The organism is Deltaproteobacteria bacterium, from assembly GCA_016208165.1.
Lineage (GTDB): Bacteria > Desulfobacterota > Desulfarculia > JACQYL01 > JACQYL01 > JACQYL01.
The window spans coordinates 12,035-69,705 of sequence record JACQYL010000036.1 but is presented as its reverse complement, the minus strand read 5'-3'; the positions used below and the strand labels follow the sequence as shown (position 1 = coordinate 69,705).

Sequence of the window (57,671 nt, the reverse complement as noted above, 5' to 3'; positions counted from 1 at the left end):
CAAAAAGTCCGTCTCATCGAAAGGTATGCCCATCTTATCCCTGACAAAAGCTCGGAAAGCGTAATCGTATTTCAGCAGGTCCATCAACGGTTGCGCAGTGCCGTCCTCGACGGATCTCAGACTTCTCACACACTCTTCCAATTGGGACAATCCGAACCGGTTTTCGTGGGACTCGATCAAACGGATCAGCGAAGGATACGCCGTCAGAAGCTCTTTTCGAGTGATGCGCGGCGTCCGGTTTCTTCGTTCCAGGGCTTGGGTGTCCCAGCATGCTTGTTCGCGGCACTGAATGGGACGATGATCGTAGATCCCGCAGGCCTTGTCCCTCGAGTTATAGAATCGACAGGCTCCGGAAGCGTCCGTTTTGACCTTGATCATCTCCTCGGGCAGGGTGATGAGCAGGCCCCGAACATTGTCGTGTACCATTTCTCCCTTGCGCAGGGTGAACAGATCACGGAAAGCGATGACTTCTTGTTGGAGGATATCCAGGTCTTCAGGATGGAGGGTCGGGGACGCCGTACTGCAGCAGGCGCCGCATCGGATGCAATGCGATCTCATGGCGTTTGGATGCTCGGGTAAAAAAGGAATCGGTATCGTTCGACGATGGGATGAAGGCGGGGAAATGGGCGAGGCCCGATGCCCTTAAACTCGTCGGGCTGAATCCCGAGGTGGACTCCCGCCTCCCCCGGCTCGATCATCGTTTCCTGCCGCGTGCGGCTTTAACGGGAAAAAGGCGACCTCATGCAGGCTTTCCGGCCTTTTCGAGGGCCTCGATCTCGTTCAATTTGTTTTGGAGTTTTTTCACCAACGCGTCGTAGGATTCCCGCGAAATGGTCTGATTGAATTGATCCCGGTAGGTGCTCACCAGGCTCACTTCCTCGATGACCACGTCGTATACGAACCACTCGCCGTCTCTCGAAAACATACGGTATTCGACAGGAACGTTTACATCCTTGCCCTTAATCGTGGTTTTTATCCAGATATAGGGTCCTTTCTTCATTGCGTCGTGATAGAGCACATTTTCATCCGTATAAGCTTCGATTTTTCCTATGTAGGACGCGGAAAGCAACTCGGTGAACAGATCCACAAATGATTTGGCCTGTTCCGGAGTCTGGTCCTTCCAGTGCCGGGACATGGCGCGTTTGGCCATCTCTTCGAAATCGAACCGGGATTTAATGATTTCGGTGATGCTCTTTCGCCGATCGGCCTCATGTTCCGGTTTGGCCAATTCCTTGTCGTTCAACACCTCCAGAACCCGGTCGATGGAGGTCTTTAGCTGCTTCATCGCTTCGGCCGCGGGATCGGCAGCGGACACCACACCCGCCAGCCATATGCATAGAAAAAAGAAACCCACCGCTCGCATTGCTTGTCGACTCATGCTTCCTCCTTCAAACTGGGCCATGGCCATGAGGCTTTCGTTTTCGGGACGCCGCGGGATTTGCCTGACTCACATGGGCCGGCAATCAAGCTGTCCCGCGCTCTTGCGGCTGTAAGCCGTAAACTCTGTTCGCCGGCGGCCGAAAAAAGGCCCGGCTGCACCAACAGTCATCACTCGGATGTAGTGAAGCAGATCTTAGAAGGTCTCCCTCACAACGCTCCGGATCCTACGGGCGCCGGAGCATCGTTTTGGGTTGATCGGACGAATCTTGGGGACAACACAGGATCACCCGAACACCCATGGACCGACGCTAAATAAACATACGTCATCCGGTGCTAGTACTTGTTGGACACTTCCAAGACGCTCGTTCCGGATGCCTGAGCCAGGTTGGCGTATCCCATGTTGAAGTTGTATACGGACGTCAGATAGTCCATTTTAATGGTGCCGTAAGCCACTACCGCGTCCGCCAGGTCTTTGGATGTGCCTATGCCCAGATCATAGTTGGACGAGGCGCCGACCATCCATTTCCGAGCCGCCTTCTGAGCCGTTTCCAAGGCATCGATGTTTTTTCGCGCCTCGATCAAATCGCGATAACTCTGCTCCACCTGAAGGGGGATCCCGGTTTCAGCGAAATCCTGTGTCTTTTTCAGCTTGAGGACCTCCGCCTTGCTCCGATCGACTTTGGCCGTGGTAATACCGAAATTGAGGGACCATTTGAGCCCCACTCCGACGCCTCCCGCCTGGTGGTTGGCATAGTCGTAAATCCATGGATTGGTGACCCGGTCGCGGTCGGGCGCATACGCGTAGGAGTAAAAGGCCCCGACGAAAAGGGTGGGGAAGTAGTCGGCGGCAGCCACGTCCACCAGCGCTTCCTTGGCGGCGAGACCTTCCTTCAGCTGGGTGATCTCCGGGCGCAGTGTTTGGCTTTCCTGGATATAGTGTTCGAGTTCTTGAACGTCCACGTCAATGGGCACGAGCGTTTCATCGACAATGGCCATCTCTGTTCCTCTGGGAAGTCCCATATACGCTCGAAGCGCTTCCTTAGCGAGGATCTTCGATTTTACGGCTTTGTTTCTATACTTTTCGACTACGCCCTTGAAGGCTTCGAGTTTGTCCAGATCCAACTGAGTGGCGTGCTCGGATTCGGCTTCCAGAAGTTTTCGGGTTCTTTTCAGAGCGCTTTCGAGGTACGTATCTATCTCGTTGACCAGCTTCTCGCCGTCATTGGCAAAAGCAATACCATGGTAAAACTGCTTCACTTGAAGCGCAACGTCCGTGGCTTTTTGTTGGACCCGGGACTCATCCACTTTGATCCCGTGCGTGGCCGCCTCCTTTGCAGATGACAATTTTCCAAACGTATAGAGAGGTTGGACCAAACTCACGTCGATGCTTCCAAAGGGGCCGATGCCCTGAATTCGATCGCTGCTGTAACTGGATTCGACCTGATTTCCCTTGGCGTCGGATACGGGCGCCGCCAGTCCCAGAGCTTCTAGTTGGGGCCAGAAATAGGCCTTCGCCTCGTCGAGACGGGTGCGGGCAATTTCGACATCCTGGTTGGTCTCTTTGATTTCAGGACTGAATTTCAGCGCCATTTCAACGCATTCATCGAGCGTGAACTTTTTCTCTGTTTCCGTGGCCCGGGCATCGGACAGAATGCATGTCAGAAATGCGACGGCGCCGATCGCCAAAAAGAGAAAGAAGCGGCGAGGTTTCATGTTCCCCTCCATGTTGAATACTTCTATTTGTTTTTGCTTTCAAAAATATATTTGCTGATGAGCTCTTCCAGGCTAATGGCGCCCTCGGTATCCAGGATCTCGCCTCCGTCTTTGATCTCTTCATCCGCACCGCCGGGTGAAATCTTCACAAATTTGTCTCCGATGATGCCCTGAGTGCGAATAGAGGCAATGGCATCCCCCCGGAGGGTAACGTCCGGTTCGATTTGCAGATCGACTTTCGCTTGGTAGTCGGCCAGTCGGATACTGGTTACCTTGCCGATGACCACGCCGGCTATTTCCACTCGGGCTCCCTGTTTGAGTCCCGAGACGCTGGAAAATCGAGCCGTCACATGGTACCCTTCTCTGCCAAAAACATGGACATCTCCCAGTTTGATGGCAAGATAGGCAAAGCAAAGAAATCCAGCTACAACAAACGTGCCAACGGCCGTTTCAACATTGAACTTCCTCATCCGTCATTCCTCGCAGTAGGTACACAGCACGTATGGTACTGTCGGCTGGTGAGCGATCCGCTGAACGTCCGAGATGTTCTCGTAGCGGTCCTACAATAATACGGCTGTCAATAAGTAGTCCCAGAGAAGCACGGAGACGGACGATTGAACCACGGCAACCGTTGTCGACCGGCTGACCCCTTCAGCGCCAAATCCGCCCGTTCGGTCCAAGTGGACGAAAAAACCTCGAGAAGTGCAAACCCAGATGATGACGAGACCGAAGACCAAGGATTTGACAAGCCCCATGCTGATGTCTTCCCAAACGACGCTGGTCTCCATGCCGTTCCAATAGGATCCGGCTTCCACTCCGAGCAACTTGACTCCAACCAGGTAGCCTCCCAAAATGCCTACCACGTTGAAGATGAAATTCAGAAGGGGCACAGAGAGGATTCCGGCCAGGAGCTTGGGTGCAATAAGGTAACGGAAGGGGTCTATTGCCATGCACTCGAGCGCGTCAATCTGTTCGGAAATCCGCATAATGCCGATTTCGGCGCACATGGCGGACCCGGCTCGAGCCGTGACCATCAGCGCCGTCAATACGGGTCCGAGCTCGCGGATCAGGCTCAACGCCACCGCGGAGCCCAGCAGTCCCTCCGACCCGAATTTACTCAGCGTATAGAAGCCCTGCAGCCCCAGTACCATCCCGGTAAACAGCGCGGTGAAAAAGATGACAAAAATCGACTGGGATCCGATAATGTATATTTGTTTGAGAAAAGGATAGACCCTGTAGGGCGGCTTGAACAGTCCCAGAAACGCGTAGGACAGGAAAATGCCCGACCTGCCCACGTGATTGATCTCGAAGATCAACCATCTACCCAATTTCTCCAAAAGCGAAAACATGAATTCGTCTTATGTCCTTGATCTGTTTATACTAAATGGAATATAACACTATATCCGAAAAATGCGGTACGGTCAATCAGGAATATAGGGAAATCATATCATTTTGCTTTCTACTTCGCACCTGAGGGTTTCATGTAAGGCAGCCATAGTATACCAGTTTTTTCGTGATCTTGCAGAAATCCCTTATACATCCGAAGAACTATCGGAAGTCCGAATGAAGACATTCGCCGACGGCGTTCGACACGCTTCAGCAGAGGACGACGGACTCAATCCGATTCCTGGTTTGTCGGGCGAATCTAAGAAGATGAGCCCTGAAGCATACCAGTGAAACCGTTTTTCGATAAACGCCCGGGGTGAGGGTAGATGGTCGTCCAAACGGTGCCCGGTTTTGAAGAGCCCCGTTCAAAAACATACGCTTGCAGAATGCAGAGGAGCTGTGTTAGGAAACAGCTCCAGTCCCATACCTCAAAGGAATTCCGTGCAGCCATGCAAGATACTTCGATCGTTCGAGCTACGTCGGGCCGTCGCAACGTCGTTTTGCCCCCCAACGGTCTCATGATGCCGGTTCCTCTGGATTTTCGAGAGTGTCTGCAGAAGCTGAATTCCTCCCGTGTGAGAACATTGTTCAACTTCATGGAAGTCCACAAGACGGAATACCGGGATGTTCCCATCGCTCTGGCCGGACCCTTCCTCGGGGCGCCGCAGGGAGCGATGCTGCTGGAAAACATTGCGGCTATGAAGTGCAGACGAATCCTTTGTTTAGGATGGTGCGGATCGATCAGAGAAGACGTCCGGATCGGGGACGTGATCCTGGCTCGAAGTGCGATCAGCGACGAGGGGACTTCACGGCACTACCCGTTGAAAGGGGTCAAGATTGAGGCTGGGAGGCAACTCGCCTCCGATCTGGTCCGGTCGGCAAATATGAATTCGTTGAAACTGCGGGAAGAAGTTGTGTGGAGCACGGATGCCCCTTATCGGGAAACCCGGGAAAAGGTGGCTGCTATGAGAAAGAGAGGCGCTGTAGCCGTAGAAATGGAGTTGTCCGCCCTGTATAAGGTCGCATTCTTTCGAAAGGTAATGGTGGTGGGGCTCCTGGTGGTTTCCGATGAACTGTTCACGGGCGAATGGAAACACGGCTTCTCGGACGAGCGGTTTCATCGTTCGAGGGCATTGGCGCTGGATGTGGCCTTGCAGGCGTGTGCGTCCGCGCAAGACTGAATTGAACCGGCGTCCATAAGTTGATAAGATCCCGCGTGGGAAAGTCCATCCGGCAGGCCATGATCGAGAATGAAGGAGCCTGAGGTGGTCCGTCGTGTTCAAGGGACTCGTCCGAGTACCGTTTGCAGGAACTCGATTTTAGCGGTAAGGAATCGGGACGTTTCATGGAAAAGGTGCGCGCCAGATTGCTGATCCGGGGCTTTGTTCAAGGCGTCTTTTTCAGGGCTTCCACTCGCGACGAAGCACAGCGTTTGGGTGTGTCCGGGTGGGTCCGAAACAGACGCGACGGAGACGTGGAAGCTTTGGTGGAGGGTGATCGGGGATCCGTGGAGCGGCTGATCGAGTGGTGCCGGGTTGGCGGACCCCCGACCGCTCGGGTGACCGGGGTGGAAGTAAAATGGGAACCCTATGCCGGGGAATTTGATCATTTTAAGGTTACTTATTGAGCCGGTGGAGCAGCGATGTCGTTTCGCAGCAACGTGAGATTGTGTCTGTTTCTGGGTGCATGGGTGATCGTCTGTTTCACGGGTTGTTCGACGGTGGAAAAGGCCAAAGACTGGGTGAGCGACCCGGAAAGCATCTATCTGAAAAAGATCGCCGTCGAGAGCGTAGCCAACAGAACCTATTTCCGCTCCGACGGAATGGACCTGTATGTGGGCTCGCTGGGCGCCAAAATGACGGAAATCATTCAGAAGGATCCGTGGCTCAAGGTGATGGACCCCGACTCTCTGGCCGTATTGTCCGCCGGAGAAAACGTGTCGGAAAGCATTGAATCCATAATGGCCTTTGGCAGGAAATGGGGCGTGAGCGCCTTCTTGAAGAGCAGCATTTCCGAATTGACCTACAATCTGGAAAAGTTCGGTGTTTATGGGTTCCGTGACGAGATTCCCACCATCAGACTTCTCCTTCAAATCCAGCTCATCGATACCGAAACGGGGACCGTGCTTTTTCAGGGCAAAGGCGCCTCGACCGTAAAGATTGATCCTCGATTCCAGAATTTGGGCGATTACCTGAAAGAGAACCTGACGCCACCGCCCGGTCTTTTGGACGATACACTTGAGGATTTGGCGGAGGAGGTTTTGGATGCTCTCGAAGATCAGCATTGGAGGGCGTTTGTGGTCAGGGTCCAGGACGGCGCCATTGAAATCAGTTCCGGCAAAGACGTAGGGCTGGCCGGTGGAGCGGTCCTGGACGTCTTACGCGCGGGCGCCCCATTGACCAACTATCTGGGGCAAACGTTCCTCATGCCGGGCAAGCCTGTTGGAAAAGTCCGCCTGACCGCGTGCGATGAACACTTCTGCCAGGCGGAAGCCTTGGATCAGGTCGAGGTGCAGCCCGGGGATTCCGTGGGCCTGCCGGAATAGGCCGGCGTCTCACCCGATGCAAAGAGCACCGGCTCGGTTCAGAGGATCAGCTCAGACGTTCGATCATCTTGCAGGCGTAGGCAACGGCCGCGTCGTCACCTTCCTTGCCGCCCAACATGCGCGCGATTTCGGCGATCCTTTCCTCCGGACCGAGTCTCACCACCCTCGTAACCGTCCGACCTTCCAGGACTTCTTTGAATACTTTATAATGATGATCTGCGAAGCAGGCAATTTGTGGGAGGTGGGTGACGCACAACACCTGATGAAACCGTGAGATCTCTTTGAGCTTCTTCCCCAGGGTTTCGGCGATGGTTCCACCAATGCCCGCGTCCACTTCGTCGAAGATCAGCGTTTCGACGGAAGCCGTCCCCGCCAGAATGCGCTTAATGGACAGAAGTATCCGGGAGAGCTCGCCGCCCGATGCAATCCTGCTGAGCGGTCGCAGATCCTCGCCCGGGTTGGCCGCCATGATGAATTCGACGTCATCCACGCCGTATGGCCCGAAGACCAGGTCGCCACAGGATAGGACCCCTTTCTGAGAAGAAGGAATACGGCCGAACTCTACGCGAAAGACCATGCCGGGCATACTGAGAGAACTCAATTCGCCCCGAACATCGCGGGCCAACGTCTCGGCTTTGTGCTTTCGAACGTCGGACAACGCCAACGCCTCCTTCGCCAGTTCTTCTTCCGTGTTTCGGATTTGAACGTCCAGTTGAGTCCCGCTGCTGTTATCGTCCCGGAGGGCGTTCAACGTCTTTCTGGTTTCCTCCATTCGGCTGAAAACCTCTGAGAGTGTCGGGCCGTATTTCTTCTTCAAGCGCTCCAATCGGGACAGACGATCTTCCACCACCTCGATACGAGCCGGATCGAATACGATGCCTTCCGCGTAATCCCTAAGCGTCAGCGCCACATCTTCCAGTTCCATGATCGCGCTGTGAAGCCGCTCTTTGGTGGCTCGGAGAGAGGAGTCCACATTCGCCATTTGCGCCAAGCCCGATTCGATCGCGCCCAGGGAGGATAGCAGGGCGTCTTCGCGGTCGTACAAGAGGTGATAGCTGCCCTGGGCTTGCTCGTAAAGCGTGCGCGCATGACGGAGCCGCTCCCGTTCCTCGAGTAACTGAACGTCTTCCTCAGGAGTCGGGCGGGCGGATTCCAACTCGTTGAGTTGGAACTCCAGCAATTCTCTCTGTTCGGCCAACCGACTGCGATTTCGCAAGAAAAGGTGCTTTTGCTGGTGCAGGTTTCCCAGCCGGAGGAAGAGCCCTTCAACGCGCTGCCTCGAACTCGCCAATCCCCCGTACTCGTCCAGTATATCCAAGTGGGCGTCGCGATGAAGCAGGATCTGATGGTCGTGTTGTCCGACGATGCTCATCAATCGGGGGACCCGGTCCTGCAACATAGCCACAGTGGCCAGCCTCCCGTTGAGAAAGACCTTGTTGGGTCCCTCCTGATAGATCACTCGACTGACCGCGAGTTCGGTCTCTTCATCCTCGTTCCTGAGATCCGGGCCCGTCGATTGCTGTATCGTCGCCGGCAGGGAAAACAGAGCCTCCACTCGTAACGACTTCTCTCCCGTACGTATCAGGTCCGAAGACGGCCGTTCCCCAAGTAGAAGATGCCCGGCGTTTAGAATGATGGACTTTCCGGCCCCGGTCTCGCCGGTGATCACATTGAGGCCGGGAAAGAACGAAAGTTCCAGGGCGTCAATGATGGCGAAGTTCTGTATGGAAAGGTGTGAGAGCAATAAAAAAGCTTCCGATCGTGGCCGAAATGACGAGCGCGCCGTCGGCCGATTGAACGTTTATTGCACCGGGGGAGCCGCGGTCCCGCCACGCTCGACCAGACACGAGCCGGAGCAGCGAGGCGGCGTTCTCGGTCCCGGGGGCCGGAACTCGGAATCCGAAAGCACGGAAGACAGGACTTTTTCGCCCTTCGGAACCGAATCCACCAACCAGATTACACGATTTTGTCTTGCCAATTCAAGGTCCCCTGGTGTATCCCAATCTCACCCCAGAGGGTACTTTTTGGCATAAGGCATTTGACTCCAGCCAGGCACGAATATAGTCTATTTTCATTACTGATTCCAATAACAGCGCCTCGAGCGTAGACACACCAGGACCAAGGGAAGAATACATGCGCGTACTGTCCGGAATCCAACCTTCGGGAAATCTGCATATCGGTAATTATTTCGGTATGATGAAACCCATGCTCGATTATCACACGAAGCACGAAACGTTTATTTTTATTGTTAACTACCATGCCATGACCTCGGTTTCAGAGGCGAAGACCCTACGGGAGGGTACCCTGGCGGCGGCTTTGGATTTCCTGGCGCTGGGCCTGGACCCGGATCGGTGCGTGTTCTGGGTGCAATCGGATGTGCCCGAAGTGACCGAACTCACGTGGATCCTTTCGACCATCACTCCCATGGGGCTTCTCGAACGCTGCCATTCCTACAAGGACAAGGTTGCCAAGGGACTGATTCCCAACCACGGGCTGTTCGCCTATCCCGTCTTGATGGCGGCCGACATCCTGCTGTATCAGGCCAATGTCATACCCGTGGGCAGGGATCAGAAGCAGCATGTAGAGGTTACCCGGGACATTGCGATACGGTTCAATTTCCAGTTCGGAGAAACGTTTGTTCTGCCGGAGCCGGAAATCTGCGAGGATCTGGCCGTGATTCCGGGCATTGACGGCAAAAAAATGTCCAAGTCCTATGGGAATACGATTGAACTTTTCGCCGGCCGCAGCCAGTTGAAGCAGACCGTCATGAGGATCGTTACAGACTCGACGCCGGTGGACCAACCCAAAAATCCCGACACATGCAACTTGTTTGCCATCTATCGTCCGTTCGCGACCCCGGAAGAGCTGGAGCGGCTCGAAGCTCGATACCGTGCACCGGGACTGAAATACAGTGATGTCAAGAAAGAACTTCTGGAAAGAATCTGGGCGTATTTCGAGCCCTTTCGCAAGCGAAGGGAGGAGCTGGCTCGGAACCTGGACTATGTGCATGAGGTGCTCAGCAAGGGAGCGGACAAGGCCCGGGCCATAGCATCGATAACTTTGGACAAGGTGAGGCGTAACGTCGGGCTGGTATATCGTTGAGACGATCTGCTAATATTTTTGGAAGGAGTGGCGCCTTGTTTCCAAACGCGTTGCCAAAGCCGTGCAGGAAAGAACGTTCGGGGTGAATCAAGCAAGTCTAAGGAGCCTGTCGTGCCGACACCGGATGAAGTGCGTCAGAAGGACTCGGAAATTCGGATCTTGGGAACAGGCTCATATGTTCCCGATCGCGTGTTGTCCAATTTCGATTTGGAGAAGACGTTAGACACGACAAACGAATGGATCCATCAGCGAACCGGCATTTTGGAACGTCGGGTGGCGGCGGAAGACCAGGCTTCGTCCGACCTCGCTCATCATGCGAGCCTTCACGCTTTGGACGCGGCCGGAATCGACAAGAGTGAGCTGGATCTCGTAATATTCGCCACGATTACCCCGGATATGTGTTGTCCTGCGGCGGCGAACTTCCTGCAGGCCAAGCTGGATATTCCAAGGGCCCTGACGTTCGATGTAAGCGCCGCCTGTTCGGGGTTTATCTTCGCGTTGAACGTTGCTCAGCAATACCTGAAGTCGCGCGCGGCGAAAACCGTGCTTGTGGTGGCGTCCGAGGTCATGACCAGAACCGTGGACTGGACCGACAGAAGCAGTTGCATCCTTTGGGGCGATGGAGCCGCGGCGGTTGTGTTGAGGCGGGACCCGGGGGGCCCGCAACTTCTCTCCAGCCACGTCCATACGGACGGAGCCAATGGGATGAACCTTTTGCTGCCCGGCGGGGGTTCTCTTACGACACCGATCGGACACCGGAGCGTGGATGAAAAGCGTCACTTTCTTCGCCTGATTGCGGCCAACACCACGGTGCGTGTGGCTGTCAAGCATTTTGCGGATTCCTGTTACGAGGCTCTGGAAGCCAACCACGTATCCATCGAAGACATCGACTGGGTAATTCCTCATCAGGCCAATCTTCGCATGCTCCAGAGTCTGGCCAAGCGGATCGAATTGCCGATGGAGAAAATGGTGCTTACCATAGAGAAGTACGGCAACATCTCTTCGGCCAGTGTTGCAATCGCCTTGGACGAGGCTGTTCGGGATGGCCGTATCCGGAAAGATCATCTGGCATTGTTGACGGCCTTTGGGGGCGGGCTTACCTGGGGCAGCGCATTGATTCGCTGGTAGTGCTTCCGCTCTGAAAAAAGCGACGGGGCGATCGTTCTCCGTCGCCCCGTCGTTTTCCGCATTACAGAAGGATCCTCACGTCCCCATTTGCCATGAATTCAAGTACGTTTCCTGTTCCGGCGTCAGTTTGTCGATACGGATGCCCATGGCGGCGAGCTTGAGCCGAGCCACTTCGTTGTCTATGTCCGTCGGTACCGGTATGACTTCACTTTTCAGTTCACCCGCGTGTATGGATAAATACTCAACGGAATAGGCCTGGTTGGCGAAACTCATGTCCATTACGCTGGAAGGATGTCCTTCAGCCGCGGCGAGGTTGATCAGACGGCCTTCGCCCAGGAGATAGATTCTTCGGCCGTTTTCCAGTGTGAACTCTTCCACGAAATCCCTGATCGTGCGCCGGTCGCGAGCGAGCGAGGCGAGGCTCTCGACCTCGATCTCGACATTGAAGTGTCCCGAGTTGCAGACGATGGCCCCGTCCTGCATGAGTTTGAAATGCTCTTTCCGAATCACGGATATGTCGCCGGTTACCGTACAGAAAAAATCTCCGATTCGGGCGGCTTCTGCTATGGGAAGCACACGGTAACCGTCCATGACCGCTTCCAGGGCCCTCAACGGCTTCACTTCAACCACCACCACATTGGCTCCCATGCCTTGGGCGCGTCTGGCTACGCCCTTGCCGCAGTATCCGTATCCGCAAACCACGAAGGTGCTGCCCGCGATGAGCCGGTTGGTAGCGCGGATAATGCCGTCAATGGTGCTTTGACCGGTCCCATAGCGGTTGTCGAACAGATGCTTGGTGAGAGCGTCGTTTACCGCAATGATGGGGTACTTGAGCACACCGGCGGCGGCCATACTTCGCAATCGAATCACCCCGGTCGTGGTTTCTTCGGTTCCGCCGATGATGTTCTCGATCAGGTCCGTTCGTTCCGAATGGATCGTCGAGACCAGGTCGGCTCCATCGTCCAGCGTCATCCGAGGGCCCATATCCAACGCCTGATGGACGTGTTTGTAATAAGTCTCTTTGTCTTCACCTTTGATCGCAAACACGGGAATATCTTCGTAACGCACCAAGTATGCGGCTACGTCGTCCTGGGTGCTCAAGGGGTTCGATGCGCATAACGACAAGGTTGCGCCACCGGCCTTGAGAGTGGACATGAGGCTGGCCGTCTCGGTGGTGACATGAAGGCAAGCGGCAACGGCGATGCCTTCGAGGGGCCTCTCCTTCTTGAATCGTTCCCTAATTATGTTGAGCACGGGCATGCTCTGGTAGGCCCAATCGGTGCGCAACTTGCCGACATCGGCCAGGTTGATGTCTTTAACGTCGTGTTTCACTATCCCTTCCTTTCGTTAGCGAGCTTTGACCTTCAGAATTTCCGCCTTGTCCGTTTTTTCCCAGGTGAATTCAGGATCCGTTCTTCCGAAATGTCCGTAACAAGACGTCTTTTTGTATATGGGGCGAAGAAGATCGAGATGATCGATAATCTGTCTGGGCTTGAGGGGGAATTCCTCTTGTACCAGTCTGACCAGTTTTTCGTCCGGAATCGCACCGGTCCCGAAGGTGTCTATCATCACTGATACCGGTTCAGCTATGCCGATCGCGTAGGCAATCTGGATTTCGCAGCGATCCGCGAGATGGGCGGCCACAATGTTCTTGGCTATGTAGCGCGCCATGTACGAGCCGGATCGATCCATCTTCGTCGGGTCTTTGCCCGAGAAACAACCGCCGCCGTGGCTCCCCTGCCCGCCGTAGGTGTCCACGATGATTTTGCGCCCGGTAAGTCCACAGTCGCCATGCGGTCCGCCGATCACGAAACGGCCTGTAGCATTGATGAACACGTTCGTGTCGCCGTCCATCCGTTCGGCGGGAATTACCTTCTTGACGACTTCCTCGATCAGGGCTTCCCTCAACGTCGTAGTTCGAACGTCCGGAGAGTGCTGAGCGGCAAGTACAATGGACTCCACGCGCCAGTCATTTTCATTGAGGTATTGCACGGTCACCTGGGATTTTCCGTCGGGCCTCAGGAAGTTCAAGACACCTTTTTTTCGCACCTTCGCCAAACGCATGGCGAGTTTATGCGCCAGCGAAATTGGGAGCGGCATGAGTTCTTCGGTCTCGTTGGTTGCATAACCGAACATCAATCCTTGGTCGCCGGCGCCCATTTCCTTCTCTTTGCCCTCGTTAACCCCCAGGGCAATGTCCGGTGATTGCTTGTCAATGCTCGTGATTACGCCGCACGTTTCCCAATCGAACCCCATGGAGGAGTCGTTATAGCCGATACCCTGTATCGTGTTACGGACGATGGCGGGGATATCCACCCAGCAGTCCGTAGTGATCTCGCCTGCAACAAAAGCCACGCCGGTGGTGACGAGTGTTTCGCACGCTACACGGCATTTCTTGTCCTCCGCGATGATGGCGTCCAGAATAGCATCGGAGATCTGGTCGGCAACCTTGTCCGGGTGTCCTTCCGTGACCGATTCCGACGTGAACAGCCGTGTGGAAATAAGCATCATATGGGCCTCCGATCGAATGGAATGTATTGATTAATGATAGAAAAAAGTATTTGACAACAAATTCCGACACGCGTCAAGGGAAAAGGCGGGGAACGGGCGGCAGGGCTCTTAAAGCGCGTGTCTTTAGTGAATAACGTTGGGTCAGGACAACGATCCTAATTTCCTGCCGTGTCCGGAAAAGACCGTTCGAGTGAACCGTACGACGGCAACCGGTGTTTGTTCGAAGCCCTAACAACCTCGAAGAAACGCCGCACCCCCTCGGACAGGATTGAAAACGAACAAGCGAAAACTGCCTGCACTCCGGAAAAGCGCGGAGTTTATAAGGACGTTAAATGGATTTCATCTCGCGTTTGGCGGAGGGGATTCGATTGTGCTCGTCCACGAACACCACTGTCGGCTTATGGGTCCGCACTTCCTCCTCGTCCAGATGGACGAAGGTGACAATAATGATCAAGTCCCCGGGTTGGCCTTTTCGGGCGGCGGCTCCGTTCAAAGAGATGGCGCCCGAGCCTCGTTCACCTTCTATGGCGTACGTTTCGAAGCGCTCACCGTTATTGATATTATAGATCTGTATCATCTCGTAGGGGAGGATGTCCGCCGCTTCCATCAAATCCAGATCTATGGCGCAGCTGCCTTCATAGTGCAGATCCGCTTCGGTGACCTTGACGCGGTGGAGTTTCGACTTAAACATGGTCCGTCGCATGGGCTGGTCCTCATTCCGGCAAGTAGCCGTTGTCAATCAATCGTGTATTTTCGACCCGCGCTGCCAGCAACAACACCCCCCTTGGGTCAATATGATCGAGGGGGTCCAATGATTCCGGATGGCGGATCTCGGCGTATATAAGCTGAACCAATGGTTCAGTTGCTATGATGTTGGTTACTTCCTGAAGAATCCAGGACGACTCTCTGTTTCCGCTTCGCACCAGCTCCTGCGCTTTCCGAATGGAGCGACGCAGGCAGAGAGCCGCTTTCCGGCCTTTGGTATTCAGGTAGACGTTTCTCGAACTCATGGCCAGGCCGTCCGGCTCCCGGACAATGGGGCAACCGATGACTTCCACGCCCATGTCGAGATCTTTCGCCATGCGCTTGATCACGGCGAGCTGCTGATAATCCTTCTCACCGAAAAAGGCCTGATCGGGAAGGACCTGATTAAACAGTTTGGCGACTACGGTGGCCACTCCCCTGAAGTGGGTGGGCCTGTCCGTCCCGCAGAGTCCCCGACTCAGCTCTTCCACCTGAACATAGGTCTGAAATCCCGGCGGGTACATCTGCGATACGTCCGGGAAAAACACGATATCCGCGCCCACTTCACGAGTAAGGGTCAGGTCTCTATCCAGGTCGCGTGGATATTGGGAGAGGTCTTCGCTGGGTCCAAACTGGGTCGGATTGACAAAAATACTGACGACCAGAGCGTCGCACCGTTCCCTGGCCGCTTTCAGCAGGCTCACGTGGCCTTCGTGCAGAAAACCCATCGTGGGAACGAAGCCGATGCTTCCCCCATTTTGCCGAAAGGAAATAGACCATTGACGCATTTCCTGGACGTCTTTGATCACTTCCATAAAAAAACCTCCCGATTTCGTTGCACCGGAAGGCCGCCTTTGTTCATTCCGGATGGAGTCTGCTTCAGTGCCGGTGTCGATCAGTCCAGCCTAAAACCCTTCCGGAAGCGATGAAAGGGGTCTCGGTCCAACGATGTGGATCCAAGCCGTGTGATTTTTTCGCGCTTAATTTAAAAGCAATGCGCCCGAATGTCAAGAAGTCATTTGACAAAAATCCTCCAAAGGAAATTACTTTGACGATTCCATCAGTATTTAGATGGAGGCCCTGTGTGGAACGGGGCACGGTGTTGAGTTTGCGCGTTTCTTTGTTTCATTTCCCATGATAGGGGAACCTCATACCACGAAAAGCACGCATTGACGCGCCGGGAGCGTTGCATCACATCATCCGCCGAGGGATCGAACGGCGCAACATCTTTCGTGACGATACCGACAGAAGCCGGTTTGCCGATCGCCTGGGGAAACTGCCGGGCGAGATCGCAATCCCCCGTTTTCCATGGGATTTGGTCACCAACCGAGGCTGTAAAGAAACTTGAGTTAGGCAGATCGGCGTTTAGTCGGGCTGTCGGCCGGGGCGAACAGATTGCCTCGGATAATGCATTGTCCGCTGTAGAATAGAAACGCACAAAATCAACCCCGTCCCCCTTTTATCCGCCGGTACAACCCCATATTTTTCTAATACAGGGCTCGTCTCTAATTAATTAATAAATGGATGGTTTTACTTCAGGGGGGCGCAAGCGCCACCCCTTGGTCGCGAGAACCCACTCTGCATTGAGATTCATGCCATCTTGATTTAGGAGTTTGCCGAATCCAGGCGTCACACAGATTTCATTCCATGCGTGCTGCTGGAGCTTTGCTGCTTCATTCGCAGCGGGTCCGATAAAATCAAGCCGGCCAAAAAGGAAAACTCGATCCAGTTCTCCAGAGGCGATACCACAGCCGATTGCAAGCGGAAAACCAGACTGTTCCAGTCGCTCCCGGCCAGCCGACACTGCCAGTTCACAAGCGTGTAAGAATTTTCTTCCGTGTCCCCGTGCGGGTTCGATCATCGGCTGATCAGGAACGGTTCCCTCGTACCAATCAGCCTGCGACACTGTCATTACACCATCGCCGGTACCTTTCAGGAACAACTTCTTCCAAGGCGCAGACGATTCACGAGGGAAGCCCTCATGTATAGAAGCTTCAAGGGCTTCGATTGCCAGCTGAACATCTTCGGGGGTGGCATCCTTCGACCAAGAGGTAAAGCCGCGCAGATCGAAGAATGCGACAATGCACATCTGACGCTTAAGTGGGTTTAGAGATTCAAAAAGCGGAAAGCCAAGGTCCTCCGCTCCTTCCCAAACCGCGAAACCATGATCGAATGCTTGGTAACACCCGAATGCGGTAGAGCCGAGGAACCGCTCAGATGATTTTGGCGCACCCAATTTATTCCTCCACCGACGGAAAACCTTGCCAAGGGCACCAAGGAACTTGAACACCCCTCCATCTTCTCGAACGACGACACCTATATAACTTCCGCTTTCTGTCGCTTCCTCGACCTCGACAAAAAGCCAAGAACCACCCTTCAAGCGCTCTGGGCTGATACTCCGAACCTCGCGGCCTTTCAGTGCACGGTGATCTGCATATGCCCTTCGGGCTTGGTCCTCAGTCATGAGATTTCTCCTGAAGATAAAGCATCCAATGCCGTTAATCAGCTGCGGGGCTTTTTGCGTCGGCTGAATGACCTTCGGTAAAGGTTTCGATATTCGATTTCAAATCACGTGCTAAATTGTCTAAGTCAGGAAAAATGGTTGCTGCCGATACTCCCAAAATTGAAAGGTCTCTTAAAAGATCCCTTTTGGCATTTGCATCAATCTTGTATTCGAAAAGGCAATCGGACACTGCGATGGACTTTTTTGACAGAATGTCTTGGATTGGTGATAGGTTCGTTCCGTGAATAGTGAAACAGCTACGTTGTGCAATCATGCGGTGGTCTTGATAGGTTGCAGGGAAGGCAAGAGGAATGTCAATATCTAACCCGATTTCATCTCGTAACTTTTTCATGCCTTGGTCAACCACACGGTTCTGCCAAGCCAAGGCGACGTATAGACTACCGCCGCGATGAAAGCTTAGGGGATAATTAGGAAAAGTGTTTTGTGAACCAGAAATCTCATTAATGCGATGCGGATTTAACATATAAATTCTTGGGTTTTCATTTCCTCTATTTATTGCAAAGTAAAGAGCGAGTAGGGCGCCCTCTGTCCAGTCAAGTAACCTTGTTGGAACTCCATAATGTTGGGCCAAAAAAAGCCATAAATCCAGCTGTTGACGCCCAGGTACATTTGTAAGTCCACCAGCTTGTCTTCGGAAAGATTGTAGCAAGTAGTTTTCTTCATGTGCTTTATAGAATGCTATTTTGGGGCACAAAGGTTGGTCATCGCCAGATTCACCTCGAAACCATGGCTTAGTTCGCTTATCCCATGTGTTTAGATCTCTTTTGATACAATCGATCAGTTCTGTAACGGTTTTGATCATTTTTGACCCTTACCGCTTGACATCAGTGGCGCACGCTTCTTGCACTCCATTGAATGCAAATGTCATCTACAGCATTCAATGACTGCCTACGGCCTCTATCATTATGCCATATGGAGACATTGTTTCATTGTTGACTTGTTTCGGTCCGAATCAGTTCCCGAACGGCTCCGCCAGCTACGATCAACTCCTCATCCATCTCCGCCGTCTTCACCGCACGGCAGATGACCTGAAAGTCGTTCAAGAAAGTCCGTCCGATCAATATCATCCTCGAAAATCGCCCGGCTTTCGATTCCTCGGATACTGATGTGGCGCAGCGCGCCGGGCGGGTCAATGGGACCTTGCCTTGGCATGCGTATCGGATAACCGTTTTGCACTTGCATATCGACGAGGAAACAACGTCCCTGTGCCACTCATACTAAATACGCGCTATTCTATTCTTCGCGTGAAAGGGGCAGGATGCGAGCCCTGGCTCCCTTCGTATCGATACTTACCAATGCCCCCCGGTCTAAAACTTCTCCAAGCTGCTGAAATGCTGAGATTACTGTTGCACCGATGCGCTTCGGTGAAATATCTTGTGCTCGCAACTGCAACACACTTGGAGAATCAGCCTTGGTGGCGGCGAGGATTGCACCGAAATCAAGATCATGGGTAAATACCACGAAACCGTTGGATCGCGCCCAAAAGAGGATTTCACGATCTGATGCATTTGAAGGACCGATCTCCGACCAATGTAAACACTGGTGACCTTCCGGTTTCAGAACTTCAACCCATTGGGGGGACAAGTTCATGTCTATCACGATCTTCATGCAATTTCCGTCTTGACGGGAACTTCAATCTCTTCAACTCTCCAGGCGGCATACCGAAGCGCTTCATCGATATCTTCGTTTTCCAAATAAGGATACATTTCCAGGATGTCTTTCTTGGTATGGTCTGAAGCTACAAGACCAACGATCATACCAACGGTTACCCGCATGCCGCGGATACAAGGTTTTCCACCCATTATTTCAGGGTCGAAGGTAATCCTTTTTAATAATTCCATACTACCCTCCGTCGAAAACAGGACCTTAAATTAATAATACATATTATCATCCCGAAATCGCGATTTCCACCCTACAACCACGCGTTTTCCCGGGTTGGCGAGAAGAACTCGGCTCAGACACAACATCTGGTATAGCTCCAAATGGCCTGCCGAGTTCACAATACTTGCCAGGTCTATTATTCGCTCGAAAGCTTCAAAGATTCAGGCTTCGGTTCGCGGTGGTGAACCTCGGAAGCCCGCTTGCGGCGTTCCGCTGTTCATGAGGACCGTAGTACGGAAGCAGTTCCCTCACACCCTGTCAAGTCTGACACCCACCGTCTTTTCTTCCTGGTGAATGCCTTGGCAACGGATGGCCGCTCGGCGAAGCCTTGCATCTCTCGGGAAGGGATCAGCGATCGCTCGGCGGAAGTCCGGATCGCCGGCTGCCCGTCGCCGGCTTTCCCATGGGGAACGTCAGGCTCGCGCCGAACCACCCGATGATCGTTACCGAAACGAGCATGAGAACAAGCAAGAAAAGATACATGACGCCGGCCCATCCGAAACGATCGAGGACGGCCGGATCCTCCAATCTCCATGCGAAGGCTGCGATCTCAGTGGCCAGAAGGACGAAAGAAAGCCGCAGCTTGATCATCACCGGGCGCATTCGCTTGGCCCGGTATTTCGTCAACCAGGTATAGAAGCCGGTGGCAATGGCTATGGGCGTGAAAAAAATGCCGGCCCCGAGGCAATCGAGGGCCGTGATCTCGAAGGCTTTTATCCCCAGGAGAAGATAGAGCGCGTCGAACATGACGGCGGCGTAGGTAAAAGCAATCGGGAAGTGGACGGTCATGGGGTGAGAATGGGTTTTCAAAAAGTACGCCCCGGCGGAAAGCCGCGAAAAATCGTCGGCCGGCTCTCCTTCGGCAATTCCGCTCTCCTTCAGGGTTCCCACCCGGGGATATCGTTCCAAAAAACTTGGGTCGTGAGGAGCGGCCAGGATATCCGAGGTCAAGTCCTTTCCGGCATGGTGGCGGTTCATGTGCACGCCGCCTTTCCACACTTTGCTTCCGGTCACGTCGTAGACTTTGCCCCGGTGCGCGACATACGCGGGGTTTCCGTCTTTCCCGTTGAACCGGTCGATTTCTTCGGCTGAGGACTCTTTCATCCGGATCCTCGGCGCCGTCATCTTCGTGTTCGCCGTTATAGTCCCCGTCCCTCCGACGCCCGAAGAGACGTTGTCATTGCCGTTGTCCGATCATACGCCGCCAGGGACCGATCACACCTTTAACAAGGCGATGTCATTGGGAATCCGTTGGCGGCCCGGATCCGATGAAACGAATCCGTCGTCCGGGCCGAAAAACGCTTTCCCTCAACTTACAACGCTTTCTCCTCTCAAGGCGCGGATATCCTCTTGCGTATATCCCAGATCCCCGAGGACCGAATCCGTATGCTGGCCGAGGGTGGGCGCGGCCGTTCGGGTGCCCGCCCGGCAGGCGCTGAAATGAACCGGGTACCCCGGTATCTGCACAGGACCCAAGGCGGGGTGATCGAAAGGAACCATGTACCCGTTTTCCAGGGCCTGTGGATCGCCTTTTAGTTCCTCCACACGCTGGACCGAGCAGAACATGAGCTGCCTTGCGAGAAAAATCTCCATCCATTCGTCCCTGGTCTTGGTGGCGAATACTCGGTCGAAGTGGGCGACAAGTTCCTCGTTGTTGGCCGCCCTCGATGCGTCGTCCACAAAACGGGGATCCTCGAGCAGGGCCGATTGTCCCGTAACCTCGCAGAAAATGGGCCAGTAACGTTCTTCCGGATGATGCGTTCCGAGGATCCATTTGCCGTCGCTACAGCAGAAGCAGTTGCGCAGAGGCGAATGCTTCAATCGGTCGGACGGCAGCGTCGGGTCCAGGGAGAGCAGGTTGTTCAGCATCAGGTTCGGATAGGTAAGCCACAAACCGGCGCCGAATAAAGATACGTGGACTTCCTGGCCGATTCCGCGACGTTCCCGAACGAACAATGCGGTGAGGATGGCGTGGCTCGCGGCTATGGCCGTGGCCTGATCAAGGACTCCCAGGTGGAGAAGGGCCGGCTGTTCCGATCCCGTTATGAACATCATTCCGGATCGGGCCATGCCCAGAGGATCGAAGGCCCCCAGATCGCTCATGGCGCCTTCCGGTCCGTAGCCGCTCACGTTGGCGTGAATGATCCGCGGGTTGACTTTGGACAGCGTGGCGTAATCCACGCCCAGCTTGGTTTTGGTGCTCTTACGCAGATTGGTCAGGAACACATCGGCCTGCTCCACGAGGCGATGGAGAATCCCGCGTCCCTTCGGATGCGTGATGTCCAGACAGATCCCTTTCTTGTTGCGGTTGGACACCTGATGCATGACGCTCTGCCCGTCGGGCATCGACATATCCATGCCTCCAACAGTGGTCCAATACCGCTCCGGATCTCCCTTTTCGGTTTCGATCTTGATCACGTCCGCTCCCAGGTCCCCCAGTATGGCCGTGGCGCCGGGTCCGGCGTGGAACACGCCGTACTCGACAATGCGGATACCTTCCAAGGGGCCTGCCATCCTGTCTGCTTCATCTCTGCTCGAGTTCATCCACGCACCTCCATGCAACAGCGGAATTCGGGCATGTAAGCACAGATCGAACAAAGATGCAAGAAGCGGAGGGGACCCTTCGGAACGCCTGTTCAGGGAACACCGATTTTCTGCCTTTGGATCTGAACCCCATTTTATAAAGATGTAGCGATTGCTACTGAATTCCAAGGCGAGTTGTTCTATAGTCGAATCATGGGAACCCATTCTCGAATTCCGGTAAGGAACCATCCAAAGGCTTGTCTTTGTCAAGAAATCGCCGGTAAGGACATCGCTCTGTCTCCGATCTGTATCGGTCAACTCTGGATCTTCCAGAATCTCGATGCGGAAGAGATCGAGGCGCTGAGCCGGGATGCGCTTCGAAAAAAAATGTCGAAAGGGCAGGCGTTGTTCATGCAGGGTGATCCTGCGGACGAGATGTTTCTCATCAAAGGGGGGCGGATCAAGCTCAATAAGGTCCTTGAGGACGGCGCCGAAATCACGCTGGATATTCGCAAAGCCGGCGATTTTGTCGGCGAGAACATGTTCTCCGAGGAAGTTGAATATCCGGTAAGCGCCTATTGCCTCGAAGACACGTTGACCTGCGGCTTTTCGAAGGGCCAATTCGAGCGACTTGTTTTGAAGCATCCCAACGTGGGCCTTCAGATCATAAAAAACCTCAGCGAGCGGATTGCCTGGCTCACCAGTCGTGTCGGAAGCCTGGCCGTTACCAACATCGAAGACCGGCTTTACCGCGTGCTCGCCACGGTAGCCAGGGAACACGGCGCATCGAGTTCCCGCGGATTGGCGATCCAATTCCCTTTGACGCACGAAGATCTGGGTTTTCTCACCGGCGCCCACCGGGTCAGCATCACCCGAGCCATGAAAGCGCTGAAACGTTCAGGAAAGATCATTCATGAAGGCAAGAATCTGATCCTGCCGGCATTGAACCTGGCCTGACGGCTATTGCGCACCTGAGGCAAACGGAGTTCGTCCCGCCGTCTTCTACAAATCCAAGCCGCACCACGGCCCTTTCCGGAAGGGGATCGAGGTACGGATAATCCTGAAGACGACCGCCATCGCTCTACACTGGTTCAATCCGATTTTTCCACGACATCCGTCTCTTCAGTCGTTCCTGAAAAATGCCGTGATGTAACTGTTGCTACAGACAGCTTTCCTGCCGGCGTTTATTCTATAACAAATTTTATCCCTAAAAGGAGCTAAGCCTATGCAACCTCAGATCATTGGCATTTCAGGGAGTCCGATCAAGAACAGCAACACGGACCGACTGGTTCAAGCCGTCTTGGAAGCAAGTGGATTATCCACGGAATTTGTCAAACTCAGCAAAATCAATGTGCGTCCCTGCATCGCCTGCCTCGGCTGTAAGGAGGATAACGTCTGCAAAGTGAAGGATGATTATCCCGAACTTGCGGAAAAGGTCCTAAGGGCCGGAGCGTTGGTAGTGGGAGGGTACACTCCCTATGGCGCGGCTGACGCGTTTACGAAAGCGTTTCTCGAAAGGCTGTTTTCACTTCGACACCGGAACGGTCTCAATCGGGGCAAAGTCGCCGTGGTGGTCACAACGGGCATCGGACGCGGAGCGCCCGGCCTCGACGAAGCGAGCAGCCAGATCGCTCACGCTTTGAAACTGGAAGGCATGGATGTGCTCGGTCAATTGAAAGTCACCGGCAACCCGGAGTGCATGGTTTGCGGCTTTGGCGAGACATGCACCATGAGTGCGCTGCCCTGGATTTTCGGACAGGATACCAAGGTGACGCCGGATAAATTCAGCAAGGTGGAAGACCAAACGGAAACCTGGGACCAGGCCAAGGCATTAGGCCGGGAAATGGCCCGCCGTTTGGGCGAACAGATACGCATGTAGTCCGCCGGCCGGGTCGAAGGGGGATGCACGGTTTGTGGGAAAGGGGATTGCTCTTTCGTGCTTATTCCCGAGGTCAAAATGAGGCCCCGACCATCCGCGAAGGTTGACCTGTATGACAAGCAGGGTGCGAGACCATCTCCAAAAAAAGTAGTCCCGGGTCTCGCTCTTGCGCTATTTGTTGAAGCGGCTGCACCATCACGTTGTCTTTTCCCATCATGATTTGCCCTTCCTTCACCATGGCTTCGCCTTTGTCCATCATCATCCGTCCTTCAGATTTCATCATTTTCCCTTTGTCGATCATCGTCCGCCCCTCTTTCACCATCCTTTCGGCTTTATCCGACGGCATTTGACCCGCTTCCAAAGCACGTCCAAATGACCCGGAATTACACTAGATTGATAAACTACGTGACGTATGGGATACATACATAAAGTGAACGTTCCGTGTGTGCATTCGCAGGATGGTGGAGCCGATAGCATCTTGGAGAAAATCGCCAATCCTTGACAATCGGCGGCATTTGTTTAAAAAAGGGATTTCCGAATTCTTTCTCCAAGAATTTTCGGGTTCGTCAAATAGGGTACGCCGGAGTCGAGATGAACAGGTCAGGATCTCTGCAGGTGCAGGCCTGCGGGCTCTCAAATCTATGGACGGCAGCCTGCTAGGCGAACCTGAAGCGTCCAACAGGAATCGGGGCTCGTTTTTGTGTTACCCGGGCGGAACGAAGCGCCCCCGAAGGGAACTATGTAGCCCTATGGATAAGGTATTGCCTCTATTCCGAAACGGACACCGGATAGACTCGAGAGCAGGTGATGTCGTTCTAAAAACCTTCTAATCATGCCATTGCGAGGATGTAGCGCATGGAAAGAGCACACGACAGGAATGTCAAGGATTATGTACGATTGGTGGAACCCAGAAAGCTGACAGCGGAGCTCCCGTTAAGCGACAAATCTTATACAACCGTGATGGAAGGACGACAGGTCATACAAAACATGATCGCCGGAGAGGAGCCTCGGCTGCTGGCGATCGTGGGACCCTGTTCCATCCACGATGATGCATCGGCTATAGATTATGCTCGTAAGCTCAATGAGTTACGGATAGAAGTCTCCGAGACCATGTTTGTGGTTATGCGCGTCTATTTTGAAAAACCACGCACCACCGTGGGCTGGAAGGGCCTGATCAATGATCCGCATATGGACGGCACCTGTAACATTCTAGACGGCCTGCGCAAGGCGCGCCGAATTCTAACGGGAATTACCGAAATGGGGTTGGCGGCCGCCACCGAATTTCTGGACCCCATAACGCCTCAGTACCTGGCCGATCTGATCAGCTGGGCGGCGGTCGGTGCGCGCACTTCCGAATCCCAGACCCATCGCCAGATGGCCAGTGGACTCTCCATGCCGGTGGGGTTCAAGAACGGCACCGACGGCAACCTGGACGTCGCGGTCAACGCCATGCTGGCCTCACGCGCCCCTCAGAGTTTTATCGGCATCGATCACGACGGACACACGTGCATTGTTCAGACCACGGGAAACCCTTACGGACATGTGGTGCTGCGCGGCGGCAAACGTCCCAACTATGACCCCCTCAGCATCGAGGAGGCGCGGCTACAACTGGCCGGTCACAACCTTCCCGAAGCCATTCTGGTGGACTGCTCCCACGCCAACTCGAAAAAGAAGTTTCAGGGCCAGCCCATCGTTTGGCGAAACGTGATTCAGCAAGTTACAGCGGGGAACGATGCCGTGATCGGACTGATGCTGGAAAGCAACCTGCATGAAGGCAGCCAGAAATATGGCTGCGGTCCCGACGCATTGAAATACGGCGTGTCCATCACCGATGAATGCGTATCGTGGGAGACCACGGAGAACCTGTTGCGCTGGGCGCACGAGCAACTGTCGGCCAAGCGCTCCTCGGGATCCGTGGCGTCTCATCGCTCAATTTCCATGTAGCAGGAGGCGGCAAATGATATGAGGACTCCAACGAAGAGTTATGCCGCGGAGGACTCCCATATCCATGTGCGAGTCACCTTGGAATACCTGTTCGTAACCGTCTTCGGAACACCTTATCTATGAGTTCTACGGTTTCTTCACCTGAATCAGAGACGTTCTCACCCAAAGAGCGGCGGTTCGTAATGAACGACAGAAGTGAGGATATCCGATTCCGCATCCTGGTGCCGATCGTAACCGGGGGTATTCTGTTACTATTCCTGTCTGTGGCCGGCGGTTACCGTCTTCAAAAAAAAGCCATCGATGAATCTGTTCATAAGCGAATTGCCGGAGTGCAGCGTCTATTTCGGGGACTGCTTTCCGAAGAGGCGCAAGTTATGAACGGACAGCTGGATTTCATTGAAATGGACCAGGCCCTTTTGGACGCCTTTCTGGCAAAGGACCGCCAAAAGCTGCTTCAGGGCGTAATGCCGCTTTTTGAAGAGATGCGTTCAAAGTACCGGATTACTCATTTCTATTTCAGCGAGCCCGATAAAGTCTGTTTCCTTCGGGTGCACTCCCCAAGCCGCTACGGCGATCCGATAGAGCGATTTACCATGGAGGAAACCGCCGCAAGCGGGAACCCTTCATCCGGCATCGAGCTTGGCCCCTATGGAACCTTCACACTGCGGGTAGTGCGTCCCTGGAAAATGAACGGGAATCTGGTCGGCTATCTCGAGTTGGGTATGGGGATCGAGCACATTACCCGACTGATCAATCGGGCGCTTCATGTGGAGCTCTCCGTTCTGATAGATAAAAAATTCCTGGACAGAGGGGATTGGGAGGAAGGGCTGAAGATCCTCGATCGAGGCGGGGACTGGGAGCGGTTCAATGATTTCGTCATTATTGACCGGACCATGGAAAACTCCCCGGCCTTGGAAGAGCTGCGGCGCCGGTCTATAGGCGGTGACGAATCCATCTTCTCCAGTCGGTTGGGAAACCGGAGCTTCAAAGGGCGGTTCTTTCCTCTATTCGACGCGGGAGGCCGCAGGGTAGGCGAGATATTCAGCCTGGTGGATGTGTCTTCTCAGCAGAAGGACCTGGTGATATTGATCGTGTCCCTAGGGGTGCTGACCGTTGCCATCGGGGGCGGCTTGCTCCTGTTCTTCTACATATACATTGGCGGCATTCAGAATCGCCTGGTCCACTCGAGGGCGAAGATCCAAGCGGAAGTGGAGGAACGCCGGCGAAGTGAGAAGGCCCTCCAGGCTTCGCAAGAGAGTTACCGGTCTCTGTTTGAAGAATCGAAGGACGCGATTGTCTCCACGGACGCGGATGGCAGGATTCTGATGGCCAATGCGGCGGCCAAGGAGATGTTCGGACTTGCCGAGACAGAGATCGGTGACTGGGACTTCAAGAAGTTCTACGTGGATACTTCCGCCGCCCGCAAGTTTGTCGCCGCTGTGGGTGAACACGGTTTTGTCCGGGATTTCGGAGTACAGCTTTACGGTAAAGATCGGTCCGTCATGGACTGTCTGTTGACCGTAAAAGCCAGACGATCGTGTGATGGAACCGTCGTCGGTTACGAGGGGATTATCCGGGACGTGTCTCCCTACAAGCGAATGGAAGAAGAACTCAGGCGCCTTGCCACGACCGATTCCCTGACCAACCTTGACAACCGCCGCAACTTCCTGGAGCTTACACAAAAGGAAATCAACCGCTCCAAACGTTATCAGCATCCGCTTTCGTTGGTTATGCTGGACATTGACCGGTTCAAAAAGGTCAACGATCATTATGGGCACTCGGCCGGAGACCGGGTGCTTAAGGAATTGAGCCTGGTCTGCCGGCGTCAACTGAGAGAAAGCGACATATTGGGCCGCCTGGGAGGCGACGAGTTCGCCATCGCATTGGTGCAGAGCGAGATACAGGAGGCCGCTCTCGTGGCTGAGCGTATCAGGCAAGCCATAGCCGAAACCTCGGTTCGGAGTGGAATGTCCGAGGTTCGTTTCACCATCAGCTTGGGAGTGACCCAGATGTCACTGGAAGGAGACGACCTTGACGCCTTGCTCGACCGCTCCGATAATGCTTTGTACGCGGCAAAAGAGGCGGGAGGAAACCGGGTCAGGACGGCGGATTGATGGGTTGTGACTCAGCCATTTCTTGCCGTGGCTAAAGCCTCGAGCGTACAAAAAGGGCCCTATCCGAGTTGGATTAGGAGAAAAATTCCAGCCTGCCCTACACCACCGGTTTCGGGAACGACCTGATTGAATGCACCCCTGCCCCTCTACTGACTATTCGACATCCAATACCTGCCTGACGGCCCTCAAAAGTTCGGCTTTGGTGAAGGGTTTACTCACGTATCCGGCGGCCCTCGACCCTGCGGACTTGCTTACAGGCCCGTTCTTCGAGTATCCGCTGGCTATGATCACCCTGGAATTGGGATCGATTTGCCTGAGTCGCTCCAGACACCGGAGTCCTCCCATGCCGGGCATTCCGATATCCAGAACCACCAGATCGAACCTGCGGGGCGATTCCTGATAGAGTTCCAGGGCCGCTTCCCCGCTCTCGGCCTGAAATACCTGGTAGCCGTTTCTGATCAATATCCTGGCTGCGATGTCCCGCAGGGCAGGTTCATCGTCCACAATAAGGATCGTTTCTTCACCCTTGGCCGACTCTTGCACGGGCTGATCCTCGTCGGGGGCCGGGTAGTTTTGTTTTTTCAATTTGGGAAGATAGATCTTGAAAGACGTCCCCTGATTCGGCTCGCTATAGCAGCCTATGTATCCTCCATGATTTTTTACGATGCCGTACACCATGGCCAGGCCCATGCCGGTGCCCTTGCCTACTTCTTTGGTGGTGTAAAAGGGATCGTACATATGTTCCAATGTTTCCTTGTCCATACCATGGCCGGTGTCACTGACCATGAGTTGAACGTACTCCCCCGAAGGAGCTCCCGGATGCAGCCGACAATCGGTCTCGTCCATGGTTACCCGTTCGACTTCAAATACCAGCCGACCTCCTTCCGGCATGGCATCCTTGGCGTTGGAAGCCAGGTTCAACAGCACCTGCTCGATCTGGCCTGCATCACCGTGTATCAGGGCAGGTTGGTTTTCGAGGTGCACATCGATCCGGATCATTCGAGGAATGGTTCGTTTCAGCATTGCAGCGACCTGGTTGACCGTCCGATTGATATCGAGGGGCTTGAAATCGGCTTCCGCCTTGCGGCTGAAGGCCAGAATGCGCCGTACGAGGTCTCTGGCCCTCTCAGCCGCTTTCATCACCTGTTCCAGTTCCTCCGGGCTTGCCCTGCCGGCCCGGTTTTCCTCCAGCGCCAGTTCGGTGTAGCCGGTGATGGTCGTCAGAATGTTGTTGAAATCGTGGGCGATGCCTCCAGCCAGCGTGCCCACGGCTTCCATTTTTTGGGCCTGTCGTATCGCTGTGCCGGATTCCCCGAATCTGGTTTTGCAGAGCCTCGCCGGTTCGAAGAGCGATCATGGATGGATGCTTTTCGCCTGGACAGTCCCTCCCGTCTTCGTAAATCAGATGCCAATCATAGTTAACCGAGGTCCGGCCGATGGCTTCGCCGGCGGGTATGCCGAAAATTTGCTCGGCGCTTCTATTCCAAGTCCGTATCTCCCCGGTGCTGAGCTGCAGAATGACGCCTTCATTGAGGGATTCCACTATGGATCGGCACCGCACCTCACTTTCTTTCAGCGCTGTTTCCGCCTGGTATCGGGCTGTCGTGTCTTCATATATCGCCACAATCTCGCCGCAGGGCAATTTACAGACGTAGTTTTCGACCCAGAGCATCACCTCATCATCCCTGTAGAGCGAGGTGGGATGGTGCTCGGGACGTCCCGATTTCCAAACCCGCTGGAACACCTCGAACAACCCCAGATCTTCAACGCCGGGGAACACCTCCCTGACACTACGTCCTATTATATTTTCCTTCTTTTTCTTTCCCTGAGCGAGGCCTGCGCGGTTCAAATCCTTAAAAATAAAATCTTCTCCATCGTTCACTGCCTCATAAATCGCCACTCCGTTACTCATATTGTCGAACAGTTCTCTGAACCTGGTTTCGCTTCCGACAAGCGCCTGGTCAGTCTTAAACCTTTCCGTAATGTCAGTACTATATATCGCCAGATAGGATATTTCCCCAACTGCGATGGGAGCAATGGTGTTATGGTATCGGCGTCCATGTACCTCGTCTTCAAACTGGATGGTTCTCCCGGTTCTGAGAGACTCGTATCCCTTCTGTTTCCTGGCTTCCGCGAGCTCTGGAGGGAAATAATCCCTAAGCGCGGTTCCTATCAGTTCATGCACCGTTTTTCCCAGCCTTGACGCCCCTTCATGATTGGCGGCCACAATCTTGCCCGACGGATCTATAAGGAACATTCCATAGGGCGCTTGGCGGACCAGTTCATGGACGGGGTCGATACTCTGTTCCGGGGCTGGTTCGAATACATGGGGAGTGCTTATTGACTGGGGATTGTCAACACATGAACTGTGTTCTCTCGGCTCAGCGGCAGGCTGTTCTTTGCTCTTGTCGTCTTCTTTCATGGCATTCCTTTGGAACTGGGGGTGAAGATACTCGATCCAAAACAGGCCAACCCACCAGACCGCCCGGTTCCGTGAAAATCGAACGTTCAGGCCCCTTCCTCGCCCGCATTTCAACTCCGGTTTGGGGCCTCGTCAGAACGCGCGGTCCCTCTTGAACCATTATTTAGGAATGTTTCCAAAGCGCCGGCAGTAAGCGACTCCTTTCTCGGGATGAACAAGCCCGGCACGCGGCCGAGCAGCAATGAGGTTTTCTTGTTAAGAGGAATATTGCGCAAAAGAAGAGCCAACTATCCTTTCTTTCATAATATAAAGTCTGTACAATGACGTCAATGTAGTAGGTTGCGACGTGTCGCAAGCGGACCAGTGGATGGATTGGAAATGATGGGATCTTGGTCCTTTTTCAGACTGCAGGATGACCGGCCCAGTTTTAGACTTCCAACACGAGAAGTCCGGAGGATTCAGAATTCATGGGTATCAAAGACGAAATCATCGCTTTGGCAAGACGGATGCGCGTCGACAAGATCGGATTCACCACCAGGGAACGCCTGTCGGACGCGCCGCCGTCCGCGGATCTGGGATATGTGCTCCCGGAGGCACGGTCCGCTGTTTCTTTGGCCGTTGCACTCGAGAAGGCGCCTATACGGGCCTACCTGTCCAAGAAAGACCAGATGGCGCACGTCATGGATCACAAACGATCCTACATCACCCTTGGCGAGGCGGGGATGGCCATCGTCGATCTGCTGAAACGGAAGGGCTACGACGCCGTATCTCCCATTCCGAACATCGAGTACCGGCAGAATGAACCTTACATGGCCATGCTGCCTCCCATCTCGCACCGGTACGTTGCCGTGGCGTCCGGCGTCGGATGGCTTGGATGGAGCGGAAACGTCATAGCTCCCGAATATGGTGCAGCCATATCCCTTACGTCCGTGGTCACGACCGCGGAGTTCGAGCCCGATCCCATGGTGGAAGAAGACTACTGCAAGAACTGCCGCCTGTGCGCCGCGTCGTGTCCCAGCCAATTCATTTCCGTCAAAGAAACGGCCGAAGTCACCATCGGAGGCCGTATACAGACTCACAACAAGAAAGGCTGCAACCTGAGGTGCGTCATCACGTGCGGAGGCGCCAACGGTGTCCGCAGTCCCGATTCCAAATGGTCGACCTGGTCGTACGGGGTGATCGATCTGCCGGGACCGGGAGATGAAGAGGCGTTCATACGCAAGGCCAAGGAATACGCCGAAGACCCCAAGAAACGCCTGCTTCGAGCCATTGTGTACGACCTCGAGAGCCGCGGTTTCCAGACATGGCAGGATTTCAAACAGTTCTGGGAGAAGACCGTGCTCGTTACGTGCGCCAACTGCATGCTCGTCTGCTGGCCGAATCTCGAGGACCGAAAGGAGAACTATCGCCTCCTTACCCACTCCGGACGGGTGTTCCGGGGCGAAGACGGCAAGGCCGTTGTGAAGTCTCCGGATGAGGGTAGCTGAATTGCGGGGATATTATCCTGCCATGCCCTACGGGCCATTGGGACCATAGCGCGTCTTCCGATTCAGAAGGCTAATTGAAAAAGGTCTTGTTTTTCACTAAACTCGAATTTGTAACTGCTTGTCCGCTTTCAATATCGAGCCAGAGGAGTTCAGTGTGAAGTTTGTCAAAATGGAAGTGCTTATTGACAGGGGTAATTTTTCCTCAACGAGTGACTGGAAAAGGATCTATGATCAGATCAAGAAGGCTGTGTCGGCGATCGAATGGCCAAAAGGATCAGGTAGCTTTACGATACGCAAGCAATCCGGCAAAAAGCGTGGCCAAGGAAGTGGAGTAACACCGATAAAACGAGAGTTCATGGCGCAACTTGAGGGCTTCGGGTGGGAGCTGGAAAAGAGAGTCGATATCGCCTCCGTCAGCACTCCCGGCCCAATAGATGCTGTAAGAGAAGTGGGGGATCGACTCTTCGCAGTAGAATGGGAAACCGGAAACATTTCATCAAGCCACCGCGCCGTGAATAAAATGGCGGTCGGGCTGCTAAAGAAGCAACTCACCGGCGGAATTCTAATCCTGCCTACGAGAGAATTCTACCAGTATCTCACAGATCGAGTAGGAAATTTCAGGGAGTTGGCCCCTTACTTCCCCATGTGGAGGGCATTGAACATCGACGATGGATTCCTTGCGATCATCGCTGTTGAACATGACTACGCGAGCGCTGACGCCCCAAGAATTCCGAAAGGTACGAACGGGAGGGCTGTTGTTTAAGAGGGTCAGTTCTTTTGAAGCATTAAAATAAATTCCGATCGCATAGTGTTGGCCATGCCGGTAATTTGACGTTCTATTCTTCTTAACAAGCCCATCCCATGGTTTCGAGCCATTTCGGTCAGTTGATCCTGAATCCCGGTCACCTCTTCAGGATTGACTTTCAAAATCTTGCTTATTTGATTGTTGTTGGTACCCACGACTATGCTACAGATTTTTCCAGACTTAAGCACTCTGGAGCATTCAGCAATGACTTGGTTCATGTCGGAAAGATAATTTTCATATTTCTGCTTCAGATACCTTCCGCGAAGTCCCACCATGGACTCTCTCAGTTTATCCACGTCGACCCCGATGGCATGTAGGTGATATTCATCGTTAGCGAGGTAGTCGATTGCGAAACTATAAGGAGGCGAGAAGATAATCCCATCGACGGATTCGTCGGGTATTTCCATCTTGCGCGCATCACCTGTTTTGGGTTCAGCCTCTCCCAACTCATCCTGAAACCCATTCAACACGGTTTGAATTTTTTCAGCCACGAAAATGTATCTTTCCAATATGGCTTTGAACTGCTCTTCAAATGATTTGCGGTTGCTGCGCTCCGAGTATCCTTTTGCATCAAGGAATGCGAGCATCAGGTAATCCTGAACGTCCTGACGTTTGCTCCATTGAGGAATTGCATATTGCTTAGTTGTAATCCTTGGTTCTGTGAGTAAACTAACTTGTCTCCTTGGCGCTGAACTTGTCTCTTGTCCGACTTTATGGTTATAATACCTAAAAGTGGTATCAAAATCTCTAAGAGATGCCTTCAAATATCCAATAGGAACTTTTAAGCCATCGAGTTTGGCTTTTGCCATAAAGGAGCAAAAAGGGCTGGAATCGAGTCCGATGGAATGGATTCCCATTAGTGAAGCCTCTATAAGAACTGTTCCGGATCCCATCATAGGATCCAACACCACATTGCCGGGTTTAAGCCCCATGACGTTGATCAAGCCTTTGATCATCTGCGGATGGAATTTTCCCCTGTACGGAAAAAGACCGTTTGTGGCATATCCAGTCTTAAACTGATTGTTTTTGAAGAACGATTTGAGTCTTGACGATGAATGGTCGGCGAGCTTGAGAGGCTCACCTCGACATATCAAAAAATGCCGCGTTGGTAATCCATTTACGCTGGCGAAGTAAGCCCCGTTTCGCTGTATTTCTTCGTCCGTGAGAATCCGGCTTTCATAATAGGCAAGTTCAAGTTCGTAGACTTCGTTGAGTTGAGGAACTGGCTTTAGGTGTTTAGGAAGGACTTCATCATACAGGCTCTGTGATAGGATATCACCAAGAGAACCGAAGTCACGTCTTTCCTCTCGAAATAGCTCTGACATAGTATTGCCTAATCCTCTTTCTTTCGGAGCAAGTTGAGCAATATTTCCAAATCTGATTTCTTGTACAGTCTATAGAAGTTTACCGGATGTCTGATGGGCTTGAATTTTCCTGCGCGATCCCAATTTCTCAGGGTAGTGGCGGTTACGCCCAAAAACTCCGCCGCCTGTCTGATTGTCAAGAAGTCCTTAAAATTCTCCATGAAATAGCCCACTTCCAAAGATTTATGATCTTTATAAAACATTGTAAAAAACTAGTCAAGTCTAAAGCTGATGGCTTCTGAGTCGAGACGGAGACGTGTAGGCCAATATGAAGGTAAGCGCCAAGATGGGTATGCGCAGCGCCGGATCGCCAAGTTCAAGAGAAGCGAAGTTTCAGAGTAAAATTCATATGTTCGAACGCACCACGGGCGCCAATGCGTGGCTTCGTCTACCAGCGTCGAGTGAGCCGATCAGACAATCCGGATATCGAATTCAAGGCCGTATTCGGATTTGAGGTATTCCAATTCGGCCACCACGCTAGTATGGAACATGGTGGTCACGACAACCAGATCGGGATCGATGTCGCGAATCCTGTCCGGGCTCAGGATGGGAATCCCTTCGATGGTGCGTCCCCACTTGTCCGAATCGTTATCCAGCACCCCCACGATGGCTTTCTCGGGAAACATCCGCGTCAATTTCGGAAACCACTGTTTGAACCTGCTGGCCGCGCCGAAGCAGAGAACTCGCCGGTATGTATGCGGGGGAGTCGCTCCCTCGGCGCCCTCAACTTCTATCCAGCGGTATTTCTCATAACTCGAAGACGGATTGATATCTTTGTGCCGGTCGAGTTTGAATGGAGGCATGTTCCGGATTTTGCGTCCCATATACCCGAGCGCCGTGTACCCGTTGACCCCTTTGAGGGTCGTGTAGGTTTCCACGGTGTCGGTAATAATGGTGTCCGGATTAGTGGCTATCTCGTACATGCCGGGCATCCGATCGAATACGGGTACTTTGTGACCGGGATCGAGCAGCTCTACGTATCCATACAAGAATGCGATATCATGAGCAATGTGGAAAGGATTGTCCCTGTACGCGCAGGGTTCATAAATATTGGCCAAGAGGCCGCCGGTTTTCAGCATGAGGACCATCTCAAACAAGATGGGAAAGATGCTCATCGGGTAGCCCCACTCGATGGCGTGTTCGAGTACTCCCAGCGAGAAAATCAGATCGAAACGCTCGATCAAGTCCTCATCCGAACGGCCCGTCCCACAGAACCGATCGATGTAGAAGCCTCCCCTCCGCTCCAACTCGTCCGCATAGTTTCGGAGATCATCGAACTCGGGCAAGGATGAACCTGGTCTTTGAGGGGCGGTAATCTTGTCCATGGCATAAAACGTACACCCTTTGGACAGGAAAAAATCGGCCACGTGTTCATTCCTGCCGTGCCCCACATCGAGGACGGTCATGCCCTCCTCGATGGGAACATGCTCGAGGATCCAGGCCATTCCCCAATCCTTGGTGTGATACCGGGCAAAGGGATTGCCCCGGGTTTTCCACAGTGCCACGCTGGATTTCTTGGCATAGTCGATCATGGAGGAGTTCCTTCCGAAAACCGTATCGCTGCGAGGAGGCGTTCCTATTTGGATTGGAAAACGGAGCCGAACGGCTAGGCGGTTCTCATAGCGGATCTATGCATGGCTCCGTTTTCGAAGGGAGACGCGAGTCACCCAACCTCAGGAATCCGCCCATTCCTTGAGTTTGTTTCTGACTTTGTCCTCCAGCTTTTTCTCCACCTCCGGCCAGTCGTCGCTTTCCTGGGCCTCGGCCCACTTCCGCATCTCCCGTTTGACCTTAGCTTCAACTTTCTCGGCCACTTGGTCCCATTCCTGCTCACGCCGGCTCTTTCTCTTCCTGCACCAAGAGCCTGTGCCCCCGCCGAGCCAACAGGCGATTCCGATGAGAAAACCAAGATCATACATGGCGCCGGTGTTGTTGATCGAATACATTTTTATCGAGGTGAAAAAAGAAAGGATTAAGGTGATCCACGCGATGAACCCATGCCAGAGTCCGGGGAAAAAACCGGCCGGGTTGTCTCCGTTGTACGGACCCTCGGGTCCTGCAGCGCAGCCGACGATCGCAAAAAACGTAAGCAATAGGATCAGACGCAACGCGATACCCACCTTGTGTCCCCTTTCTTTTGCTTTGCAAACGTAGCTTCCGCGGCATCCGGAAAAACAGGGGTTATGTACCAAAGCCCGGAGTCCCAGTCTTTCAGACGGAATTCTCCGGACCCTGGATGGCGTTTGATCAAGAAACGCCGAGGGTATTGGATTCTACGAAAGCACCGATCCGTCCATTCACATGTTCTCCGTGCGATGCGTCTGATCGTATGCGCCGTCCCAATTAGGAATCGGATGGGGTGCTTATTCTCACAGATCCCCGCATACGGCATAGCAATTGATTTGTGTGCTGCTGGCTCCCGAATGTGTGACCCCCACCCGCCATCCCGAGAGGTCCGATATGGGGGCATTTAGAATGATAGAGATGGTAGGGAACGAAAAGGCATTATTATAACCTCCGCCGAGGACTTTGTCCCCGGAATTGCAGAGAGCGTCACAGTTGGTGAGTCCACCTCCAACCGGCACGCTTTGCTCCGTGGTGACGAGATAGATGTTGGCGATACCGGGCGGGCCTTGCGCACCGGGGTCACCCGCATCTCCCTCGGGACCCGATGGACCTGTCGGGCCGGTTGGACCCGCCGGACCCACGGGCCCCTGCGGTCCTGCGGGCCCCTGATCCCCCGGTTCGCCCTTGCCGAAACCTTCGAACGTGCGTATGAGGGTGTAACTTGCGCCGGGCGAACTGGGGAAGGTCAGCATAGCCGTGGCGTTATCCGCGTCCACGAAATTCATGGTCAAGTGATAACCCTGACCTCCCAGATCTTCCACGTCCACCGTCCCGGATTCGAATTCGGTGTCCAGAAAAGCGGCGAACTCCACTCCGTCGGGAGAGTAGATCACCACTACCGATTCGTCAGTGACGTCGTATGATTGTACATAAAAACTGACGGCGTCCGAAGGGGTCGCCGATTTCCAAATGCCACATTGAGCGAAACAGACCCCGGTTATCGAGAAGATCGACAGGCCGAGCACCATAAGTAGCGTAATCCATCGTTTCATCGTCTAGTCTCCTTCTTGTTGTGAGTTATGATTGGGTTTGATTCTTGATGTTCGACGTTTCGACTCAGAAGGTGGTTGAGGGAGTCTTCCGGATGAGGGTTTTCCGGACTCCTCCCAAGGCTTCCGAATCGGGGTCATCCCGCAGGGTAACCCCTTCCGGAAGTCGCGAGCACCGTACCGTCTCAGGTGCATAAACGCATCCGGGCAGTCGTTACCGCAGGATGCGCTCGATACGGATCCTGTTGTTCCCCAGCAAGCACCGAGCTTCCGGACCTCATAATCCCTGCTCTACACCTGCGCATTTCTAAGGGTCTTGACGGCGATCGTTGCAAGGGCGATGACCAGAAGGAGCATCCCCCAGTGGGTAAGGGTGGGGACATGAGTAGGTGCTTCCCGCGCGGCCGTAACGTCCTGGGCAAAAATCCGGTATCGGTTTCCCCGGGTAACAATCTCCGCGTTTTCAAGAATGGCCAACAGGGGAGCCGCGGCGGTGTTGCTGCCGGCATAAAATGTCAGATTGTAGGTGTCTTCGAAAGGGAGGGGTTCATATTGCTCCGGCTCGGTAGTGGTAAAGTAGTTTCCGAATTCGTCTACATAGCTTTTTTCACCCACGGCCAGAGGGTTCGAAAATACGTCCATACTTTGGGGGAAGACATCGAGGAGGTAGTCCAGATCGGTTCTGAGTTGAACCACATTCCCGTCAACGAATCTGGGAGGGAATCCGCTGTCGCCGCCGAACCTTTGGATCACTTCCTGGAGGTTGACCTGATCCGCAATATTCAGCAGATCCCGGAGGATCTGGAGCACCGTGTAATTGTGGCGAGAAAAGACGTTTCGTTCACTCCCGTCCACTTCCTGACTGATGAGATGGATACTCATGATGTCGGGCTCTTGGGCTAGGGCGGGGAAGCACAGGAACACGCACAGCACGGCGACGACAAGGTATTTAGCCATAACTCGGAACCTCCCAATGTAGTTAAGGAATTATCCGTGAATCGGAAGGAAAAGTCAAGTTTAATGGGAAGTTAAGAGAGGCCGGCTCGGCCGTCGAAGACCTGCTGCTTTCAGCCTATCAAGCATCCGCCGGCCGAGCCGGGCGCGGGATTTCCGTCGGTAACTCATACGAGGCGATTCTCTTCGACCAGTTGAATAGGACTTCGAGAGAACCCTATCCATCGTTTCAGCGAAGAGGGAGAGGGCGCACGGCTCACGTACGCGGGCGCCTCCCGATCAGCGTTCGGATCATTTCGTCCAAGGCGTGGAGGAATCGGGAGCGATCCCGCTTTTGAAAGGGGGCCGGGCCGCCCGTCATGATGCCAAATTCCCGGAGGTGGGAGCTGAGCTCGCGGCTCGCCAGGAAACCGGATATGGAATCCTCTGTGAATACGCGCCCTTTTGGACCGAGCACCTGTGCGCCTCTTTCCAGACAGCGCGAGGCAAGAGGAATGTCCCCGGTGATCACGATATCGTTCTCCGTAACGTGATCCACAATCCAATCGTCCGCCGCATCGAGGGAGTCTTTTACCAGGACGAGTTCGATCCTGGCTTCATCAGGAAACCGCATCCATGAGTTTGCCACGAGCGTGACCTCGAGCCCATGGCGTTTCGCCACTTGGAAGACTTCCTCCTTGACCGGGCAGCCGTCTGCGTCGACCAGGATCTTGGTCATTCAGAGTTCCCGTCCTTAGTGAAACTAGTGGCCCGGCCGGCGGGCGCTTCAGGAAACAACCCTGAGTGCGTTTGCCGCCGATCCGGGGCAATATCTCAGGCATATTGAAGATCGGCAAATCGACGGCGTTTGGCAGAGTGGGCCCACATAGGGGCCCTTTCGTTCGCCAAAGTGGAGACGGCCTGGGGGAGGGCGGCCGAATTTCGAAAAGACTTCGGAACAGGACATCGACGCCACTCGCAGTCGGTACAAAACGATACAGGGGAAACCCTTCTAACAGATTTCCCCTGTATGTTGCGAACATCAACCAACCGGTTTAAGAGCACTTCGACGGGTTGGCGCACGGTCGCCCGCCATTCGATGCGCTTTCAAATGAAGGATTGGATCTTTGCGCTCCGTAGAAGCTGCTCCATGTAACCTTTCTCCGCCATTTCGATCTTGGTCTTCTTCAGGAGGATGGTGATTCCCTCCTTGGCGTCTTCCAGCGGCACCGTGTTCTCGGGCGATACTTTGCCCGCTTTGATGATATGGTATCCGTACTTGGTTTTGACCACGTCGCTGATCTCGCCTTCTTTCAGTGCGAAGGCCGCCTTATCGAATTCCGGGGGCATCCGACCGGGCTGGAGCATTCCGATCTTGCCGCCCTCCATCTTGTTGGGATCGTCGGAATATTCCTGGGCCATTTCTGCAAAGTCAGCGCCATCACGGAGCTTCTTCAATACGAGTTCCGCATTCTTTTTCGCCTTGTCGATCTGTTCCGCTGTGGCATCCTTCGGCACTTCGATTACAATGTGGCTGAGTTCCGCGGTTGGGGGAGTATAAAACCGCGCTTTGCTCGCTTCATAGAATTTTTTGACTTCGTCGTCGGTGACTTCTATGCGGCTGGCTATAACCTCATTGACCAGCTTTTTTGCCGCCACGGCGCTCCACAATTTGGTCTTGATCACGTCCAGTGACAGATTGTTGGCGGCTAGGTTTTCCTCGAATTTCTTCTTGCCGCCAAACTCGACCATTTGCTTGAGCAACTCACGGTCCAGTTCTTCGTTGGTGACCTCGACCATGTACTTCTGACATTCCTGACGGATGATCACATCCCGGATCGAGTTGGATAGGACGACGCGTCTAATCTCGCTTACAACCTCATCGTCCGCTTTCTTGCCGCTTCGCCGTTCCCATTCTCTCACAGTCCCTTCAACAGCTTCTTTAATCTCGGAATATCGGACCGGCTCGCCGTTCACAGTGGCCAGGATTTCCGGGGGCTCTTTTTTTTCAATCGCATAAGGAGAGGTGGTGACACAGAGAAACGCGAGCAAACACGCCCAAATGGCTAAGATTTTGTGGTGCATAGGATAGTCGTCCTTTCGTGAGAGAGCTTGGGCGGACCTTGGATGGTCCGGCGAAACGTCATCTTAGAAAAACGAAAAAGCCATTGTCAAGCGAACCTTCCTCGAAATCGTCGAACCCGGGGGCTCGTTGTGAGGGTTTTCACGATTTTGCGATTGACGAGGCGGAAACGCGTCTGGTAGAGTGGCGGCGTTTTTACAGACACCAAAACAGCGTATCCAAAGGCGCTTGGAGACCTTAGCTCACGAAAGGAGATAGGATGGCGGCGAAAATCATCAAAGGCGCGGAGATCGCCAAACAGATCCGCGAGGAATTGAAAGTAGAAGTGGAAGAAATGAAGGCCAAGGATGGGATTGTTCCTGGTCTGGTCACCATTTTGGTGGGAGAAAATCCGGCTTCCCAGAGTTATGTTCGGGCGAAAACGACAACGGCAAAGGAACTCGGGTTTCATTCCGTCCAGGACAGTCAGCCTGCGGATATATCCGAGGAGTCCCTCCTGAAACTCATCGACAAGTACAACAAAGACAGTTCGATTCATGGTATTCTGGTCCAGTTACCGCTTCCCAAACACATCAACGAGACCAAAGTGTTGTACGCCATAGATCCCGATAAGGACGTCGATGGCTTTCATCCGGTCAATGTGGGCAAATTGATGATTGGCACCGCAGAGTTCCTGCCTTGTACTCCGCACGGCATCCAGGAACTGCTCGTTCGCTCGGGCGCCAAGCTGGAAGGCGCCGAGGTCGTAGTCGTGGGACGTTCGAACATCGTGGGCAAGCCGATCGCCAACATGCTTCTTCAGAAGGGTCCCGGCGCGAACGCAACGGTGACCGTTGTTCATACCCGAACCCGTGACGTAGAGTTTCATACCAAACGTGCGGACATTTTGGTCGTAGCGGCCGGCGTGGCGGAGTACGTAAAGGGCAGCATGATCAAAGAGGGTGCGTATGTGATTGACGTGGGCGTCAACGAAGTCGGCCGAACCGCGGATGGTAAGCGAATCCTCAAAGGGGACGTGGAATTCGACACCTGCGCGGAAAAAGCGGCTGCGATCACGCCTGTTCCGGGCGGAGTAGGCCCCATGACCATCACCATGCTGATGAAGAATACGGTGAAAGCCGCGAAAATCAAAAGATAACAAACCGTGTTTTACCCGTGGCGCTGATGCGATCGGATCGCTGACGCCGCCTGGATCTGATACATGACCGGGACGGAGAGCCGATGGGGAAGTAATTTTTGGACAAGCCCTCCTGCCGTCGCTCGAGGGCTGTTTTTTTGGGGGGACCAGGATGGAACAACGAAGTAAGGCGACCATACCGTATCTGATGGACAAGAAGAGAACCGGCAAGAAAATCACAATGCTGACCGCCTATGACTACTCCATGGCCTTCATCATGGATCAGGCGGGCATCGACACCATCCTTGTGGGCGATAGTCTGGGCATGGTGGTTCTGGGATACAATTCAACCGTGCCCGTCACCATGGAGGAGATGATCCATCACTGCAAGGCGGTTCGGAGGGGAACCGAATACGCGTTCTTGATCGGGGATATGCCTTTCATGTCTTACCAGACGTCCGTGGAAGAGGCGGTGCGAAACGCGGGCCGTTTTCTCAAGGAAGCGGGTTGCGACGCCGTGAAGCTGGAAGGCGGCCAGGAAATGGCGGAAACGGTTGCAGCGATGGTCCGGATCGGCATACCCGTGGTGGGACATATCGGCCTGACTCCGCAAACAGCCACTTCACTGGGTGGATTCAAGGTTCAAGGCAAGGATCTGACCTCGGCTCAAAAACAGCTCGACTCGGCGAGGGCTCTGGACCAGGCGGGAACGTGCATGTTGGTGCTCGAGTGCGTTCCGGACAAACTAGCCAAGAAGATCACCGAGTCCGTCCGCATGCCCACCATCGGCATCGGCGCGGGGGTGGACTGCGACGGCCAGGTACTGGTCTCAAACGATCTGTTGGGCCTGTTCAAGAAGTTCACTCCAAAATTCGTTAAGAAATATGCAGACCTATTTCCGTCCATTGACGAGGCGTTTAGGACATACATCGAGGAAGTCGCCGCTGGAACCTTTCCGGCTGTCGAGCATACCTTCGTCATGAAAGAACACGACTTGGAGGGATTGAAATAACCTCGGACCAAGGGGATGGTACTGTGAAGTTTTGTGTCATTGGGCCGGGCGCCGTGGGCTGCCTGTTTGGCGGCTATCTGGCGCAGGCCGGCTTCGAGACGGTTTTGCTGGATCATCTTCCTGAACGCGCGAAGATGATCGGGGATCGCGGTATTATTGTGGAAGGGATCCGGGGAGGTTTTCAAGTCCCCGTGAAAGCAGTACTCCAACCCGAAGACGCCGGCACGCCGGACGTCGTTCTGGTATGCGTGAAAGCCTATGACACCGCCGGCGCCGCTTTATCGGCGCGTAAGCTCGTTCGGGAAGGCACGCTGGTGGTCACGCTCCAGAACGGTCTGGGAAACGTGGAAGAACTCTCGAAGGCCCTGAAGGGTGCGGGAACGATTGTGGCGGGCACCACCACACAGGGCGCCACATCGAAGGGTGAAGGCCACGTACGTCATGCCGGGGAGGGCGATACCATACTGGGGGTGGTGGAATCGGCGGGCGAGGCCGGACGCTCCGTCGCGAACCTTGAAGAACTGGTGCGCTGCTTTGAAAAGGCGGGATTCCCCACCCGGACCGCGGAAAACATCCACGATATCATCTGGAGCAAGCTGATCGTCAATGTGGGCATCAACGCCCTGACCGCCATTAGCCGACTTAAGAACGGGGAACTCGTTCGATGGTCCGGCGCCGAAAGGCTGATGGAACGCGCGGTCAATGAAGCCATCCAGGTGGCCGGGGCGTTGGGCGTGCGGCCGGTGTTCCCGGATCCCCTGGCTCGGGTTAGGAAGGTGTGCGAACTTACAGCGGGCAACATTTCTTCCATGCTGCAGGATGTACTGAAGCGGAAGAAGACGGAGATCGCTTTTATAAATGGGGCGATCGTCCGGGAAGGAGAGCGCTGCAAGGTGGCGACGCCGACAAACGCCTGCCTGACGGAACTGGTCTTGACCATACAGGAAACGTACGACCGTCAACTGTTCAGCATGTGACGCCAATACGTGCTCCGACTGCCGATGAAACGGTTCATGCAAAGACTGGAGGCGACGCACATATGTCTACTTTCGAACGGAAGCGGATCATCCTCATTGTCGTATGTGTTTCAACGTGCCTGATGTCGGGTTCCTCTCTATGGGCAGAAGGACGGCAAGCGGAAACAGGCTTGTTCGAGCCGTTCGCCATCCGAAATCAAGCTATTCCGGCGCTCGTTTTTCTGCCCTTTGAAGCCGCTACTGCGAGGACCCTTCCAAGTGGTGGATTTCAGACTCGATTGGACGCGAGTTATAGCAGCATATTTACGGAGAAGCGGGATACCCAAGGTCGAGTGGACTTCGATTTGGAGCTGTTCGAAGGGGCTTTAAGGTTGGACTATGGAATCACCGACCGGCTTCAGGTAGGAGTGCAGGCGCCCTACCGCTTTTATTACGGAGGATTTCTGGACGGCTTCATCAAGGATTTTCACGATACGTTCAATCTTCCGGACGGGGGAAAGGACGAGTCGGAAGACGACCTCTGCCGCCTCATATGGAAATACGACGATACGGTGATCGCGAATCATATTTCGGCTCACCAGGGGGTGGGAGATGTTTCGCTGTTTGCAAAGGTTGCCGTGCTGTTGGAAGATCGGTGGATACCCGCCTTGAGCGTTCTGGCGCACGCCCGCATTCCCACGGGCAACGAACGCAAAATGCTGGGGGCCGGAGAGCCGGCCTTCGGATTCGGAATCGCGGCGGATAAGCATTTTGGAAATTTTTTCTTGAACCTGAATGTCTTTTATTTTTTACTGGATGAGCCCGATTTCTTCGAAGACCTGGAAGTGAACAATGTGTTTGCAGGCTCCCTCATGGTGGGTTACCAAATCACCCAAAACTTTGCTCCCATGCTCCAGGTGAATGCGGCTACTCCACTTTTCGACGATACCGGCATTGCGGCGCTGGACCGGGACCTCGTGCAACTCATCGTCGGATTCCAATACAACTTCTCGGCTGCGACACGTTTCCAAATAGGCTTTGCCGAGGATCTCGTTTCCAGTTCGAGTCCGGATTTTACAGTATACGTGGCGTTGAATCAGTTTTTTTGACAGGATTTTTTATCACGCCAAAGCGCACTCGCAACCTGTTGATAACGCGTACCGCGAGGCTTCCAACCGTTGCGGCCAAAAGCCCCGACACGGCCAGGTCCGCGACGGAAGGAGAGGTGGCGGAGCCGCCGGCCCAATTGGCGGCCAGGTCCGCCCAACTGAAAAACCGGAGCTTCGCCTGAGCGCGCCACTGATCGTAGGTGCGGTTGGGTGGACCGAACAGGTCCCGGTGAGCGCTGTAAAAGGCCTCGTCGGGATAGAGTCGAGGCCGGCTGTCGATCCAGCGGAGGTGGAAGGAGCCCGGATTCCTAAGTGCGGGCGCGATGAGCGCTTGTTTGTGATGGCCCAGGAACAGCTCGGAGAGCTCGATTCCGACTCCCAGGAGGACTGTGGAGATCCTGCCCTTATCCTCGGCTCTCAATTTGGCGTGGTAGTAATGAGTGAGTTTATCCATGCCCAATGATTCCCGGTATCCTCGAGCTTCAGCGGGAGCGATGAAATTGGCAATCAGCAGCCGATTGAATGGCTCGAACGAGGAGGCCGTCTCGGGAACGTACCCCAAAGAGGCCATGTATTGACTTACCGCCCGAGATCGCTGCCGGGCCGTGAGCAAGGGTAAGCGATTTTTCCGGGCAAACTCACGGAATACGGGGTCTTCCGACAGCATCGGATTCGAATTCAGTTCCTCGTCGAACTGCGTCAAGAAGCCGACCATTCCGTTCCGGCGGAATGCCTCGACACCCGCCTTGTAGCTCGGAAACCAGGGCTCTCGAACAACCTGCCCAGCGATCCGTTCCGATTGTTTTGCCCATGTCCTTGGAAAATGCGCCGGATGGAGCTTGTCCGCCGGAAGACCATACGTTTCCTCTCCCTGACCGAACCGATAAGCGGCGTCGAGCGCTTCCCGAATGGATTCGTAGGAGGTTTGTGTAGTGAAAATCGCGTTATGGATGTTCCCGAGCTCGCACGAGATGTTCACTGCCGATAGAATGATCGATAAGACCGTCACCAGGGTCCCAAAAAGCAAGATACGGTAAGCCCACTTGAGTATGAAGACAGGAAAGGCGGTCCGATTTGTGTTTCCGGCCATAGAACATATCGCCATGATTGAGGTTTCGATGCTATTAGAACGGATTGTTCGTGGAGATTCAATTGGAAAAGGTTCTCCGTCGCGCCGACTGAATTCCGGGAAAGGAGCGGTGCACAAGCCGGATTTCGTGCATAATCCGGACTAAAACGTCAATGGTTCTCCCTTGGCGTTTGTCAGATTCGACTCGGAAACTAGGCCCACAACGGGAGATTTCATGAATTCCAACTGGGACTTGAACGCTTTCAGGGCCAGAGGAGACCGTTTGGCGTGTTTTACCCAGATCTCGGGGGTCTGCTTTCGAAAGAGGTCCATATCCTGCGGGGAGAGGCGAATGACCTCGACGTGCTGATCTTCCCGGAGCCGCCGGAAGGCTTCCATATCAGCCTTTTGAAAGGTGGCATATTGGTCCCATGAATGTTTCTTCACGGCGACGCCAAGCACCTTTCTGAGCGGTTCGGATAGCGTTTCCCATTTTCTTGCGTTTGGACACAAACTCATAATCTCCGCGGCATCGTGGATGGACGGCGTTCCAGGAGGCCCGAGGATCACGTATTTCGCGAACTCCCCGAGACCCATCTGGTATCCCGCGGATGCGCTCACCGACCCTGTTGCGTCGATGGTCCCCGTCTGAAGCGCTTCATACACTTTGGACGGAGCCAAATCCACGGGTGTTGCTCCTGAGGCTTTGAGCAGATCTCTGCTCATTTCTTTCTCGAAGTGGATTTTCTTCCCATTGAAATCCTGGAAGGAACGTATGGGAACTTTGGAAAAAATCACCCGGCCGGAGCATTGGATAGGACCCACGTGCGCCATTTTGTGGGCGCTGTAAGCCTCGTTTGCGATTTCCGATCCGCCCATCCGTTCGTACCAGGTCTCCCACTGACCCGGACGGTCCGGTCCGAGGGGATAAGCGGATAAAAAGGTGCAAACGGGCATCTTTTTCGTCCAAGAAGCGTCAAAACCATGCATCGCGTCGATCACGCCCGCCTTGCAGGCGTCAAACGCCTCTTCAGCCTTGACTACGCCGCCCGATGGCACGCCCTCGAGGACAAGAGCGCCGCCGGAGAGCTCGGTCGTCATGCTGCATAGTTCCTGGAACTTCGTGAAGCCCGACGTGTCCGTATCCCAAACGGTCTGTATCTTCCAATGTACCGACGAGGAAGCGGAAGCTTTGCGCACGGACGGGAAGCCGAAAACGCTCACTGCGCCAATTGTGACGGTTGCGGCTGATTTCAGGAAATCACGCCGGCGAGTGGGCCGCTTCAAGGTCTCTTCACTGTCATGAACGCGACTCATGGGACATCCTCCCGGATGGTTCCTGAACAGGATTGTTCATGAACCTTTTCGCCACTACTAATTGGGGTTAAGAGTATTAAGAGTATCAGTATATTCAACTGAAAAAACGATCGAGTAAACATATGGACCCCGCAAAATATATAACGCTACGTCAAACAGCCATGCGCGGTCAACGATCGTTTTTCACGTGTCTTTCTTCTTCCGTTCAGCTATCTCTTCCACGAGATGTCGTACTCGAAGGTTTCTCCCTTGAGCATCCGCGCCTCCTCGAAGTTGCAGCACGCAGCCCGGACAATCCGTCAATAGGATTTCCGCGCCGGAAGCCTCGGCATTATCCAGCTTCTCTTGGAGGAGTTGAGCCGATATTTCGGGGAAGTCGAAACTGTACGAGCCGCCGAGGCCGCAACATACATCCTCCTTAGCCATGGGCACGGCGTCGAGTCCCGCTGAGGACATGAGGCTTTTGGGAGCAACGGTCACGCCGAGCCCCCTGCACAGATGGCATGGAGCATGGTAGGCTGCTCTCGATGTTGCCTCCGTGAAATCTTCACGACGCACTTCGAGTACATCCACCATAAAAGAACTGAAGTCGATCAGCTTATTGGACAGGCTGGACACTTCCTCGCAAACGTCGGGTTGGTCTCGAAACAACTTCGGATAGTTCTCTTTGATGTGCGAGCCGCAAGAGGCGCACAACGTCACCACGAAATCGAATTCGTTCGCTCGCATGGCCCGGGTGTTCTGGATCGCCAGGTCCTGCGCCGTCTCCTTTTCACCGGTCATAAGCGCCGGTAATCCGCAGCAGGTCTGGTCCAGGGGATACTCGGCGCTGACATTATACGCCTTCAGGAGCTTCAGTAGCGCGCGACCCTGTTCCGGATACACAAAGTCCACCAGGCAACCCCCAAAAACGGCCACGCGGAAGCGAGGGTCTTCGAGTGGAACGAAAAGACGCTCCCACTGATCCCTGAAAGGGACGGGCGCCAAGGCGGGGAGGCTCCGAAAGCGCTGTTCCTTGGTGAAAAACAGGGGAAGATGACGAATGAAACGGGCGTCTTTCCGGAACGGTTTCTGGGCGAGAGCCGCTTTTCTCAGAAGAAAATGAAAGCGTTTCCGGTTCTTCAGCACTTTGCGTAGCAACGTGTTCTTAGTTGGCTTCTTTCGGTCCTCTTTCAGAAGGGTCCTGTAGACCTCCTTGATCAGAAAAGGAAGATCGATGCCGGCAGCGCAGATATTCTTACAGGCCTGACAGTTCAGACAATTCTGAACAATGGCCCGGGCGTTGTTCTTTCCGTGATAGAAATAGGTCAGAATCAGCCCGATGGCGCCGATATACACATGCCCATAGTTGTGCCCGCCTACAAGCCGGTATATGGGGCAGAGGTTGGCGCAAGCTCCGCATCGGATGCAGCGAAGCGCCTCCCGGAATATGGGATTCCTTGCCAGGGCCAGTCGGCCGTTGTCCAGAAAAACGATATGGATCTCCTTGAAACCTTTCGGCCCCGGCGCACATTGGTTGGCGCCCGAAATCCAGCTGACGTATGTCGAGATGATCTGGCCGGTGGCGTTCTTTGGCAAGACCTCGAGTATGCGCAAGGCGGTTTTCAAGTCAGGAACGAGTTTATCGTATCCTACCAGCGCCACGTGCACGGGTGGCAGCGTGGTCACCAGCCGCGCGTTTCCCTCGTTGGTTACGAGGCCGATGGTTCCCGAGTCGGCGATGGCAAAGTTGGCTCCGCTGATTCCCATGTCCGCTTCGAAGTACGCTCGACGGAGCAGTTTTCTGGCCGTACGAACCATCTCGCTGATATCGTTCGGGTTCTGATACGTTCCGGTGACCCGTGTAAACAGTTCGGCAACTTGGCCTCGCGAAAGATGGATGGCGGGCATGACCATGTGGGACGGTCCTTCCCGACGCTGCTGAATGATCCATTCCCCCAGATCGGTTTCGGTGACGTGCAACCCTTGTTTCTCGAGGGCATCATTGAGGAAAGTCTCTTCCGCCGTCATGGATTTCGATTTGATGATGTTCCTGACGCCGTGGGCGCGCGCAATGTCGCATATAATGGCGTTTGCCTCCGACGCATTGTTCGCACTGTGAACCCGGATTCCGGCATCTTCAGCGTGGGCCTTGAAGGTCAAAAACAGTTCCTCGAGTCTCGATACGGCGGCGTCCTTGCAATGGGCAATTTCGCGAACGAGTGATTCGAGGTCCATGCCCGCGAATGCGGCGTCTCGAGATTGCTTGTACGCGGACGAGAAGTTGTCCAGAGTGTCCCTCAGAAAGCCGTTTTCAATGGCCTGCTTCAGGATGTTTCGATAAGTCTTCAGGTCTTGAGCCGTATGGATCATGCATCGTCCTCGTCATCCATGATCAGAAGATGAACTTCCAATGGACCGTGGACGCCGATGGTAAGCACTCGTTCGATATCCGCAGTCCGGCTGGCCCCGCTGATGAACGCCAAAAAGCGGGGAGGGCGCTTCATGAGGCGGTCGAGGTCCTCCTCGAGGCTGTACGCATCCGGCCGAATACGGGATCGGCGGAGCGCGGCCACATGTATCTCGCACAATGTGGTGGCAATGCGGACGTCTTCGGAACTCGAGTCCAGAACAATGGTTCCTGTTTCAGAGATTCCCCAGTCGGCAACCGTAAATGCGGTATGAATGCGGTTCATGTGGCTTCTGAGATTTCCGGTAAGAAGGGTCAGGCCTTCGGACCCGCACAGTTTCCTGAAATGGGCTTCGGCCGGGGCCGGCAGGGAGGGGGCGGCGATCGTACTTCCGCCGCGATGTTTTACGAGGTCGATCGTATAGCGGAATGCGTCTCCGGTGTTCGCAGCCTCGGACACACGGATCTGAGCCGCCTCTGCCCTGGTTTTCATCCGTAGGGCGAGTAAATGGGCTTCTTCCTGTCGAGTCTGAGCTGCCAACGGAACCAATCCTCTTGCTAAATCAATCCCTTGAATCACCCTGCATGCGATTCCTTCGTACGGATTTCTCAACACGTGAAAATCCACGGACCCAGGCCGGGTGAAAAAACGTCCATCGTGTGCTACTTGGGGAACAATAGCACAAAATACGGACATCTTCCAAGTTCTAGCGCCAGGAGGTGGTACGAAGCGGGATTTCGAGGGCAAAAGACGGTTCCGCACGGGGCCTTCCGGGCCGCACACGGAACGCGCCTTCCTTCTTATTTAAGGAGTTCGAAGTTGCTGATAAACTGCCCGATCTGCATGCCCAGATACACGCATTCAACTCCGTCCAGGCACTCATCGGCATCCTTCCGTTCCAGATGAGTGTGCAATTTATGGTCGCCCTTCTCCAGCTTCACGATCCAATAGTCTTTGTCTTTCTTAAATTCGAGGCCCAGATCTAGCTGGTGCTTCTGGATACCGGGGTACATTTCCAGTAATTTCTTTTTCAATTCAGCTTCATTATGATGATGCATGTTTATCCCCCTTGTTGCTTGAGTCGTTTCCTGATCAGAATACCCAATACACATTCATCTCGATTGTCACATTCTAGGCATCCACCTGGGCGCGTGTCAAGGGCGGCAGCGCCGAGACCTCTCGACGGCATCAGATCGACGACATCGGATGTCGGAGATTCGGACATCATGACTCCCTCCCCATACAGTCTGCCGGAAGACAGGAGGGCATTTCGGGGAGATCCGCCCCGGTATCAAGGAACCCGGAAGAGCGCATCCAAATGACCGTTTCTATGCATGGCTCGACGGTGTGTTCAGGGAAGACGCGATGTTCGGCGAAGCTGAGGTTGGACCCCACCATTGACAGTGCGGAATGAGTGTTTAGGTAACAAGGGAAAAGGCTGAATGTTTAAATCGGGAGGGATCTCATGGAACGACTGGAAGATATCAGCAACCGGCTGGACATCATAAGCTCGATCGATTGGAATATGACTCCGGAGGAGGCGGTCACGCTTTACCTCGAGTGGGGGAACAACTGGTCCCATGGTAAGCACCTGATCCGATCAAAGGAGGATGTTTCTTATTACTTCGTGGTGAATACGTGGACGGACCCACCGATGATTTATCTGATTCGTCGAAACTCGGACGAAGCTACGGAAATCGCGGGCATCGAATTGCCCGAACCGCTTAGGCACAGATTCCTCGAGTCCATAGGACATAACCGTGGAGTCTACGCCCTCAGCGAGGAATTGACGGACTGGCTGAAATCGAACCTGGAACCCGCTTCTCACATGAACTGAGAGCGTCGAACGACAGAGCCGCACCGTGTGACGAGGGTGTTGAGCACGCTCATTCCCGTCACGGGTGCAGGCTGGTTATGTTGGAGTCTGATTTACTTCACTGAGATCGGGTGGAGCTCCGTCCGTCGGTTCTTCGCTCGGCCGTCTTTCGTCTTATTGGACGCCACGGGTTGCGAAAAGCCATGACCTGTGGTCGGAAGTCTGTCCATGCTGATCCCTTTCTTGTTAAGATAATTCGCTACCGCTTTGGCTCGTCTCAGGGACAGCTTTTTGTTGTATTTCGCTGAACCCACATTGTCCGTATGGCCGGCAATCTCGACCGTGAGGGAGGGATTGTTTTTTAGAGTCTCGGCGACCTCGTCCAGGTAGCCATGAGCGCTGGACTTGATTTTGGCCTTGCCGAAGTCGAACAACACGTTGCCTAGGCTCCAGCATCCTCTCTCATCGACTCTGGCGCCTTTAGGGGTGTCCGGGCATTGATCGAGATGATCATAGACGCCGTCTCCGTCGGAATCCAAAGGACACCCTTTTTCGTCAACTTTGGCGCCCGCAGGAGTGTCGGGACATTTGTCCGCGTCGTCCGGCACGCCGTCACGGTCCGTGTCTCGGCCCAAGAAAACCCTTTCCACAAAGTCGGCCATGGCCTGAGGTTCGACAATGTCATCGGCTGCAACCGAAATCCCGCATTCCCCTTTGGCTGCAACTTCTTCGAGCACCTTTCTTCCCGCCGGATCGTCGCCAACGGCAACGGTGTAGATGCAGAGACGGTTACCAAAGGCCTCCTTCAGTTGTGTCGCCGAGCCAACGGGAGAGCCGTCCATGTCTTTCCCATCGCTGATAATAATAATGGCCAGTCTTCCTTCCGCGGGTGTCAGGGTCTCTTTTGTGAGATCCATGGCCGAGGATAACGGACTCAGTCCTCCCGACCATTCGATGGAATGCAAGGCGTTGGCGAGGTCGTCTTTGACATAATCTGTAAGTCCATATACGGTTAATACTCTGGTACCGAATGGGCTATTGACGGCGCCAAACGAAGTCAATGCCCCTCCCATCTTAAGATCCGGGATGGTCTGGTTCAATTGTGATGCGATTTCCTTGGCATAAAGAAACTTGCTTGTGGTTTGATACGGTTCGGTCATGGACTGAGACGCATCCAATATGACGGCGAAGTTGTCTACCTTCTGTAGGATATCGCCGTTCCGGAGTTTCGAGTTCAGGTCTACCGCCTGAAACTCGGCGTGTTGATTCATCCCTGCGCAAGCGGAGAATAGTGCAACTGTCATTAAACACATAATTCCTAACAAACGCTTGATCATAATAGTTCTCCCCTCCTGTGTAAGAAAAGCCGGTCTAACATGTAGGTTTACATCTCATATGAACATGCATATCTAATGCCATTCATCCGCTTATGGGGTCGAAAAAAGTTAAGAGTCAATTCAAGAGTTGAAAGCGAGGGTACGCGGCCGAACCGGAGACGTGTTCATCGCCCTGTGGCTGCCTCGGCTGGGAAAGGCTCCATTCTAAGTAAGAAGATCCGACATGGAAGATCGTAAATGCATCATTGGTGCGTACGTTAAATACGGGGTTGGTTTATCCCAACCGCCCGTCGGGTATAGCCCCAAGCCAATCCGTCAAACATGCATATAATATAGCATAACGGTATTTTTGGGAGATTGCAATTGAATTCCATGGGGCTGTCGGCAGCACCGGGATCTCTCGCCGGCATCAAGTCAACGGCAACGATTCCTCGAGTCCGCGGGACACGACCGTGGAGTCGACACCCTCGGCAAGGAATGGATGGACCGGCTGAAGTCGACTTTGGAATCCGCTCTTCGAGTGAACTGAGAGCGTCGAACAAAAGCCCGGCCGTGACGGCGGACGTTGAGGAAGTCCAACTCCGTCACGGCCGGAAACCGGTCCTTCCAAGTTTGAGTTACTTCGAATAGATCGGGTGAAATTCCGTCCTTCGGTTCTTGGCGCGGCCCTCGTCCGTGTCATTGGATGCGACAGGTCGCGAGAAGCCATAACCCGTGGCTGGAATCTGGTCCACACCGATACCCTTGCCCTTCAGATAATCCATCACGGCCTTGGCTCGAAGTATGGACAGCCTTTCGTTGTAATCCTCCGAGCCCACATTGTCCGTATGCCCTTGAACTTCGACTTTGAGGGAGGGGTTCTTCTCGAGAATCTCGGCGACCTCGTCCAGGTATCCATAAGAATCGGGCTTGATGTCGGTCTTTCCGAAGTCGAACAATACATTCCCCACGCTCCAGCATCCTCTCTCATCCACTCTGGCGTCCTTGGGAGTGCCGGGGCATTGATCGAGATAGTCCTTGACTCCGTCTTCGTCGGAATCCAGAGGGCATCCCACCTTGTCCACCGTGACGCCCATCGGGGTGTCGGGGCACTGGTCAAGATAGTCGTAGACGCCGTCCTTGTCGGAATCCAGCGGGCATCCCTTTTCATCCACCGTGACGCCCATCGGCGTGTCGGGGCACTGATCGAGATAGTCATAGACGCCGTCCGCATCGGAATCAAGAGGGCAGCCCTTTTCGTCGACCTTGACTCCCTTGGGAGTATCGGGGCACTGATCCAGGTAGTCGTATACCCCATCCCGGTCCGTATCGAACGGACAACCTTTTTCGTCCACCTTGACGCCCTTGGGAGTGTCAGGACAAGTGTCTATGTCGTCCGGCACGCCGTCACGGTCCGTGTCTCGGGCCAGGAAAACCCTTTCCACAAAATCAGCCATAGCCTGGGGCCCGAAAATGGTATCGCCTGCAACCGAAACACCGCACTGCCCCTTGGAAGCCACTTCTTCGAGTAGTTTTGCTCCCCCCGGGTCGTCTCCAACGACCACAGTGTAGATGCAGAGACGGTCACCAAAGGTCTCCTTCATTTGCGCTGCCGAGGCGACGGGAGCGTTGTCGATTTCCTTGCCGTCACTGATAATAATGACGGCCAGTTTACCATCGGCGGGGGTGAGGGTTTGTCGGGTCATGTCCATGGCTGAGGCAAGAGGGCTCAGTCCACCCGACCATTCGACGGACTGCAAGGCCGTGCCGAAATCTTCCTTGACATAATCCGTGAGCCCATAAACGGTTAATACTCTCGTACCGAGCGGGCTATTGATGGCGCCAAAGGAAATCAATGCCCCTCCCATCTTAAGGTCCGGTATAGTCTGGTTCAATTTTGATGCTATTTCCTTGGCATGCAGAAACTTACTTCTGTTTTTGTATGGTTCCGTCATGGACTGAGACGCATCCAATATAACGGCGAAGTTGTCTACCTTCTGGAGGAATTGACCCTCCTGCAGCATCTGATTCAGATCCACGCGCTGAAAGGCGACTCGTTCGCTCGTTCCGGCGCATCCGGAGACTAATACAACAACCACTAAGCACATAAGTCCCAAATAATGTCTGCCCATGGTAGCCCTCCTATCCTCTTAATGAAAAGTGAACAAACGTAAAGACTAAATGACCGAACCGTAGTGCATATGTAATGAGATTCATCCAATCATGAGGCCGAAAGGCTCCGATCGGAAAATCAAGATCGTGGTGCGGGGGTTTGTCTCGGGGCGAGCAGGTGGTCGTCGCCCTCCGGATATCCCCGTCGGGAGAAGCCCAAAGACATTTCAGGAGATCCGCGGGCAAGCTTATGAGTCCGACGTCATTGAACTTCAGAGACGCAGGCTCCGCCCGTCGCCGCTCTCCCATCCGGCTATACGCCGGAACAATCGATCGAAACATATACAGGATGACGATCTTGTCAAGGGGAGTCAATGAAATTCTGTGCTACGGAACACAAGCCGGAGCGGGAACTCAGCAATGGTGTTGCACAAGGCCGGACACTCTTCTACAATCCGGTGTACGCCTAACGATCCGTTTGTCACGATCCGGCGATCGAGTCCGTTTGAAAGAGTCCCGATGCGAACCCGAAAAGCGCTGCATCGGAAATCGCCGGGCGCCCTTCGAAGGAAGGCGCAAACAGCATGAATCCGGACGATCAAAAAATAAACATGGAGCGCTTCGGCGTGTTCGTCGAGGGAATCGCCGAGGGGGTTTACGAAACCAACCTTCGAGGCGACTTCACCTTCTTTAATCGTGCATTGTGCCGGTTGTTCGGTTGTTCTCCCGAAGAAATGCTTCACCGCAATTTCCGGGAATTCATGGATGAGTATCGCGCCCAGCAGGCGTTTGAACGATTCAACGAGGTCTATCGGGCCGGCAAGGAAATTACGGATCTGGTCTGGCAGATCACACGGCAGGGTGGAGATATTCGGATCATCGAGTTGTCCGCTCGTCTGATTCTGGACGGCCAGGGCGAAAGGACCGGGTTCCGGGGGATCGCCCGCGACATCACCGAACGGCATTACGCGCAGAAAGCGCTGAAAGAATCCGAGCAGCGTTACCTCAGTCAATACGAAGCCAGCCGTCGGGCCGAAGTCAGATATCGGACCCTTCTGGATTTTGTCCCGGATCCGCTTATGGTCTTCCATCTGGATGGAACGGTGGCCTACGTGAACCCGGCCTTTGTAAATGTCTTCGGTTGGAGCTTGGAGGAACTGGTCGGCCGGCGCATTCCGTTTGTTCCCCCTGATTTGAAAGAGCAGACGCGGGCCGGACTCGGGAGATTGAAACAAGAGAAAGTGATTCATGGCTTCGAGACGAAACGGCTCACCAAGAGCGGCCGCTTGTTGGACATCCGCTTGGGAGCCGCCATGTTTTATGAAGAGACCGACCGGCCCGCCGGACAAGTGGTTATTCTTCGGGACGTCACCGCAGAAAAGAGGGCGACCAGAATCAACCAGGCGCTGCTTCGCGTGAGCATGGCCCCGCACAAATCCCGTCCTCTGAACGAATTCCTCGAAGTCATCATCAAGGAGATTCAGGAACTCATTGACGTTGAAGGCGCATCGGTGATTCTCTTGGATGAGGCGAACCGGGAGTTCTATTTCCCCGTGGCGGTGTACGAGGATACGGACGCCGGGAGGAAGATGAGAGAAATCCGTTTTCCAGCGGACAAGGGCGTAGCCGCCGAGGTGGTGAGAAGAGGAGAAGGGCTCATCGTGCCGGACACGTCCAAAAGCCCCTACTTCTACCAGCAGGTAGATGAGCAATCCCAATACCGGACCAGGAACATGCTGGATGTTCCCATTGTCACGAAAGATCGGATCATCGGCGTCTTGTGCGCGGTGAACAAAAAAGGAGGCGATTTTGACAGGACGGACGTGGATACGCTGAGCGCTGTTGCAGGCACCGTTGCGCTCCCCATTGAAAACGCGCGGGTGAACCAGGAACTCAAGTGCTCTTACCAGGAGGTACAGAGTCTCAACCAGGCCAAGGACCGGATCATTCACCACCTTTCCCATGAATTGAAGACTCCGGTTTCGGTGCTTTCCGGCAGCCTGAGCATTCTGGGCAGGAAGCTTGCCGGCATGGACGTCCATGACATGGACCGGACCCTCGAGAGGGCTCAACGAAACCTGGAGCGTATCCTGGACATCGAATACGGGATCGAAGACATTCTGCGCGACAGAAAGTACCAGGTCTATCGTATGATGTCTGCTTTGTTGGACGTCTGCGCGGACGAACTCGAAGTCCTGGCGGTTGAAGAACTGGGAGAAGGCGAGGTTGTGGATCGTATTCGGCATCGCATTCGAGAGCTCTTCGGTCCCACGGAATCCCCGGTGGAGAAGATTTCCTTGACCCGTTTTGTGCGGGAGCGAGTGGAAGCGGCCCGGGCCAGGATGTCCCAGCGCCGGCTTTCGCTGATGACTTTTTTGGAAAACGACTCGTGGGTGCGGATGCCTCGAGATGTACTCCGGAAGGTCATCGACGGCCTCATCCGCAATGCCGTCGAAAACACACCGGACGGAGGCCGCATCGAAGTAAACGTCCGCAAAGATGCAGAAGGTTCTATCCTCGAGGTTCATGACTATGGGGTAGGCATCACGGACGAGAATCAGCGTCGTCTGTTCGAAAGCGTGTTTACGACTCACGAGACCGCGCACTATTCTTCCAAACGTCCGTATGATTTTCGCGCCGGGGGTAAGGGGTTCGACCTCCTGAGGACCAAGATCTTTTCGGAAAGATACCACTTTCAGATCCGCCTCGACTCCAACCGCTGCCGCTTTATCCCGAGGGACGCGGATCTTTGTCCGGGGAATATCGATCTCTGCGCGCATTGCGGCGACGCCGGTGACTGTTTCAGCTCAGGTGGAACCACGGTTACTATAGAATTTCCGGGTTGAACCCGGCCGTGGTTTCGTATACGGTTTGTAAGAAAAGCGAGTGATCGGGAACATGAAAGACGATCGGGAAACACGCTGCGACAAGGAATCGACTACCGTTGTTTCAGCTTCGTTTTTTCGCGAGCTCCAGATCGAGTTCCTGCTTCATGAACTGAAGGATCCTTTCTCGGTTATAGAAGCGGGAGTGCGGTCGTTGCTGGAGAAACGGGATAAGTTCGGTCCGCTTTCCCAACGTCAGGAACGCGCGTTGCTGCGCATTCTGAGAAATACCACCAAGACCAAAGGAATGCTCAACAGCCTGTTGGAGGTGGGGAGATCCGAAGCAGGCACGTTCCGCTGTTGCACCTTTTATCCGGTTCAGTCCGTGTGTAACGCGATCATGGATGCTTTAGAAACCACGGGAAAGCTGTCCTACGAAGAGCTTGGCGCATGGAAAGGGTGGAGGGACTTCGCGGGATTTCTGCATGAGCATGGCGTTTCCTTGAACGTATCTGCCCGGATCGAGGGCAAGGAGATGGTGCAGGACGAGCCCAAGTTTTGCCAGATTGTGGGAAATCTGTTGAAGAATGCTCTTCATCACCGGGAACGGCGAGTTCACATTGATCTCGATCTGGAGGGGGACATCATCGCTGTGCTGGTTCAGGACGACGGCCCCGGAATTGATCCCAAGCACAGGGAATTGGTTTTTCGCAGATACGCGCAGATACATTCGGATACGATTCAATCCAGAAAGGGTCACGGTCTCGGATTGGCCGGCGCCCGCATTTTAGCCAGGCGGCTGGGAGGGGATGTGGTTATTGTGAGCGGAAAGGAAAAAGGCGCTGCCTTTCGGCTTACATTGCCCTTGGAACTGCAATCGAATCTGACCGGACCGGAAGGGGACGTCGGGCCATAACCGGATCGGAGTCTATCGGTTCCGACGGCATGGGGCGGGAGGATCCCGAGCATCCGATCCTGATTCAGGAACGGTTGGGGCCGAAGCAAAGCACCTGAGGAGCCGGGGAAGATGGGCGGGGGCCCTGGGCGT

The 57,671-nt window shown here is 54.2% G+C and carries 51 protein-coding genes and 2 pseudogenes (1 of these 53 cut by a window edge); 18 read left to right on the top strand and 35 right to left on the bottom strand.

The window, feature by feature from the left end; genetic code table 11:
- The 5 genes from HY788_08225 to HY788_08205 all read right to left on the bottom strand — a co-directional run.
- A protein-coding gene (locus tag HY788_08225; protein MBI4774150.1) for a YkgJ family cysteine cluster protein crosses the window boundary here: on the bottom strand, window positions 1-558 show its 5' portion. 105 nt of this gene lie to the left of the window's left edge; the window shows 558 of its 663 coding nt (coding positions 1-558); the start codon lies at window positions 556-558; its stop codon lies off the left edge, out of view.
- 181 nt (window positions 559-739) lie between these two features.
- Window positions 740-1,378 carry an ABC transporter substrate-binding protein gene (locus HY788_08220; protein ID MBI4774149.1) on the bottom strand — a complete coding sequence of 213 codons (639 nt, stop codon included), beginning with the start codon at window positions 1,376-1,378 and terminating at the stop codon, window positions 740-742.
- A gap of 335 nt (window positions 1,379-1,713) precedes the next feature.
- Window positions 1,714-3,093 (bottom strand): TolC family protein, encoded by a 1,380-nt coding sequence (locus HY788_08215; GenBank protein MBI4774148.1) that lies wholly within the window; start codon window positions 3,091-3,093, stop codon window positions 1,714-1,716.
- Window positions 3,094-3,116: 23 nt separating this feature from the next.
- Window positions 3,117-3,563 carry an outer membrane lipid asymmetry maintenance protein MlaD gene (gene mlaD / locus HY788_08210; protein MBI4774147.1) on the bottom strand — a complete coding sequence of 149 codons (447 nt, stop codon included), beginning with the start codon at window positions 3,561-3,563 and terminating at the stop codon, window positions 3,117-3,119.
- A gap of 90 nt (window positions 3,564-3,653) precedes the next feature.
- Window positions 3,654-4,442 (bottom strand): ABC transporter permease, encoded by a 789-nt coding sequence (locus HY788_08205; protein MBI4774146.1) that lies wholly within the window; start codon window positions 4,440-4,442, stop codon window positions 3,654-3,656.
- A 486-nt stretch (window positions 4,443-4,928) separates the two neighbouring features.
- On the opposite strand from HY788_08205, the gene HY788_08200 reads away from it, so the two are divergent.
- The 3 genes from HY788_08200 (at window position 4,929) to HY788_08190 (ending at window position 7,024) form a co-directional block, all read left to right on the top strand.
- Complete coding sequence (locus HY788_08200; protein ID MBI4774145.1) at window positions 4,929-5,660, top strand: nucleoside phosphorylase; 732 nt, start codon at window positions 4,929-4,931, stop codon at window positions 5,658-5,660.
- Window positions 5,661-5,824: 164 nt separating this feature from the next.
- A complete protein-coding gene (locus tag HY788_08195) occupies window positions 5,825-6,106 on the top strand; it encodes an acylphosphatase (protein MBI4774144.1) in 282 nt (93 codons plus the stop codon).
- 15 nt (window positions 6,107-6,121) lie between these two features.
- The gene (locus HY788_08190) at window positions 6,122-7,024 is read left to right on the top strand and encodes a hypothetical protein (protein MBI4774143.1); all 903 of its coding nucleotides are present in this window, start codon (window positions 6,122-6,124) and stop codon (window positions 7,022-7,024) included.
- A 46-nt stretch (window positions 7,025-7,070) separates the two neighbouring features.
- On the opposite strand, the gene recN is transcribed toward HY788_08190, so the two are convergent.
- Window positions 7,071-8,768: a DNA repair protein RecN gene (gene recN / locus HY788_08185; GenBank protein MBI4774142.1), complete on the bottom strand. Its 1,698-nt coding sequence runs from the start codon at window positions 8,766-8,768 to the stop codon at window positions 7,071-7,073.
- A gap of 389 nt (window positions 8,769-9,157) precedes the next feature.
- Here recN and trpS point away from each other — a divergent pair, with 389 nt between their 5' ends.
- Both trpS and HY788_08175 read left to right on the top strand, forming a co-directional pair.
- The gene (gene trpS / locus HY788_08180) at window positions 9,158-10,126 is read left to right on the top strand and encodes a tryptophan--tRNA ligase (protein ID MBI4774141.1); all 969 of its coding nucleotides are present in this window, start codon (window positions 9,158-9,160) and stop codon (window positions 10,124-10,126) included.
- A 150-nt stretch (window positions 10,127-10,276) separates the two neighbouring features.
- Entirely contained in the window at window positions 10,277-11,254 is a 978-nt protein-coding gene (locus tag HY788_08175; GenBank protein ID MBI4774140.1) for a ketoacyl-ACP synthase III, read from the top strand.
- Between the two features lie 75 nt (window positions 11,255-11,329).
- Here the strand turns inward: HY788_08175 and HY788_08170 are convergent, their stop codons facing one another.
- The 10 genes from HY788_08170 to HY788_08125 all read right to left on the bottom strand — a co-directional run bounded on the left by HY788_08170 (window position 11,330) and on the right by HY788_08125 (window position 21,458).
- Entirely contained in the window at window positions 11,330-12,586 is a 1,257-nt protein-coding gene (locus HY788_08170; protein MBI4774139.1) for an adenosylhomocysteinase, read from the bottom strand.
- A 15-nt stretch (window positions 12,587-12,601) separates the two neighbouring features.
- The gene (locus tag HY788_08165) at window positions 12,602-13,762 is read right to left on the bottom strand and encodes a methionine adenosyltransferase (GenBank protein ID MBI4774138.1); all 1,161 of its coding nucleotides are present in this window, start codon (window positions 13,760-13,762) and stop codon (window positions 12,602-12,604) included.
- 331 nt (window positions 13,763-14,093) lie between these two features.
- Window positions 14,094-14,468, bottom strand: coding sequence for an aspartate 1-decarboxylase (locus tag HY788_08160; protein MBI4774137.1), 375 nt, complete (start codon window positions 14,466-14,468; stop codon window positions 14,094-14,096).
- A 10-nt stretch (window positions 14,469-14,478) separates the two neighbouring features.
- The gene (locus tag HY788_08155; protein MBI4774136.1) at window positions 14,479-15,324 is read right to left on the bottom strand and encodes a pantoate--beta-alanine ligase; all 846 of its coding nucleotides are present in this window, start codon (window positions 15,322-15,324) and stop codon (window positions 14,479-14,481) included.
- Window positions 15,325-16,022: 698 nt separating this feature from the next.
- A complete protein-coding gene (locus tag HY788_08150) occupies window positions 16,023-16,973 on the bottom strand; it encodes a hypothetical protein (protein MBI4774135.1) in 951 nt (316 codons plus the stop codon).
- A gap of 34 nt (window positions 16,974-17,007) precedes the next feature.
- Window positions 17,008-17,835, bottom strand: coding sequence for an FRG domain-containing protein (locus HY788_08145; GenBank protein ID MBI4774134.1), 828 nt, complete (start codon window positions 17,833-17,835; stop codon window positions 17,008-17,010).
- Window positions 17,836-18,266: 431 nt separating this feature from the next.
- Window positions 18,267-18,641 (bottom strand): DUF5615 family PIN-like protein, encoded by a 375-nt coding sequence (locus HY788_08140; GenBank protein ID MBI4774133.1) that lies wholly within the window; start codon window positions 18,639-18,641, stop codon window positions 18,267-18,269.
- Entirely contained in the window at window positions 18,638-18,874 is a 237-nt protein-coding gene (locus HY788_08135; protein MBI4774132.1) for a DUF433 domain-containing protein, read from the bottom strand. The genes HY788_08140 and HY788_08135 overlap by 4 nt, the downstream gene beginning before the upstream one ends.
- Before the next feature lie 388 nt (window positions 18,875-19,262).
- The gene (locus HY788_08130) at window positions 19,263-20,018 is read right to left on the bottom strand and encodes a cytochrome b5 (protein MBI4774131.1); all 756 of its coding nucleotides are present in this window, start codon (window positions 20,016-20,018) and stop codon (window positions 19,263-19,265) included.
- Between the two features lie 204 nt (window positions 20,019-20,222).
- The gene (locus tag HY788_08125) at window positions 20,223-21,458 is read right to left on the bottom strand and encodes a CoA transferase (GenBank protein MBI4774130.1); all 1,236 of its coding nucleotides are present in this window, start codon (window positions 21,456-21,458) and stop codon (window positions 20,223-20,225) included.
- Window positions 21,459-21,650: 192 nt separating this feature from the next.
- Here HY788_08125 and HY788_08120 point away from each other — a divergent pair, with 192 nt between their 5' ends.
- Together HY788_08120 and HY788_08115 are read left to right on the top strand one after the other, a co-directional pair.
- On the top strand, window positions 21,651-22,394 hold the full coding sequence (locus HY788_08120; protein ID MBI4774129.1) for a Crp/Fnr family transcriptional regulator: 744 nt from the start codon (window positions 21,651-21,653) through the stop codon (window positions 22,392-22,394).
- 268 nt (window positions 22,395-22,662) lie between these two features.
- Window positions 22,663-23,316: a flavodoxin family protein gene (locus HY788_08115; GenBank protein ID MBI4774128.1), complete on the top strand. Its 654-nt coding sequence runs from the start codon at window positions 22,663-22,665 to the stop codon at window positions 23,314-23,316.
- Between the two features lie 73 nt (window positions 23,317-23,389).
- Here the strand turns inward: HY788_08115 and HY788_08110 are convergent, their stop codons facing one another.
- Complete coding sequence (locus tag HY788_08110) at window positions 23,390-23,662, bottom strand: hypothetical protein (protein ID MBI4774127.1); 273 nt, start codon at window positions 23,660-23,662, stop codon at window positions 23,390-23,392.
- A gap of 509 nt (window positions 23,663-24,171) precedes the next feature.
- Between HY788_08110 and HY788_08105 the strand changes: the two genes are divergently transcribed.
- Together HY788_08105 and HY788_08100 are read left to right on the top strand one after the other, a co-directional pair.
- On the top strand, window positions 24,172-25,260 hold the full coding sequence (locus HY788_08105; GenBank protein ID MBI4774126.1) for a 3-deoxy-7-phosphoheptulonate synthase: 1,089 nt from the start codon (window positions 24,172-24,174) through the stop codon (window positions 25,258-25,260).
- Window positions 25,261-25,442: 182 nt separating this feature from the next.
- Entirely contained in the window at window positions 25,443-27,374 is a 1,932-nt protein-coding gene (locus HY788_08100) for a diguanylate cyclase (protein ID MBI4774125.1), read from the top strand.
- Window positions 27,375-27,527: 153 nt separating this feature from the next.
- On the opposite strand, the gene HY788_08095 is transcribed toward HY788_08100, so the two are convergent.
- The 3 genes and pseudogenes from HY788_08095 to HY788_08085 form a co-directional block, all read right to left on the bottom strand.
- Window positions 27,528-28,643, bottom strand: coding sequence for a response regulator (locus HY788_08095; GenBank protein ID MBI4774124.1), 1,116 nt, complete (start codon window positions 28,641-28,643; stop codon window positions 27,528-27,530).
- Window positions 28,644-28,791: 148 nt separating this feature from the next.
- Window positions 28,792-29,286 (bottom strand): annotated as a pseudogene (locus HY788_08090) (PAS domain S-box protein).
- Between the two features lie 39 nt (window positions 29,287-29,325).
- Window positions 29,326-29,796, bottom strand: a pseudogene (locus tag HY788_08085) (PAS domain-containing protein).
- A gap of 467 nt (window positions 29,797-30,263) precedes the next feature.
- Between HY788_08085 and HY788_08080 the strand changes: the two are divergent.
- Entirely contained in the window at window positions 30,264-31,283 is a 1,020-nt protein-coding gene (locus HY788_08080; protein MBI4774123.1) for an epoxyqueuosine reductase, read from the top strand.
- Between the two features lie 154 nt (window positions 31,284-31,437).
- The gene (locus tag HY788_08075) at window positions 31,438-32,046 is read left to right on the top strand and encodes a hypothetical protein (protein ID MBI4774122.1); all 609 of its coding nucleotides are present in this window, start codon (window positions 31,438-31,440) and stop codon (window positions 32,044-32,046) included.
- A 5-nt stretch (window positions 32,047-32,051) separates the two neighbouring features.
- Here the strand turns inward: HY788_08075 and HY788_08070 are convergent, their stop codons facing one another.
- From HY788_08070 to HY788_08035, 8 genes are all read right to left on the bottom strand, one after another.
- Window positions 32,052-33,413 carry a hypothetical protein gene (locus HY788_08070; protein MBI4774121.1) on the bottom strand — a complete coding sequence of 454 codons (1,362 nt, stop codon included), beginning with the start codon at window positions 33,411-33,413 and terminating at the stop codon, window positions 32,052-32,054.
- Between the two features lie 8 nt (window positions 33,414-33,421).
- A complete protein-coding gene (locus HY788_08065) occupies window positions 33,422-33,613 on the bottom strand; it encodes a MerR family DNA-binding transcriptional regulator (GenBank protein MBI4774120.1) in 192 nt (63 codons plus the stop codon).
- A 249-nt stretch (window positions 33,614-33,862) separates the two neighbouring features.
- Window positions 33,863-34,984, bottom strand: a complete 1,122-nt coding sequence (locus tag HY788_08060) for a hypothetical protein (protein MBI4774119.1) — start codon at window positions 34,982-34,984, stop codon at window positions 33,863-33,865.
- Window positions 34,985-35,125: 141 nt separating this feature from the next.
- Window positions 35,126-35,572 (bottom strand): hypothetical protein, encoded by a 447-nt coding sequence (locus tag HY788_08055; protein ID MBI4774118.1) that lies wholly within the window; start codon window positions 35,570-35,572, stop codon window positions 35,126-35,128.
- Between the two features lie 249 nt (window positions 35,573-35,821).
- Window positions 35,822-36,571 carry a collagen-like protein gene (locus HY788_08050; GenBank protein MBI4774117.1) on the bottom strand — a complete coding sequence of 250 codons (750 nt, stop codon included), beginning with the start codon at window positions 36,569-36,571 and terminating at the stop codon, window positions 35,822-35,824.
- 288 nt (window positions 36,572-36,859) lie between these two features.
- Window positions 36,860-37,525, bottom strand: coding sequence for a hypothetical protein (locus tag HY788_08045; protein ID MBI4774116.1), 666 nt, complete (start codon window positions 37,523-37,525; stop codon window positions 36,860-36,862).
- A 253-nt stretch (window positions 37,526-37,778) separates the two neighbouring features.
- Window positions 37,779-38,240, bottom strand: coding sequence for a YaiI/YqxD family protein (locus HY788_08040; GenBank protein ID MBI4774115.1), 462 nt, complete (start codon window positions 38,238-38,240; stop codon window positions 37,779-37,781).
- 368 nt (window positions 38,241-38,608) lie between these two features.
- A complete protein-coding gene (locus HY788_08035) occupies window positions 38,609-39,586 on the bottom strand; it encodes a peptidylprolyl isomerase (protein ID MBI4774114.1) in 978 nt (325 codons plus the stop codon).
- 257 nt (window positions 39,587-39,843) lie between these two features.
- Between HY788_08035 and HY788_08030 the strand changes: the two genes are divergently transcribed.
- The 4 genes from HY788_08030 (at window position 39,844) to HY788_08015 (ending at window position 43,778) form a co-directional block, all read left to right on the top strand.
- Window positions 39,844-40,722, top strand: coding sequence for a bifunctional 5,10-methylene-tetrahydrofolate dehydrogenase/5,10-methylene-tetrahydrofolate cyclohydrolase (locus tag HY788_08030; GenBank protein ID MBI4774113.1), 879 nt, complete (start codon window positions 39,844-39,846; stop codon window positions 40,720-40,722).
- A 151-nt stretch (window positions 40,723-40,873) separates the two neighbouring features.
- Complete coding sequence (panB, locus tag HY788_08025) at window positions 40,874-41,713, top strand: 3-methyl-2-oxobutanoate hydroxymethyltransferase (GenBank protein MBI4774112.1); 840 nt, start codon at window positions 40,874-40,876, stop codon at window positions 41,711-41,713.
- Between the two features lie 23 nt (window positions 41,714-41,736).
- On the top strand, window positions 41,737-42,690 hold the full coding sequence (locus HY788_08020) for a 2-dehydropantoate 2-reductase (GenBank protein ID MBI4774111.1): 954 nt from the start codon (window positions 41,737-41,739) through the stop codon (window positions 42,688-42,690).
- Window positions 42,691-42,752: 62 nt separating this feature from the next.
- Window positions 42,753-43,778, top strand: a complete 1,026-nt coding sequence (locus HY788_08015; protein MBI4774110.1) for a DUF3187 family protein — start codon at window positions 42,753-42,755, stop codon at window positions 43,776-43,778.
- On the opposite strand, the gene HY788_08010 is transcribed toward HY788_08015, so the two are convergent.
- From HY788_08010 to HY788_07990, 5 genes are all read right to left on the bottom strand, one after another.
- Window positions 43,744-44,868, bottom strand: a complete 1,125-nt coding sequence (locus HY788_08010; GenBank protein MBI4774109.1) for a hypothetical protein — start codon at window positions 44,866-44,868, stop codon at window positions 43,744-43,746. The two genes, HY788_08015 and HY788_08010, sit on opposite strands and share 35 nt — an antisense overlap.
- A 141-nt stretch (window positions 44,869-45,009) precedes the next feature.
- On the bottom strand, window positions 45,010-46,164 hold the full coding sequence (gene dctP, locus HY788_08005; GenBank protein ID MBI4774108.1) for a TRAP transporter substrate-binding protein DctP: 1,155 nt from the start codon (window positions 46,162-46,164) through the stop codon (window positions 45,010-45,012).
- A 183-nt stretch (window positions 46,165-46,347) separates the two neighbouring features.
- Window positions 46,348-48,516: an LUD domain-containing protein gene (locus HY788_08000; protein ID MBI4774107.1), complete on the bottom strand. Its 2,169-nt coding sequence runs from the start codon at window positions 48,514-48,516 to the stop codon at window positions 46,348-46,350.
- Window positions 48,513-49,094: a lactate utilization protein gene (locus HY788_07995; protein MBI4774106.1), complete on the bottom strand. Its 582-nt coding sequence runs from the start codon at window positions 49,092-49,094 to the stop codon at window positions 48,513-48,515. The genes HY788_08000 and HY788_07995 overlap by 4 nt, the downstream gene beginning before the upstream one ends.
- 260 nt (window positions 49,095-49,354) lie before the next feature.
- Window positions 49,355-49,612 carry a hypothetical protein gene (locus tag HY788_07990; GenBank protein MBI4774105.1) on the bottom strand — a complete coding sequence of 86 codons (258 nt, stop codon included), beginning with the start codon at window positions 49,610-49,612 and terminating at the stop codon, window positions 49,355-49,357.
- A 407-nt stretch (window positions 49,613-50,019) separates the two neighbouring features.
- Here HY788_07990 and HY788_07985 point away from each other — a divergent pair, with 407 nt between their 5' ends.
- On the top strand, window positions 50,020-50,391 hold the full coding sequence (locus HY788_07985) for a hypothetical protein (protein MBI4774104.1): 372 nt from the start codon (window positions 50,020-50,022) through the stop codon (window positions 50,389-50,391).
- A gap of 92 nt (window positions 50,392-50,483) precedes the next feature.
- Here the strand turns inward: HY788_07985 and HY788_07980 are convergent, their stop codons facing one another.
- Together HY788_07980 and HY788_07975 are read right to left on the bottom strand one after the other, a co-directional pair.
- The gene (locus HY788_07980) at window positions 50,484-51,674 is read right to left on the bottom strand and encodes an OmpA family protein (GenBank protein MBI4774103.1); all 1,191 of its coding nucleotides are present in this window, start codon (window positions 51,672-51,674) and stop codon (window positions 50,484-50,486) included.
- 650 nt (window positions 51,675-52,324) lie between these two features.
- Window positions 52,325-53,290 carry an OmpA family protein gene (locus HY788_07975; protein MBI4774102.1) on the bottom strand — a complete coding sequence of 322 codons (966 nt, stop codon included), beginning with the start codon at window positions 53,288-53,290 and terminating at the stop codon, window positions 52,325-52,327.
- 1,092 nt (window positions 53,291-54,382) lie between these two features.
- On the opposite strand from HY788_07975, the gene HY788_07970 reads away from it, so the two are divergent.
- Together HY788_07970 and HY788_07965 are read left to right on the top strand one after the other, a co-directional pair.
- The gene (locus tag HY788_07970) at window positions 54,383-56,644 is read left to right on the top strand and encodes a PAS domain S-box protein (GenBank protein ID MBI4774101.1); all 2,262 of its coding nucleotides are present in this window, start codon (window positions 54,383-54,385) and stop codon (window positions 56,642-56,644) included.
- A gap of 40 nt (window positions 56,645-56,684) precedes the next feature.
- Window positions 56,685-57,539 (top strand): sensor histidine kinase, encoded by an 855-nt coding sequence (locus tag HY788_07965; protein MBI4774100.1) that lies wholly within the window; start codon window positions 56,685-56,687, stop codon window positions 57,537-57,539.
- Window positions 57,540-57,671 lie beyond the last annotated feature (132 nt).

What these genes read in the sequence shown, in the direction of transcription:
- HY788_08040 (MBI4774115.1), bottom strand. Translation starts at nt 38,240, where the DNA reads ATGACCAAGATCCTGGTCGACGCAGACGGCTGCCCGGTCAAGGAGGAA.
- HY788_08070 (MBI4774121.1), bottom strand. Translation starts at nt 33,413, where the DNA reads ATGTCAGAGCTATTTCGAGAGGAAAGACGTGACTTCGGTTCTCTTGGT.
- HY788_08215 (MBI4774148.1), bottom strand. Translation starts at nt 3,093, where the DNA reads ATGAAACCTCGCCGCTTCTTTCTCTTTTTGGCGATCGGCGCCGTCGCA.
- mlaD (MBI4774147.1), bottom strand. Translation starts at nt 3,563, where the DNA reads ATGAGGAAGTTCAATGTTGAAACGGCCGTTGGCACGTTTGTTGTAGCT.
- HY788_08115 (MBI4774128.1), top strand. Translation starts at nt 22,663, where the DNA reads ATGCAACCTCAGATCATTGGCATTTCAGGGAGTCCGATCAAGAACAGC.
- HY788_08100 (MBI4774125.1), top strand. Translation starts at nt 25,443, where the DNA reads ATGAACGACAGAAGTGAGGATATCCGATTCCGCATCCTGGTGCCGATC.
- panB (MBI4774112.1), top strand. Translation starts at nt 40,874, where the DNA reads ATGGAACAACGAAGTAAGGCGACCATACCGTATCTGATGGACAAGAAG.
- HY788_08000 (MBI4774107.1), bottom strand. Translation starts at nt 48,516, where the DNA reads ATGATCCATACGGCTCAAGACCTGAAGACTTATCGAAACATCCTGAAG.
- HY788_08155 (MBI4774136.1), bottom strand. Translation starts at nt 15,324, where the DNA reads ATGGAAGTGATCAAAGACGTCCAGGAAATGCGTCAATGGTCTATTTCC.
- dctP (MBI4774108.1), bottom strand. Translation starts at nt 46,164, where the DNA reads ATGAGTCGCGTTCATGACAGTGAAGAGACCTTGAAGCGGCCCACTCGC.
- HY788_07970 (MBI4774101.1), top strand. Translation starts at nt 54,383, where the DNA reads ATGAATCCGGACGATCAAAAAATAAACATGGAGCGCTTCGGCGTGTTC.
- HY788_08120 (MBI4774129.1), top strand. Translation starts at nt 21,651, where the DNA reads ATGGGAACCCATTCTCGAATTCCGGTAAGGAACCATCCAAAGGCTTGT.
- HY788_08205 (MBI4774146.1), bottom strand. Translation starts at nt 4,442, where the DNA reads ATGTTTTCGCTTTTGGAGAAATTGGGTAGATGGTTGATCTTCGAGATC.
- trpS (MBI4774141.1), top strand. Translation starts at nt 9,158, where the DNA reads ATGCGCGTACTGTCCGGAATCCAACCTTCGGGAAATCTGCATATCGGT.
- HY788_08160 (MBI4774137.1), bottom strand. Translation starts at nt 14,468, where the DNA reads ATGCGACGGACCATGTTTAAGTCGAAACTCCACCGCGTCAAGGTCACC.
- HY788_08130 (MBI4774131.1), bottom strand. Translation starts at nt 20,018, where the DNA reads ATGAAAGAGTCCTCAGCCGAAGAAATCGACCGGTTCAACGGGAAAGAC.
- HY788_08035 (MBI4774114.1), bottom strand. Translation starts at nt 39,586, where the DNA reads ATGCACCACAAAATCTTAGCCATTTGGGCGTGTTTGCTCGCGTTTCTC.
- HY788_08150 (MBI4774135.1), bottom strand. Translation starts at nt 16,973, where the DNA reads ATGACTGAGGACCAAGCCCGAAGGGCATATGCAGATCACCGTGCACTG.
- HY788_07975 (MBI4774102.1), bottom strand. Translation starts at nt 53,290, where the DNA reads ATGAAGGAGACCTTTGGTGACCGTCTCTGCATCTACACTGTGGTCGTT.
- HY788_08010 (MBI4774109.1), bottom strand. Translation starts at nt 44,868, where the DNA reads ATGGCCGGAAACACAAATCGGACCGCCTTTCCTGTCTTCATACTCAAG.
- HY788_07985 (MBI4774104.1), top strand. Translation starts at nt 50,020, where the DNA reads ATGGAACGACTGGAAGATATCAGCAACCGGCTGGACATCATAAGCTCG.
- HY788_08080 (MBI4774123.1), top strand. Translation starts at nt 30,264, where the DNA reads ATGGGTATCAAAGACGAAATCATCGCTTTGGCAAGACGGATGCGCGTC.
- HY788_08060 (MBI4774119.1), bottom strand. Translation starts at nt 34,984, where the DNA reads ATGATCGACTATGCCAAGAAATCCAGCGTGGCACTGTGGAAAACCCGG.
- HY788_08190 (MBI4774143.1), top strand. Translation starts at nt 6,122, where the DNA reads ATGTCGTTTCGCAGCAACGTGAGATTGTGTCTGTTTCTGGGTGCATGG.
- HY788_08105 (MBI4774126.1), top strand. Translation starts at nt 24,172, where the DNA reads ATGGAAAGAGCACACGACAGGAATGTCAAGGATTATGTACGATTGGTG.
- HY788_08030 (MBI4774113.1), top strand. Translation starts at nt 39,844, where the DNA reads ATGGCGGCGAAAATCATCAAAGGCGCGGAGATCGCCAAACAGATCCGC.
- HY788_08015 (MBI4774110.1), top strand. Translation starts at nt 42,753, where the DNA reads ATGTCTACTTTCGAACGGAAGCGGATCATCCTCATTGTCGTATGTGTT.
- HY788_08125 (MBI4774130.1), bottom strand. Translation starts at nt 21,458, where the DNA reads ATGAACTCGAGCAGAGATGAAGCAGACAGGATGGCAGGCCCCTTGGAA.
- HY788_08045 (MBI4774116.1), bottom strand. Translation starts at nt 37,525, where the DNA reads ATGGCTAAATACCTTGTCGTCGCCGTGCTGTGCGTGTTCCTGTGCTTC.
- HY788_07990 (MBI4774105.1), bottom strand. Translation starts at nt 49,612, where the DNA reads ATGCATCATCATAATGAAGCTGAATTGAAAAAGAAATTACTGGAAATG.
- HY788_08195 (MBI4774144.1), top strand. Translation starts at nt 5,825, where the DNA reads ATGGAAAAGGTGCGCGCCAGATTGCTGATCCGGGGCTTTGTTCAAGGC.
- HY788_08220 (MBI4774149.1), bottom strand. Translation starts at nt 1,378, where the DNA reads ATGAGTCGACAAGCAATGCGAGCGGTGGGTTTCTTTTTTCTATGCATA.
- HY788_08065 (MBI4774120.1), bottom strand. Translation starts at nt 33,613, where the DNA reads ATGGAGAATTTTAAGGACTTCTTGACAATCAGACAGGCGGCGGAGTTT.
- HY788_08050 (MBI4774117.1), bottom strand. Translation starts at nt 36,571, where the DNA reads ATGAAACGATGGATTACGCTACTTATGGTGCTCGGCCTGTCGATCTTC.
- HY788_08140 (MBI4774133.1), bottom strand. Translation starts at nt 18,641, where the DNA reads ATGAAGATCGTGATAGACATGAACTTGTCCCCCCAATGGGTTGAAGTT.
- HY788_08145 (MBI4774134.1), bottom strand. Translation starts at nt 17,835, where the DNA reads ATGATCAAAACCGTTACAGAACTGATCGATTGTATCAAAAGAGATCTA.
- HY788_08135 (MBI4774132.1), bottom strand. Translation starts at nt 18,874, where the DNA reads ATGGAATTATTAAAAAGGATTACCTTCGACCCTGAAATAATGGGTGGA.
- HY788_08110 (MBI4774127.1), bottom strand. Translation starts at nt 23,662, where the DNA reads ATGCCGTCGGATAAAGCCGAAAGGATGGTGAAAGAGGGGCGGACGATG.
- HY788_08200 (MBI4774145.1), top strand. Translation starts at nt 4,929, where the DNA reads ATGCAAGATACTTCGATCGTTCGAGCTACGTCGGGCCGTCGCAACGTC.
- HY788_07980 (MBI4774103.1), bottom strand. Translation starts at nt 51,674, where the DNA reads ATGACAGTTGCACTATTCTCCGCTTGCGCAGGGATGAATCAACACGCC.
- HY788_08165 (MBI4774138.1), bottom strand. Translation starts at nt 13,762, where the DNA reads ATGCTTATTTCCACACGGCTGTTCACGTCGGAATCGGTCACGGAAGGA.